Raw genomic sequence first — 57,671 nt, forward strand, 5'->3', positions numbered from 1 at the left:
GTCTCGATGAGACGCGAGAAGGCATCGGCCGGCCACGCGCTGGCGAACTGCTGGGTCGAGGCGACGTGGCCGAGGAAGTTGATATTGGTCTCGTCCGCGATCCACGGCAGAATTCCCGACACGATGTAGTCCGAGCTCTGCGGGAGCACCGAGTCGAACAGCTCGGGAACGGGAACCCCGATCATCACGAGCGTGAACGGTGAGCCGGCGCCGCCGATCGCGGTGTCCTGCGACGCGCCCCGGGTCGCGCCCGCCCCGATGTGCCGGATCTCGATCGCGATGAAGGGCACGTCGCTGCCGGCCCCGGCCCGCGACAGCAGGGCGGTCACGAACGCCTGGTCGATGTCGGTCAGCTGCATTCCGCGATCCCACGCGGGACCGGCTTGGTCCCGGTCGTCGTGGATGGAGTCGATCTCGGTCGTCGACATGTCCCCGATCAGGTCGAGGAAGGCGGGTGCCGCCCGGCGCATCGGGGCCAGCAGACGCTCGCCGTCCCGCTCGTCGCCGATGAACGCGAAACGCAGGTGCAGGGCGAAGCGCCCGCGCAGATTCTCGGGCACCTCGTCGATGGGCGGGAAACGCAGCAGAGCGACCGACGACGTGACGGTGTCGGGCAGCGAATGCACCCAGTCGACCCAGGCGCGCAGCGCATCCTCGATGTGCTCCGAGTCGTAGAACAGCCCGCCGCCGTAGACCCGCTTGAGGGGGACCAGCTCGAGGTCCATGTCGACCACGAGGCCGAGGCCGCCCTTGCCTCCGCGAAGTGCCCAGAAGAGATCGGGATGCTCCGTCGCCGAGGCGCGGACGAGACGGCCGTCGGCGGTCACGACGGTGAAGCCCCGCACCCAGTCGGCGGTGAAGCCGTAGGTCCGAGCGAGGGGTCCGAGACCGCCTCCGAGCGTGTAGCCCACGGCACCGACGTGCGATGAGGAACCGGTGATGGGCGTGAGGCCGTACCGCGAGGCGCGGTCGACGACGGCTCCCCAGCGGGCTCCCGCGCCGATCGTCGCCATCCGCAGTTCGGGATCGACGCTCACTCCGCCCATCCGGCGGGTGGAGATGAGCACGCCCTCGGTGATGGGGGCGAATGCACCGTGCCCGGTGGCCTGCACGAAGACGGGGAGACGGTGACGAGCCGCGAAGGCGACGGCCGCGATGATGTCGTCCGCGCCCCGCGCGCCGACGACGACGTCGGGGTCGTGCACGATGGCGGTGTTGAAGCAGCGCGCCTCATGAGCGAGTCCGGCGTCACCGCGGGCATACACGACGCCCGAGACGCCGGCGCGCAGCTCAGCGAGCTCGTCCATTGTGACGGGCTTGCCCATAGGCAGACAATAACGTGTCAGTCCCGTTCCCTTGTACCCCGCAGCCTGGGTGTCGTCCGGCAAACAGTGGACGATCGGGGTACGTCGGGGATGCGCGACACAGTGTGCGCCGCCCGGGAGGATGGGGAGGGACCCAGCGGGTCCGCCCTAGGCTCGGCGCATGACGAGCGAGCCCCGCGCCAACGATCTCCTCGACATCGGACCCGCCGCCGTCGACCTGGTGAGGCGCTGGCTGGCGTCGCACGACGGCGCTGCGGCCGACCCGGCCGGCGAGCGACTCGCGGCGCTCCTGCGCGATCCGGCTGGCCCGGCCTTCGCGCTCGGCTTCGTCGACGGGGTCGTCCGACCTGACGACGTCGGGGTCGCGGGGCGCAATCTCAGCGCGCTCGCACGAAGCGTCCCGAGCTTCCTGCCCTGGCACCTCCGGGCCGCGGTCCGTCTCGGGGGAGCGCTCGCCCCTGCAGCGCCGTGGATCGTCGTTCCCGTCGCTCGGCGCGCACTCCGTTCCATGGTCGGGCATCTCGTGATCGACGCGAGCGGCGACCGGCTCGGGTCCCGCATCGCCGCGCTGCGCGCCGGCGGTGCCCGGCTGAACCTGAACCTGCTCGGCGAGGCGGTTCTCGGAGACGGGGAGGCTCAGCGGCGACTCGACGGCACCCGACGCCTGCTCGAACGGGACGATGTCGACTACGTGTCGATCAAGGTGTCCTCCGTCGCCGCCGGCCTCTCGATGTGGGCTTTCGACGCCGAGGTCGAGCGCGTCGTCGCGACGCTGCTTCCGCTCTACCGTCTCGCAGCCGCCTCGCCGGAGCCGAAGTTCATCAACCTCGACATGGAGGAGTACCGGGACCTCGACCTGACCCTCGCGGTCTTCATGCGAGTCCTCGATCAGCCCGAACTCGCCGGCCTCGAAGCCGGAGTCGTCCTGCAGGCCTACCTTCCGGATGCCCTTCCCGCCATGAAGCGCCTTCAGGACTGGGCCGCGTCCCGGGTCGCCGCCGGGGGAGCGAGTGTGAAGGTCCGCGTCGTCAAGGGCGCCAACCTCGCGATGGAGCATGTCGATGCGACGCTGCACGACTGGCCCCTGGCGACCTGGTCGAGCAAGCTCGAGACCGACGCCGCCTATCTGCGTCTGCTCGACTGGGCACTGACCCCCGAGCGCACGCGCTCGGTCCGCATCGGGGTGGCGGGGCACAACCTGTTCGACATCGCGTGGACCTGGCTGCTCGCCCAGCGCCGCGGTGTCACGGACCGGATCGACTTCGAGATGCTGCTCGGGATGGCCGCGGGTGGCACCGGCGCCGTCGCCCGCGATGTCGGCGGCGTCATCCTCTACACACCGGTCGTCGACCCGGCGGAGTTCGATGTCGCGATCGCCTACCTGGTGCGCCGCCTCGAGGAGAACGCCAGCGAGGCGAACTTCATGTCGGCCGTCTTCGAGCTCGGCAGCTCGCCGACGGCGTTCGAGCGGGAGCGCGGTCGATTCCTGGAATCGCTGGCGGCCGTCGGCGACAAGGTTCCCGAGACGAATCGGGTGCAGGACCGGAGATCCGAGAAGCCGCGCGCCATCCACGGGGCCGAGTACGCGGGCGCCCCCGACACCGACCCGTCGCTCGCGGCGAATCGGGCCTGGGCGGCACGGCTCCTGCGCGGTGCGCCGGACACTTCGCTCGGCGACGCCGTGCTGGCCGCCTCGCGGATCGACGACACCGGCATCCTCGACCGGGTGCTCGACACCGTCGGCAGGTCGGCGGTCGGCTGGGCCGAGCAGGGCGGAGAGGAACGCGCGCGAGTGCTCGAGCGGGCGGCCGCGGCGCTCGCCGCCCTCCGCGCCGATCTGCTCGAGATCGCGGCGGCCGAGACCGGGAAGACCCTCGCGGAGGGCGACCCCGAGGTCAGCGAGGCGATCGACTTCGCCCGGTACTACGCCACCCTCGCCCGCGGACTCGACGAGATTCCCGGGGTGACGCACACCAGCGCCCGGGTCACCGTCGTCGCCCCGCCCTGGAACTTCCCGATCTCGATCGCGGCGGGATCGGTGCTCGCCGCTCTCGCATCGGGCAGCGGCGTCGTCTTCACCCCCGCCCCCCAGGCCCGTCGCACCGGCGCGGTCCTCGCCGAGGCTCTCTGGCAGGCGGGGATCCCGCGCGAGCTGCTCGCGTTCGTCGACATCGACGAGGACGGGCTCGGACGAACCCTCATCTCGCACCCGCTGGTCGACCGCGTCCTCCTGACCGGATCGTGGGACACCGCCGCCCTGTTCCGCTCCTGGCGCCACGACCTCCCCCTGCTCGCGGAGACGAGCGGCAAGAACGCGATCATCGTGACCCCCAGCGCCGACCTCGATCTCGCCGTCGCCGACGTGGTCCGGTCCGCGTTCGGCCACGCGGGACAGAAGTGCTCGGCCGCGAGTCTCGTCATCCTCGTCGGGTCCGTCGGGCGCTCGAAGCGCTTCCTCGACCAGCTCGTCGATGCGACGGCCTCGCTGCGCGTCGGGTCGGCCCTCGACCCGCACACGACCATGGGCCCGCTCATCGAACCGGCCTCCGGCAAACTGCTGTCCGCACTGACGGAACTCGAGGCGGGCCAGCACTGGCTCGTCGAACCGCGCCGGCTCGACGCGGAGGGCCGTCTCTGGACGCCGGGAGTGCGCGACCGCGTCGCCGAGGGATCGGAGTTCCACCTCACCGAGTACTTCGGTCCGGTGCTGGGGATCATGCGGGCGCCCAGTCTCGAACGCGCGATCGAACTCCAGAACGCGGTCCCGTACGGGCTGACCGCCGGACTCCACTCGCTCGATCCGCTCGAGATCGCCGACTGGCTCGAAACGGTCGAGGCGGGCAACCTCTACGTGAACCGGGGTATCACGGGGGCGATCGTCCGTCGCCACCCGTTCGGCGGATGGAAGCGCTCGAACGTCGGCGGCGGCGCGAAGGCGGGCGGACCGAACGCTCTCCTCGATCTCGTCGATTGGCATCCCCTCCCTCTCCCACCGGGCAGGAGCATCGCGCTCGACGGCGTCGGCTCCGACGTCGCCCGGGTCATCGAGGCGGCGACCGCGGATCTCCCCTACGAGGGCTTCGAACTCGTGCGGCAGGGGGCTCGCAGCGATGAGGCGGCCTGGCGGGCCGAATACGGCGTCACCCGAGACGTGTCCGCACTCGGTGTCGAGCGCAACGTGTTCCGCTACCGCCCCGCCGCGGTGCTGCTGCGCCTGACCGAGAGCGGAAGCGTGTCCGAGCTCGTCCGTGTCCTGGTCGCGGGTGTCCGTGCGGGCGCCGACATCACGCTCTCGCTCGCCCGGCCGCTGTCACCCGGGCTCGCGGGCCTGCTCGAACTGAGGGGTGTGCGTACGCGCGTCGAGGGTGACGAGAGGTTCCTCGAGCGGGCTCGGGCACGCGAGCTCGCGGGCGGGCGCGTGCGTCTCGTCGGCGACGGGGGCGACGCCGCCGCGCTCGCCGCGGCCACGGGAGGGGATCCCGACGTCACCGTCTTCGCGGGCGAGGTCACTGTGGCCGGCCGGCTCGAGCTGCGGCCCTTCCTCCTCGAACAGGCGGTCTCGATCACTGCCCACCGGTTCGGGACGCCGTCGGCTCTGGCGGCCGAGGTCCTCTGAGCCCATTCAGTCCATGCTGCGATGGACGAGGCGAGAGAGAACGATCGCGCTGCGGGTGTGGTCGACGTTCGGCGCGACCCTGACGCGTTCGAGCGCCATCTCGAGGCTGGGGATGTCCCGGCTCCGCATGCGCACGATCGCATCGGCGCTGCCGGTGACCGTTCCCGCGTCGATGACCTCGGGGACGGCTGAGAGGATGCGCTTCAGCTCGGCGGGAGCGACGGTGCCCCGGCAGAAGAGCTCCACGTAGGCCTCCGTGCTCTTGCCTTCGATCTCGGGGTCCACCTGAATGGTGAAGGCGCGGATCACGCCGGTCGCCACCAGACGGTCGACCCGGCGTTTGACCGCGGAAGCCGACAGGCCTACCACGGCCCCGATATCGCCGTAGCCCGAACGGGCGTTGAGTCGGAGGAGATCCAGGATGCGGTGATCGATGCTGTCCACCCCGAGAGTCTACGGCGGAATCTTGCGCTGAAGCCAGCAATACGCACGATCACAGCGCCGCAGGGGGTAACGACGCGCCGAAGTTTCGTGACAATGGCTGTTGACGAAATAGAGGAGAGCTCCGCATGACCATCACCGACACCGCCGCGGCCCCGCGGACGGAGGCCCGTGTGGCCCATCACCGTACCTACCTCATGTGCAGGCCCGACCACTTCACGGTCAGCTACCGGATCAACCCCTGGATGCACCCGGACACTCCCACCGACACCGCGCTCGCGCTCCGCCAGTGGGACGAGCTCTACCGGGTCTTCGTGGGTCTCGGTCACGACGTCGAGCTCATCGAGCAGGATGCAGAGCTTCCCGACATGGTCTACGCGGCGAACGGCGGCTTCACCCTCGACGGGATCGCCTACTCCGCCCGCTTCGCGCACGCGGAACGCGCCGCGGAGGGTCCTCTCTACGCCGCCTGGTTCGGTGCGCACGGATTCTCGGTCGCCGACGCCGCTCAGATCAACGAGGGCGAAGGCGACTTCCTGCTCGCGGGCGACGTCATCCTCGCCGGATCGGGATTCCGCAGCACCGTCGACAGTCAGGACGAGCTCGCCGCCGTCACGGGCCGGGAGGTCATCGGGCTCACACTCGTCGACCCCCGCTTCTACCACCTCGACACCGCCCTCGTAGTGCTCGACCCCCTTCCCGAAGAGGGCTCGGCCCCGACCATCGCCTACCTGCCCGCCGCCTTCGATGAGGCCAGCAGGGCCGTGCTCGAGCAGCGGTTCCCCGATGCGATCCTCGTCTCCGATGATGACGCGGTCTGGCTCGGCCTCAACGCGATCAGCGACGGCCTGAACGTGGTCATCGCCGCACGTGCCACCGGTTTCGAGGCGCAGCTGCGCGAGCGCGGGTACAACCCGATCGGCGTCGATCTGTCCGAACTGCTCCGCGGCGGAGGGGGAGTCAAGTGCTGCACACTCGAACTGCGCCGCTGAGCACCGAGAAGGGCTCAGGCCCCCTCGCCCACAACTACTCGCCGCTGCCGGTCACGATCGCCAGCGGGGAGGGCGCGTGGCTGACCGACGTCGACGGGCACCGCTACCTCGACTTCCTCGCCGCGTACTCCGCGGTCAACTTCGGGCACGGTCACCCGGGACTGATCTCCGTCGCGCGGGACCAGCTCGACACTCTCACGCTCACCAGTCGCGCCTTCGACAACGATCGGCTGCGCCCATTCGCCGCCGCTCTCACCCGCCTGGCGGGCAAGGACATGATGCTTCCGATGAACACGGGCGCCGAAGCGGTCGAATCGGGCATCAAGGTCGCGCGCGCATGGGGATACCGGGTCAAGGGCGTGCCGGCGGACCAGGCGACGATCATCGTCGCCGCCGGCAACTTCCACGGCCGCACGACCACCATCGTCGGCTTCAGCGACGACCCCGAGGCGCGAGACGACTTCGGGCCGTTCGCTCCCGGATTCCGCACCGTTCCGTACGGCGATGCCGAGGCGCTCGCCGCAGCCATCGATGAGACGACGGTGGCCGTGCTGATCGAGCCCATCCAGGGCGAGGCCGGTGTCATCGTTCCCCCCGAGGGGTATCTGCGAGCGGTGCGCACTGTCTGCACCGACGCGAACGTGCTCTTCATCGCCGACGAGATCCAGTCGGGTCTCGGGCGCACCGGCGAGACATTCGCCTGCGACCTCTTCGGCGTCGTGCCGGACCTGTACCTGCTCGGCAAGGCCCTCGGGGGCGGCATCGTCCCGGTGTCCGCGGTGGTCGGCTCGAGCGACGTGCTCGGCGTCCTGCAGCCCGGCCAGCACGGATCGACCTTCGGCGGCAACCCGCTCGCCGCCGCGGTGGGCACCGCCGTCGTCGAGCTGCTCGAGACCGGCGAATACCAGGCGAGAGCCCGCGAGCTGGGATCCGTGCTGCAGGAACGCCTGCAGGCCCTCGTGGGTCACGGACTCACCGCGGTCCGCGGGGCGGGCCTCTGGGCCGGGGCCGACGTCGATCCGGCGCTCGGCAGCGGCCGTGACATCGCCCTCGCGATGCTCGACGAGGGGATCCTGGTCAAGGACACCCACGGTCAGACTCTGCGCTTCGCGCCGCCGCTGGTCATCGAGCTCGCCGACCTCGAGTGGGCCCTCGACCGCCTCGAGGCGGTCCTCGAGCGCGCCCGCGGCTGACCTGTCGAGGTGCCGGGCCCTAAATGGGGTTCGGCACCTCGAAGTGCATCTGCACCGTGTCCTGACTGGAACGCACGGCGACCCGGTCGAAGACCATGCGCATCGTGGCGACGTAGGGCGCGAGCTGGTTGCGCGAGGGGCGGGTGCCTCGGGTGAACGTGCCGACGAGGTCGACATGCGTCTCACCGTCCTGCGCCGTCACCGTGAGTACGACGTCGACGCCCGGCCAGGACTCCGCGAGACGCTCGAGCACCGCCCGCAGAGCCGCACGCTGTGCGGGCTGCCAGGCATCCGATTCGCGGTCGGGGTCCGAGAGATCGACGCCGAGCTCCTCGAGCCAGGATCGGTCGGTCTCGTCGACGAGGGTGGATCGCAGTGAGCTCGCCAGCATGCGTGCGTGGTCGCTCTCGTGGCTCGTGAGCCGGCCGGTCGAGACCACGCTCGACAGCAGAGGGAGGATCTCGCGGCTGAGCAGCGCCAGGCGGTCGGCCTCGATCTCCGCGGTCAGCGTCGCCGACTGCGTTCCGACGCTCGCGGCCGAGCGGGCGGTCTCCCGCCAGGCGGTCAGGTCACCGACGAGCGAACGGGAGAAAGCGGCCGCCGCGATCCCCCCGCCGAGCACCGGGGCGGTGATGACGATCGAGAACACGAGGGGTGGGACGTCGGTCACGAGGCTGTGCATGTGCACGAGCGGAACCCCGGCGACCACGAAGGCCATGACGACGGCGGCGACCACGAGTTCGCGGGCCGGACGGTAGCAGCCGAGAGGGAACATGAGGATCGCGACCACGAGCGCTCCCCAATCGTTCAGCACATGGGTGTCCGCGCCGAGCTTCGAGACGGCCTCCAGCCAGACGGCGAGGGCGAGGAGCGCGAGGAACGCGATCGCGCTGCCGCGCCGGAACGGGGCCCGGAACGGGCTGGCGGAGACGACGAGGACCGTCAGCGCGGCGGCGAGACTGGCGAGCGAGCCGATGACGGCCCACGGTCGGGTGATCTCGGGGACTGACATCGCGGTGAAGGTCGTCGCGATGACAACGGCGATCGCCGTGGCGAGGAACACGGTGAAGCGCGCAGTGATGCCTCCCAGCGGGTCGAGGGTCTGCGGGGTGTCGGCTGCACTCATCGGTTCTGTCCGACCGGGTCGTCGAGCTGGCGGATGGGCACGGTGAGAAGGACTGACGTTCCGCTTCCAGGGGTGCTCCAGATCGTGGAGCGCCCGCCGATGGCTTCGAGGCGCGCCTGCACCGACGCTCGCAGGCCCAGTCGAGCCGGGTCCAGCGAAGCCAGGTCGAACCCGACGCCGTCGTCGTTGACCATCACCGAGATCTCCTCCGCGCTGCTCATGAGGACGACCTCGACGTTCTTCGCCCGCGCGTGGCGGTCGACGTTGTCCAGACACTGGTCGAGTGCGCGGATCAGCTCACGCGCGTCTTCGTCGCGGAGCAGGTCCAGCGCCGCGCCGTCGCCGACGATGCTGACCTCGACGTCGGCCAGCCGTTCTGGATCGATCAGCTGCGCGAGCCGGTCGTCGATCGGCGTCTCGAGCTCATTGCCCAGCCAGTCGCCCGAGGTGAGCAGCGCGATGGTGTCGGCCAGACGGGCGATGGTCCGCGCGTTGAGCGTGCCGGGTTCCGTCGTGGCGAGCGTCGTGAGGTCGCCGAGGACCGTGTCGTGCAGGACCGCGGTGGACTGAAGTGCGATGCGCCGCCGCGCACTGGTCTCGGCTTGCGACGCATCCGCCCGTTCGAACGCCGCGGCCGCCCGGCGCCCGCTCTTCCGAGCCGATTCGAGGGCGGTGAGGACGAGGAACAGGATGGCCCAGATGATGAGCGACGGCAGGTCGACGGCCCACTGCCCGCCGGTGATGAAGGCGGCGAGACCGAAGATCGTCTGCGCGAGCAGGATCGCGACCGTGCAGGCGAGAGCGGCATGACCCGAGCGCCAGACGAGGGTGCCGAAAGTCACCGTCGCGACAGTGATCGTCGAGAAGAAGTAGGTGTCGGTCGAGATCGGCCCCGGGGCGACCACCGCGATCTGCCAGGTGGTGAGAGCGATCCCTGCTGCGCCGACGATGACGGCGCTCAGCACGACTCCGGCGCCGTAGGCCCAGCGCAGCATGCTGCCCGCGGCGGCGACGAGAGCGAACCCGGCCACCACCCACAGCGTGACGCTCCACTCGCCGGTCGCACTCGCGATCATGGCCGCACTCGTGGCACCGGCGACGAGGAGGATCATCGCGAACCAGTAGGACCCGGCGGCGATGCCTCTATTGGTCGTCGTCGCCGCCCTGGTGTTCGGCAGCATCATGGTCACGTGAGCAGGTTATGGCGCGCGAAGACCGGACGCCCCTCGGCTCGCGGAACGCGTCGACGCGCGCGGCTCCCCGTCGATGCTCAGGAAGAGCGGGGGTCGCGACGAGGAACGACGGCGAGTCGCCGGCGATGATTCTCCGCGGGCGCGTGAGTACGCCGCCAAGCGGGACTCGGGTGACCTTCGACGTTCGGCCCGAACGCCCCGCCACGAGGAGTGGATCGGGTGGCACGGCGGGCCCGATCGGTGCACCGAAAGCGCAGATGCCGGAAACAATGCCGCAATACGCCCCTGGGTAGGCTCTGGATATGGGAGACCTGTTCGACGACTACTCACGGCGCGCGGCGCCGCCGAAGTACGAGCCGAAACGGCCCCCGTGGGATGAGATGTTCTCCACCGCGGGCGCTCAGGTCAGCACGAGCGACACCCGGGAGTCCTACCGCGAGATCTATTCGGCCCTGTCGAAGATGACCCAGGAGGAACTCCGCGGCCGCACCGACGCCCTCGCGTCGAGCTACCTCGCCCAGGGCGTCACCTTCGACTTCGCGGGCGAGGAGCGGCCCTTCCCGCTCGACGCCGTTCCGCGCGTCATCGATCAGGGGGAGTGGACCCGCGTCGAGGCGGGCATCAAGCAGCGGGTCCGCGCGCTCGAGGCGTTCCTCGCCGACGTCTACGGGCCGCAGCTCGCGGTCCTCGACGGAGTGATCCCCGCGTCGCTCATCAGCTCCTCCTCCAACTACCACCGCGAGGCGGCCGGGGTCGTTCCGCCCAACGGCGTCCGCATCCAGGTGTCGGGCATCGACCTGATCCGGGACGAGGCCGGCGAGTGGCGGGTCCTCGAGGACAACGTGCGCGTGCCGAGCGGTGTCAGCTACGTCATCTCGAACCGACGGGTTATGGCGCAGACCCTGCCCGAGCTCTTCGTATCGATGCGGGTCAGGCCCGTGGGCGACTACCCCAACAAGCTCCTCCAGGCGCTGCGGGCGAGCGCACCCGCGGGGGTCGACGACCCGACCGTCGTCGTCCTCACACCCGGTGTCTACAACTCTGCCTACTTCGAGCACACCCTGCTCGCGCGACTCATGGGCGTCGAGCTGGTCGAGGGCCGCGACCTCTACTGCTCCGGCGGTCGGGTCTGGATGCGCACGACTGCCGGCCCGACCCGAGTGGATGTCATCTACCGCCGCGTAGACGACGAGTTCCTCGACCCGCTGCAGTTCCGTGCCGACTCGATGCTCGGTTCACCCGGGCTGATGCTCGCCGCCCGCCTCGGTCACGTCACCATCGCCAACGCGGTGGGCAACGGGGTCGCCGACGACAAGCTCATCTACACCTACCTGCCCGACCTCATCGACTACTACCTGGGCGAGAAGGCGATCCTCCCCAATGTCGACACCTGGCGTCTCGAGGACCCGGGTGCACTGGAGGAGGTACTCGACCGGCTCGACGAGCTCGTGGTCAAGCCCGTCGACAGCTCCGGCGGCAAGGGACTCGTGGTGGGTCCTGCCGCTTCGAAGCTGGAGCTCGACGAGCTGAGGGTGCGCCTGCAGGCCGATCCGCGCGGCTGGATCGCCCAGCCCGTCGTGCAGCTGTCGACCATCCCGACACTCGTCGAGGACGGCATGCGTCCGCGTCACGCCGACCTGCGCCCGTTCGCCGTCAACGACGGTCGGGATGTCTGGGTGCTGCCCGGCGGTCTCACCCGGGTGGCGCTCCCCGAAGGCCAGCTGGTGGTCAACTCGAGTCAGGGCGGCGGCAGCAAGGACACCTGGGTGGTCGGCCACGAGCCGCTCTACGCCGGCGGTGCGCGCAGTGTGCAGAACCTGGTCGCGGGTCAGGCGACGGTGACGCAGTCGATCCCGATCATCCGCGAGCACGCCCCCGACCACAGCCCGCTCGACCGCCCGCGGGACCACGGCGAACAGCAGCAGCAACAACAGCAGTCCGCCAGATCCCACCCCACCCCGGGCGTTCCGGGCGAACGCGCACTGGGCCCAACCGCGCACGCTTGCGCGGGGGGAATCGGCCGGCCCCGCACGCCGGAACGGACTCGCGCAGCAGCCCCCGAGCCCACCATCGACGACGCGCAGGAGCCCGCATGCTGAGCCGCATCGCCGAGAGCCTCTTCTGGATCGGCCGTTACATCGAGCGCAGTGACGGCACCGCCCGAATCCTCGACGTGCACCTCCAGCTCCTGCTCGAGGACCCATGGATCGAGGAGGACCTCGCCTGCCGCTCGCTCCTGTCGGTGATGGGCAGTTCGGTTCCCGAGGACAAGACGCTGACCCGGCAGGACGTGCTCGCGATCCTCGCCGTCGACCGCACGCACCCCGCGTCGATCGCCTACTCGCTCGGTGCCGCTCGCGAGAACGCCCGCCGTGCCCGCGAGATCGTGTCCACCGAGCTCTGGGAGTGCCTCAACACGACCCGCGCCCGCATGCCGCGCCGGGTATCGAGCGAGAAGGTGCACGAGTTCTTCGGCTGGATCCGAGAACGCGCGGCGCTCGCCGTCGGCATCATCGAGTCGGCGACGAGCCGCGACGAGACGTGGCAGTTCTTCACCCTCGGCCGCAGCATCGAACGCGCCGACATGACGGCCCGGCTGCTCGCCACCCGGTCTTTGACCGAGGCGAGCGGTCCGAGCTGGACGACCATCCTCCGCTCCTGCGGCGCGTACGAGGCGTACCTGCGCACCTACCGCGGTGTCCCGTCGGCCCGCAACGCGGCGGAGTTCCTGCTGCTCGACCGTCTCTTCCCGCGATCCGTGATGTTCTCGGTGATGCGAGCTGAGGAGTGCCTCCGCGAGCTCGAACCCCGCAGCGAACGCGTCGGCGTCTCCGATCAGGCGCAGCGCCTGCTGGGGCGGATCCGCAGCCAGCTCGAGTACCGGCCGATCGCCGAGATCCTCGAGGACCTCCCCGGCCAGATGGACGCCGTGCAGACGAGCACCTCCTCGGCCTCCGAGGCGATCCGGCAGCGGTACTTCCCGACACAGGCGGATCCGATCTGGATGGGAGAGAGCCAGTGAAGCGGCTGCGCATCCGGCACAAGACCGGGTTCCGTTACGAGGGGGAGGTCACCGCCTCCTACAACGAGGCGCGCATGCTGCCGGCCAGCTCGGAGGGCCAGTTCGTCCTGCACTCGCACCTCGACATCAGCCCTCTGTCCTCTCAGCACGGGTACGTCGACTACTGGGGGACCCGGGTCTCCTCGTTCGAGATCCTCACGCCGCACCGCGAGCTCGCGCTCACCGCCACCAGCCTCGTCGAGGTGCGGGATCGCGAACATGCCGGAAGTGGAATCAGTTGGGACGACCTCCCCGCCTCCGCGGGCTCGCAGGTGCAGTACGTGGAGCAGATCCGCCAGACCCGACTGACCGAGACCGACGATGAGATCGCCGAACTCGCCCGTCGCATCGCGGCTGACGCGGCCGACCCGTGCAGCGCGGCCGAGGCCATCTGTCGTGCGGTCGGCGAGTCGATGGAGTACATGCAGGGCGTCACCGGAGTCCACTCGACGGCAAAGGATGCCTGGGCCGAGCGGAAGGGCGTCTGCCAGGACATCACCCATGTCGCGCTCGGCGCACTCCGGTCGATCGGGATCCCCGCGCGCTACGTGTCCGGATACCTGCACCCGAAGCCCGACGCGGCTGTCGGCGAGACGGTCGCGGGCGAGTCGCACGCGTGGGTCGAATGGTTCTGCGGTGAATGGCACGGTTGGGATCCGACCAACCTGATCCCGATCGGCGACCGCCATGTGCTCGTCGGCCGGGGTCGTGACTACAACGACGTCGCGCCCCTCCGCGGCGTCTACGCCGGGCCGTTCCGCTCCGAGCTGTTCGTGCGCGTCGAGATCACGCGCGAGGCCTGATCCGCGGCGGGCGCGCCCTGCCACTAGCCTGACGGCATGCCGGAGTACACGGACGCCTACGGCGTCGTCATCAGCTACGACGAATGGCTGGTCGATCGCCCCAAAGCGGTGGTCCAGATCGCCCACGGCGTCGGTGAGCACGCGGGCCGCTACCGTCACCTCGCCGAGTCACTCGTCGCCGCCGGCTACTCGGTGGTCGCCGACGACCACCGAGGGCACGGCCGCACCGGTATGCGGCAGCACGGCGGGGACAAGTCGAAACTGGGTCGCCTCGGGCCGGGCGGACTGCGGGCGACGATCGCCGCCGTCAAACAGCTGTCCGAGATCACCCGCGAGAAGAATCCAGGTGTCCCACTCGTCCTCATCGGCCACAGCTGGGGTTCGCTGATGGCCCAGATCCTCGTCAACCGCGAACCGGAACTCTACGACGCCGTCGTCCTGACCGGAACCGCCTACCGCTGGCCGGGCTCGATGAACGGAGGCGACCTCAACAAGCGTCACGCGCACCTCGGCACGACGGGCGCCGAGTGGCTGAGTCGGGACACCGCCATCTCGGAGGCGTTCTACACCGACCCCCTCAACTTCTCGGCCGACATCCTCCGCCTCTTCGGCCTCCCGGATGCGCTCCGCCTGTTCGGTCGCCCGGCCCGAGACCTGCCCCCCGACCTGCCGATCCTCATCCAGGTCGGCAGCGACGATCCGCTCGGCGGCGAGAAGAGCGCCGTCAAGCTCGCGCAGGCCTACATCGAGCGGGGAGGGCTGCGTGACGTCGAGGCGATCGTCTACCCCGAGGCGCGGCACGAGGTCTTCAACGAACTCAACAAGGACGACGTCATCGCCGATCTGATCCGCTGGATCGACGCGCGAGTCGAGACGGCTGCGCCACCGGCGTAGGTTTGAGGCGCCCGCGATCGCGCGGGTTTCCCGCGGCGAAAGGAACCCGATGCACGGCGAGTACAAGGTGCCCGGAGGCAAGCTCGTGGTCGTCGACCTCGATGTCGTCGAGGGTGTCATCACGAACTTCCGGCTGGCGGGAGACTTCTTCCTCGAACCCGACACCGCTCTCGCGGACATCGACGCGGCCGTCAACGGGCTCCCGGTCGATGCCGACGCGCAGCAGATCGCGGCGTCGATCCGGGCGGCCCTGCCGCTGGATGCCGTGCTGCTCGGCTTCTCGCCCGAGGCCGTCGCGACCGCGATCCGACGTTCGATCGGCAATGCCACGACGTGGCGCGACTACGACTGGAAGATCCTGCACCCCGGGCCGCTGAGCCCGCAGATGCATCTCGCCCTCGACCAGGTCCTGACCGAGGAGGTCGGTGCGGGGCGTCGGGGTCCGACGTTGCGCTTCTGGGAGTGGGAGCAGTCCGCGGTCGTGATCGGCAGCTTCCAGTCGCTGCGCAACGAGGTCGATCTCGAGGGCGCGGCGAAGTTCGGTGTCGACGTGGTCCGCCGGATCAGCGGCGGTGGCGCCATGTTCATGGAGGCCGGGTCGGTCGTCACCTATTCGCTCTACGCTCCCGGCGAGCTGGTGCGCGGCATGTCGTTCGCCGAGTCGTACGCCTACCTCGACGAATGGGCGATCGTCGCGCTGCGCTCGCTCGGCATCGACGCGTTCTACCAACCGCTGAACGACATCTCCTCCGCGAAGGGCAAGATCGGCGGGGCCGCCCAGAAGCGTCTCGGCGGGGGAGCCGTGCTCCATCACGTGACGATGAGCTACGACATGGACGGCGACAAGATGGTGCAGGTCCTCCGCATCGGTCGCGAGAAGCTGAGCGACAAGGGGACGACGAGCGCGGCGAAGCGCGTCGATCCGCTGCGCAGTCAGACCGGCCTGCCGCGTGCCGAGATCATCGAGCGGATGGAGGGCACGTTCACCTCCCTCTACGGCGCGACCTCGGGGGACATCACGCCCGCGGAGTTCGCCGCTGCGGAGCAGCTCGTGGCCGAGAAGTTCTCGACCGAGGAGTGGCTCACCCGCGTTCCGTAGCCGGAAGACGCCGAGAGGCCCGGTTCCGCGAGGGAACCGGGCCTCTGCTGTCGGGCCGTCAGGCCGGGCGATGCTCGATCAGACGAGGGCCACGTGCTCGTTGGGCACGCAGTGCGTCATGGTCAGACCGGAGACGTCGCGCGGGCCGTTGCTGCCGAGATTGGCCAGGCGAGCCAGCTCGCTCTCGTTCAGCGTCTGGGTGGCGAGCGGCGCGAGGTGCGCGACATCCGCGACGCCGATGCCCAGCCCTTCACCGACGCGGAGCCCGAGCTCGTCGTCGACCATCAGCAGGTGCCACACCATGCGCTCCTGCACCGCGCGCGCCGCCTGCCCGATCAGTGCGACGAAGTTGCCGACCAGGTCGTCCTTCTCCCACTGCTCCATCAGCTGGTAGCGCTGGCCGGCCTGGGTGTAGTCGTCCGTGCGGGGGAGACGGGCGCGGGTGAGGCGGCCCGTCAGTTCGGGCCCCTGCTCGCTGTGCGCGGGCTTGGCTGCCTCGGCCAGGGCTCCATCGGTGATCGACGGCTCGTAGTTGACGTGCGGGTTGGGTCCGCCGTCGACCGAGTAGGTCATCTGCCCGTCGCGCTGGTTGGTGGCGACCGGCCGCTTGGGCTGGTTCACCGGCACCTGCAGGTAGTTGGGTCCCACCCGGTAGCGCTGGGTGTCGCTGTAGGAGAAGGTGCGACCGACGAGCATCTTGTCGTCCGAGAAGTCGAGACCGTCGACCAGCACACCGGTGCCGAATGCGAGCTGCTCGTTCTCGGCGAAGTGGTTCTGCACGTTTCGGTTGAGCACCATCGTGCCGACCTTCTTCGGCACGAACTCGTTCTCGGGCCACACCTTGGTGTCGTCGAGCGGATCGAAATCGAGCTCGGGGTGGTCGTGATCGTCCATCATCTGCACGTACAGATCCCACTCGGGGTAGTCGCCGGCCTCGATGGAGTCGTGCAGGTCCTTCGATGCGTGTCCGAGGTCCGTGCCCTGGATGACTGCGGCGTCCGCATCGGTGAGACTCGCGACACCGGCCTTGGGGATCCAGTGGTACTTGACGAGCTTCGTCTCGCCCGCGGCATTCACCCACTTGTAGGTGTTGACGCCGAAGCCCTGCTGGCGGCGGTAGTCGGCGGGGATGCCGCGAGGACTGAAGAGGTTGACCAGCATGTGCATCGACTCGGGCGTCTGCGACATGAAGTCGAAGATGCGGGAGGCCTCCTGACGGAAGGTCACCGGGTCGGGTTTGAGCGAGTGGATGACGTCGGGGAACTTGATCGCGTCGCGGATGAAGAACACGGCGAGGTTGTTGCCCACGAGGTCCCAGTTGCCGTCCTCGGTATAGAACTTGACGGCGAAACCGCGGGGGTCGCGTGCGGCCTCGCTGGAGTCGCGGCCGCCGATGACGGTCGAGAAGCGGATCGCGATGTCGGTGCGCTTGCCGGCCTGCTGGAACAGCTTGGCGCGGGTGAACTGGGCGATGGGCTCGTCGCCCCAGGCTCCGGTCGCTTCGAAGTAGCCGAAGGCGACGGCACCGCGCGCGTGAACGACGCGTTCGGGAACGCGCTCGCGGTCGAAGTGCGAGATCTTCTCGAGGAAGTGGTAGTTCTCGAGCGTGGCGGGGCCTCGTGCGCCCACCGTCCTCTGGTTCTGGTTGTCGGAGACGGGATGACCCTGGCGCGTGGTGAGCGTGCTGGGGTCTTGGGCGTTCGTGGCGTCCGTCATGAAGTCGGATCGTCCTTTCCTCGGGAACCGTCGGCGGTTGCTCGACGGGGGTTCAGGGGGTGGCGGCAGCCGATGCCGCGCAGTCGGGGCAGAGGCCCCAGAAGGTGATCTCGGCCTGGTCGATGACGAATCCTCCGGCCGAGGACGGGTGGACGCAGGGGGCTTCGCCGACGACGCAGTCGATGTCCTCGGTGCGACCGCAGGAGCGGCAGACCACGTGATGGTGGTTGTCGCCGACCCGGGCCTCGAAGTGCGCGGGGTGTCCGGCGGGTTGGATGCGTCGGACGAGTTCGGCCTGTTCGAGCGCTGCGAGGCAGTCGTAGACCGCCTGCAGGGAGACGGCGCCGATGCGCGCTGCGACCCGATCCGCGATCTCGGTCGCGGTGAGGTGCTCGCTCGCGATCCGGGCGCTCTCGAGGGTGTCGAGCACTGCGACGCGCGGCGCGGTGGCGCGCAGGTCGGCCTCGCGCAGCCGCGTCGTCGAATCCGCCATCATGTCCTCTACCCAGTCTTGAATGATTCCAAACTAGCGCAGACTCCGGAGGTTCGTTCTCAGGGTCGCCGGTCGCGAGGAGGAATGCGGAAGGGCCCGGCTCCTTGCGGAGGCCGGGCCCTTCGGTGGTGCGGGACGATCTAGACGCTCTGCTTCTCGTTCTCGTCGACGGTCCGGATCGAGCCGGTGCGCTCTGAGAGGACCGGCTCGACGGTCGGGTTGGCGCCGGCGGCGAGCGACTCGTCGAGCACTTCGGCTTCGAACGAGATCTCGCCTTCCGTCTTCTCGATGCGGGTGGCGAGAGGCTTCTCGACCACGAACATCAGCAGCACGGCGGCGACGAGGACGAGCGGCACCATGTAGAGGAAGATCGGGGTCAGCGCGTCGTTGTAGGCGTCGACGACGATCGTCCGGACCGCGTCGGGCAGGGCCGACACGATCGCCGGGGTGAGCGAGTTGTTGCCCGTGCCACCCGTTCCGCCCGCGGGCAGGTTGGAGGCGAGGAGGTCGGTGAGGCGCCCGACGAACAGGCTTCCGACGATTGCGGCCCCGAGCGAGGAGCCGATCTGGCGGAAGAAGTTGTTCGAGCTCGTGGCCGTTCCGACGATCGCGCGAGGGAACGAGTTCTGCACCACGAGGGTGAGGATCTGCATCGACATGCCGAGGCCGAAGCCCATGACGGCGAGGAAGGCGCACATGATCCAGATCGCCGTCTCGGCGGTCAGGGTCGAGAGCAGGAACAGGCCCAGCGCGGTGACGAACATTCCGACGATCGGGATCAGCTTGTAGCGGCCCGTCTTCGAGACGATCTGACCCGAGCCGATCGAGGAGATGAGGAGTGCGCCCATCATCGGGATCATCAGGAGGCCCGCGGAGGTCGCGCCGACTCCGGTGACCATCTGCAGGTAGGTCGGCATGTAGGCGAGGGCGCCGAACATGGCGACACCGGTGATGAGACCGGCGCTGGTGGTCAGGTTGAAGTTGCGGTTCTTGAACAGCTTCAACGGGATGACCGGCTCGACCGCGCGGCTCTCGATGAAGACGAACAGGCCCGCGAACACGACCGTGGCGATGATGAGGCCGATGATGACCGGCGAGTTCCAGTCGTAGGTGTTGCCACCCCAGGTCGTGAAAAGCACGAGGCTGGTTGCAGCCGCGGCGAGGACGATCATTCCCGGGTAGTCGATGCGCGGCTTGGAGTAGGCGCGCTTGGGCAGCTTCAGGAAGAAGAGGGCCGACACGATCGCGAGGATGCCGAGTGGGATGTTCATCCAGAACGCCCAGCGCCATCCGGGGCCGTCGGTGAAAAATCCCCCGAGGAGGGGGCCGGCGACGCTGGAGACGGCGAAGACCGCACCCATGATGCCGGAGTACTTGCCGCGCTGGCGGGCGGGGACGACGTCGGCGATGATCGCGAGGGCGAGGATCATGAGACCCCCGCCGCCGAGGCCCTGTACGGCGCGACCGGCGATGAGGGTCGTCATCGAGTCGGCGAGACCGCCCATGACGCTTCCGACGAGGAAGATCGAGATCGCGATGATGAACAGCCATTTGCGGCCGATCAAGTCTCCGAGCTTGCCGTAGACGGGCATGACGATGGTCGAGGCGAGGATGTAGGCGGTGGTGACCCAGAGCATGTGCTCGACACCGTTGAGCTGGCCGACGATCGTCGGCAGCGCGGTGCTGAAGATGGTCTGGTCGAGGGATGCGAGCAGCATCGCGACCATGAGGCCGGCGAAGACGAGCAGTACGCTGCGGGTCGAGGGGAGGCCCTCGTCCTGCTGCGGCTTCGCTACTGAGGTGGTCAACTGAGTTTCTCCATTACCGTTCGGAGCGTCGCGATCGCGCGCTCGTAGATCTTCCGGGGGTCGGGGGTGTCGGATGATCCGGCCCCCGATCCTGAATGGTCGTGGCCCGCCCATCTGCGCATGCTGATGCGCACGGTGGAGAGGCAGATGCCGAGGATGAGTCGCGCCTGTTCGAGACGCTCGGCGTCGGTGTCGTCGGCGAATCGCTCGTCGTCTCGCAGCCAGCCGGCGATGATCTCGCTGAGGCGGTCTTCGAGGTCGGCGACGCGGGCCATCTGCCGCGTCATCAGCTGCGGGTGCTTGCGGATGACGGCTCGCGACAGCTCTTTGCGCTGCTTGCCGCCGCTCGCTTCGAAGATCGCGTAGATCAGGTCGAAGACAGCGGCGAGCGGGTCCTCCTGGGTGTCGTGCACCTTGTCGAGTTCGGCGGCGACTGCGCCTTCGTCGATGCCGAGCACGGCGTCTTCCTTGGAGGGGAAGTAGTTGAAGAACGTGCGGTTGGACACGTCGGCTCGAGCGCTGATGGCGTCGATGGTCGTCTCGTCGAGGCCGTTCTCGAGCACGAGCTCGGCGGCCGCGATATGGATGGCCTCAGCGGTTTGAGCGCGCTTGCGCTCGCGCAGACCGAGGCCGCTTGAATCATTCACATCACGCATTCTTGCACTCTCTGCAAAGTTGCGCAAGCGCAGACATGCAGTCGTGCAAGGAGAAACGAGAACGACCCCGCCTCAGTGAGACGGGGTCGTTCGGGAGCTGCGGGGTCAGTTCTTGAAGTCGTCCTTCACGTCTTCGACCGTGCCGCGGGCCTTGCCCTTGACCTGGTCGGCTTTGCCCTCGGCGACCAGCTTGTCGTTGTCGGTCACGTTGCCGACCGCTTCCTTCGCCTTGCCGGCGAGTTCCTCAGCGGCGGCCTTGATCTTGTCGGATGCACTCATCGATCTCTCCTCATGGACGGGGTGGCGGTCGGCCACCGGACGGTCGGGCGGCCTCGGTTCGGTCGCGTACACGAGTAAGACGTGCGCCCGCCGCCGATCGTCACGCCCGTCCAGCCAACACACAGGGACCGGACCGGAACACGGGGCGACCTGGTGTCTCGAAACCGTTCCCGCGCCTCCGTTCCGAACATAGGGTTCCGACACGTGGTTTCGAGAATCACGAACTGCGACGATCCGGTGCGCGGCTATCGACCATTCAGGCAGTGACGAGACGTCTCGTATCACAAGGGTTACGAAACGCTTCGCGCAACGCGAGCGTTTCGTCATGACTTCGAGTCATCTGCCACTCTGCCCTTGCGAGTGGTCACGTGTCACGGCAATGCCTTACAGATCCATCCTCGGAGCGGGGTCATTGCCTGGCTTGAAGATCTCGCTTCGAATTGCACGGGAAGCTGCTGATTGATCAATAGTTTCCGGAACTAGCTTCCGAAAGACCTGCACCTGAGAGGTGTTCGCGTGGAAGGACGATCTCTGGGTCAGTCCCTCAATCACATCGGTAAGAATTTGGATAGCCAGGTTGCCGACGCTGTTCGTGACGCTTACCTCGTCGGGTGCGTCAAACTGCCAATCGGGCATCACGTCAGCGAGTGGATGATCGGTTTCAGCGCCCCGCGGGATAGGGTTCTTTCCCCTCCCTTTCGGCCCAAACAGTACGACGTGTACATGCTCGTTCCCGGGGAAGCAAGCCGTGTTCCAGTTATGCACGGGGAACTGTTGAGGGTGGTTCAGGAGTGCCCGAAACAAGCGGGCGCGCTCGAGGTCCTGGATGGCGCCGTGAGAAAAACTCGGCCATCGCTTGGGAATCCACTTGATTAGCGACGCATTGTCGGAAAAGTTGCGCTGGAAGATCGAACTAAACCGAGCTACAACAGAAGAGAGGTGCGAAAGCGAACTATAGAACGTATCGAAATAGCTCTTAGTTGAGTCGTACAGGTCGTGTTGTTGACCTGTGGTGGGGATCTGCCAACCAAATGACGTCCCAACTGATCGGGTCATCGGGTCCCGCAGTGCATCGAGCTCGTCCCGCCTTCGAAGAAGGCGACGGTATTCCTCGATACCGGCAGTAACAGCCAAACGCTCGAATGCGTTGAGGGTCAGCCCGCTGAAGGCCTCGTCCCAAGCGTCCACCAGCCGTGCATTGGCGTACCTAGTTATAAGAGGTCGCATCTCATGCGTCAATCACCTCACCTCCCGTGATGCTAGAACGTGGCTGCCGGGGTCTCTTAGTCATCGCTGCTACAGATATCTACCGCTAGGCGCGCGCCGGAGACAACATAAGTTCCTTCAGCGCTACTTTGAGACCAGGGAAGTCTTCGACGTTCTCCAGTGGATCAACGGCCAGGTTGAAGTCATCGCGGATCTTGCGCGCGGCCGCCCGCACGCTTTCTTCCTCCAGCGAGGCCGAGGTCAGATGGCGCTCGATCTCGCGCAAGAAGCGTTCGACGACGGCCTTCGAGGCCCGGGTGCGGTGGTCGCGCCGGAACCGTTCTACTAGGCGACGCGTGAGTTGGCGCAGACGCTCCTCGTTTTGATCGCGTAGCGCAAGTGCCTGTCTGTCGGTGATGAGAGCGAACAATGCGGAAAAGTTCGTAAACATCGTAGGCAGGTCTGGTGCTTTACCCTCCGCGGCGATCGCTCCCACAGCCTTCGCGAACTCGATCTTTCCGAAGCTCAGAGGGCGGGTAAGTCCCTCGCTGGCAGTGACCGCCGCTTGTTGAATCTGATCGAACACCCGAGAGCTCTTCTTCGCCACCGGTGACTTCGGTAGGGCCTTGATGAAAGCCTCTGCTTCGTCATCCTTGAGCACCTCGCCCGCGAACCAGGCTAGGGCGTCACGAGCTATGGCCGGTGGGACCAGGTCCTCCGGTTCCTCGACTGCCGAGACTCCCACGTTCACTGCCTCGGGAGCGAGCGACCCGATTTCAATGATGAGCTGAGAGTCGATGATCGGCTTGTCGGAGTACCCCTTCTCCAGACCGTCCCGGGCTCGTACGCCTTCGCCATCGGAATCCAGCAGGACGACTACCGCTGGTCGATCGATGTCGCGCCCCAGCGTGAGGTGGAGCATGTAGCGGTACTGGGTGCCGCCATGGACGGGAACCATCGTGAGGGTATTGAGGTCAATGTTTGCCCCCTTATGGCCGTGCCGTCTCATGGCTGCGCTAACTCCAGAGAACAACACAAGATCGGCGGGCCCCTCAACGAGGAGATTGCATGATCCAATGAACGCCGTGTCGGCGTGGAAGGAGCCGAAAGCTGAGCGGAGAGGTTCGTACTTGTCCACGGCGACTTTCGCAACGACCCGCGTCCCCTCCTCTCCGTAGCCCTTCTCGAGCACCCGAATGCGCTCGGGATGGTTGCGATCGATGAGGAAGGGGCTGTGAGTTACGTAGAGCACCTGCGCCGCTTGAGTGCCGTCTTCGGGAACCGCATAGGCCTTCAGTACGCGTAGTAGGTCTTGCTGCCCTTCCGTGGACAGAAAGGCGTCGGGCTCATCCATCAGCACGATCTCGTCCTGCCCGAGGACAAGGGGCCCGTAGGAGCGATGTTGCACGAAGTAGCTCAGGAAGTATTTCATTCCCCCGCTGCGCTCGTTGAAGGTGTAGCGCTGACCCGTGCGATCTCTCATAGTGAGGACGAGGAAGAAGCCGTCTTTGTGGACTTCGAGGGCGAAGTCACGGTCCTGGGACCACCACTGAGGGAAGTTCAAGGAGTCAGCTATTGCTTGGCTCATGCTTTCTGTGATGGCGGCGCTGTAACCGTCATCGGAGTCGCTAGCGTCAAGCAGTTGCTGGAATGCCTCTGGGTCGACGTCTGCCACGTCTATGAGCAGGTCTCGCATTAGTTTGAGGGAGGCCGCTGCCGCGTCTTCGTCTCTTGGGTCGCGCATCGGTTGCGGCATGAAGTAAGAGGTGACTGGGACCGCGCCTGCCTCGAGCTGCGCTTCATCCCGCTTGAGTGAAGTGTGGATGCCTGACCAGGCTCCTCGGTCCCGCGGGTGAGGAACGGAGAGGTTTTGGACGAGGTCGAAGAGGCTGACGCTCGCCGGCAGTGCCACCTGGGATCGGATGAGTCGCGATTTGGGTAGGCCTAGCTGTCGGATGGTGTCCTCGGAGACATTTTGAGAGACGTAGCCGGCTTCACCCTTGGTCCAAATGGTGTTGATGTTCCCGAGCCGGAACAGCCAGAACGTTGTTACGTTATCTACCCCGAGCAAGGACGCAAACGTGGCTGATTCGTTGCTCCGCAACTCCGAGAACTGGCCGCCGAATTGCGGTAAGGGCATGACTCCCCGCACGCCGAAAAAGGTCGAGTATCGACAGAAATCTTTTGGAGAGATGGGTGCGTCTCCAAGCAGACAACGAATGGCGGTGATGAGCTGACTCTTACCGGACTCGTTGGCGCCCACGATGGTGGTGACCTCGCGTTCGATGTCTACCTCGACGAACGGGTAGTAGGAGTCGGGATCACCGGCGGAGTCCCAGGGACGCGGTTCCGTCTGCTCTTTTTCTAAGCGGAGGTAATCGAAGTTGAACGAGCGAAAGTGCCGGACATAGATCTTCCTTAGCTTCACTGCTTCTCCCTCTGGTTGCCCAGAACCTAGCCGATACATGCGACATACGCGCGGGCTGAGAGCCCTAAGGAGGGGGATAGCGTCGTCGCGCAGGTCTACGGACAGCTCTGTCAGCGGTTCACCCAAGCCGCCGATAGCGACGAGACCTCGCCGAACCGCTCAACGCGGCCGCCCTCCAGCAGGCATCCATGAATTGCTGCCTGAGCGCCGGAGTGTTCAGACGGCTCGTGGCCCCACCAGTGGCCTGCTGTTCCGCAGACCCGCCCACAACCGGCCCAACGACCTGGTTGCCTACACGTGCCGCGGAAGACATCCTCCGCTGGCACCGGTTCCCGCAGCAATCAGTGGCACAGCTGAGAGTAGTCGGAGACTCAGCCGTTGAGGTGAACTGACATAATCCGTGTTATGGGGCGGATCGGTTGGCATTGCCGGCAGGCCAGGTTCGGAATCTGACCCTGCACCGAGATCGCCGCCCGCCTCTCATCCTCATCGGTATGCCCCACGGCGGTGCTCTTGTCTCGCTCCCTACGGAACGGGCTAATAGGCCCTCAGGCGACGGTGGAGCCGCGGACGATCAGCGCTGTCGGCATGATCGTGACCCGCTCGACGGGCTCGCCCGCGAGGAGGCGGACCAGCACCTCGGCCATCTTCTCACCGAGCCCGGTCGAGGGCTGGACGACGGTGGTCAGGGGCGGCTCGCTCGTCTCGCCGAAGTAGTCGCCGTCGAATCCGGCCACCGCGATGGTGCCGGGAACACTGACACCCCGCTCGCGCAGCGCCGAAAGCGCCCCCGCGGCCATCTGATCGTTCGAGGCGAAGACCGCGTCGATCGGTCGCCCCGAATCGAGCAGGCGGCGCATGGCCTCCGCCCCCTGGCGCGGCGAGAAGTCGCCCTGCTCGACGAGGCTCGAATCGAGCCCGGCGTCGGACATCGCCCCGCGCCAACCCGCCAGGCGATCCGCGCCGGCCGGCATGTCCTGGCGACCGGCGATCATCGCGATGTTCTTGCGGCCCAGGTCGATGAGGTGCTGGGTGACCGTGCGCGCCGAGCCGATGTTGTCGACGTCGACGAAGTAGCTGTCGCTCTCGCTCGCGCTCAGCGGTCGCCCGCCGAACACCACGGGCAGGGTGAGACCGAGATGCGCATACGAGTGGTCGCCGGAGTGGTGGGAGACGACGAGTGCGCCGTCGACATTGCCGCCCAGCAGGTACCGCCGCGTCTTCTCGGGGGCCGCCTCCGATGCGATGACCATGTTGAGCGTGTACTCGGTCTCGGCGAGACGCAGCGCGACACCCTGGACGACCGAGGCGAAGAACGGGTCGGCGAAGACCTTCGCCGTCGACTCGGGAACGACGAGCGCGATGACCTGGGTCTTGCGGCTCGCGAGCGATCGAGCAGCACGGTTGGGCACGTATCCGAGCTTGTCGATCGCGACTTGAACCGCAGCGACGGCGTCGGCCTTCACATGCGGCGAGTTGTTCACCACGCGGCTGACCGTCGAACGAGAAACCCCCGCCAGTGCGGCGACTTCCTCGAGCGTCGGTGCACCCTGCATTGGGTCGCTGATCATCGGATCTCCTGTGCTGTCGCTCCGAGATTAGCGGAGCGCAGCAGATGAGCCGATCATCTGCGCATATGCCAACCCACTGTCCTTGACCGTTCGCTCGAGGGTGTCGTAGTCGACGCGCACGATTCCGAACCGCTTGTCGTACCCCCACGCCCACTCGAAGTTGTCGAGGAGAGACCACACGAAGTAGCCGCGCACATCGGCGCCGGCGTCGATGGCGTCTCCAACGGCGGCGATGTGGTCGCGCAGATACGCGATCCGCTCGACGTCGTGAACACCGCCGTCCGGGTCAAGGACATCCTCGTACGCGGCACCGTTCTCGGTGACGTAGAGAGGCGGAAGAGAGGGATACTCGGCCCCCAACCGCACGAGCAATTCGCGAAGGCCGGCCGGGTTCACGTCCCAGCCCATGGCCGTGCGCGGCAGACCCCGCGACGGGAAGCTCAGGTGCTCGCTGCCCACGAACGGCGACGCGTTCGTCTTCTCCGTCGGCGTCAGCCCGGAAGCCGAACCGGCGGGCAGCGGATGTCCGCTGACGAAGTCGTCGTGATAGTGGTTCACACCGAGGAAATCGATCGGCTGGGCGATCGTCTCGAGATCCCCGGGGCGGATGAGCGCCTCGAAGTCGTGACCCCGCACGTCCTCGAGGAAGTCGGCGGGATACCGGCCGAGCAGGAGCGGCTCGAGGAACGCACGGTTCCAGATCGCGTCCAACCGGCGCGCGGCATCGAGGTCGACCGGATCGCTCGGGTCGGCCGGGATCGCGTTGGTGAGGTTCAGCGTGATCCCCAGCTGCTCCGCACCGCGCCCGCGGAGCAGCGCGACCACCTCCCCGTGCGCGAGATGCTGATGATGCAGCGCCGCGAGGGCCGCCCGCGGTTCCCGCCTGCCGGGCGCGTGCTCGCCCGCTGCGTATCCGATGAGGGAGGAGCAGAGCGGCTCGTTGAACGTCGTCCAGTGGGTGACCCGGTCACCGAGCGCCGAGTAGACGGCGTCGGCGTAATCACGGAAGCGGTACGCGGTGTCGCGGTTCGCCCAGCCGCCGGTCTCCTCCACAGCCTGAGGAAGGTCCCAGTGGTAGAGCGTCAGCCACGGGAGGATGCCGGCCTCGAGCAGCTCGTCCACCAGCCGCGAGTAGAAGTCGACCCCCGCCGGGTTCACCGAGCGGTCGCCCGGCTTGACTCGAGCCCAGCTCACGGAGAACCGGTAGGAGGCGAGGCCGAGTCGCTTCATCAGCGCCACGTCCTCGGGCATGCGGTGGTAGTGATCGACCGCGACCTCGGGGGTGTCGCCGTGCGCGGTCGCGCCGGGCTGACGCGCGAAGTGGTCCCAGATGGAATCCTCCTTGCCGTCCTCGTGGGCGGCGCCTTCGATCTGCGCGGCGGCCGTCGCGCTTCCCCAGAGGAAGCCGTCGGGCCACTCGCGCTCCGTGAGCGGCGTCATCCCTTGACCGCCCCGCTCATGATTCCGGCGATGAGCTGGCGCCCCGCGAGGATGAAGAGGATGAGCAGGGGGATGACCGACAGCACGGCACCGGTCAGCACGATCGAGTAGTCGACGTAGTACCCCGACTGCAGCTGGGAGAGAGCGGTCTGCAGCGTGGGATTCGTCGGACTGAGCACGATGACGGGCCACAGGTAGTCGGTCCACGCCATCATGAAGGTGAAGAGTCCGAGGATCGCCATCGCGGGTCGTGCCGCCGGAACGGCGACGGTCAGGAACGTGCGGAACTGGTTGGCGCCGTCGACGCGGGCGGCCTCGATCAGCTCGTCGGGGATGACGTCGACGAGGTACTGGCGCATGAAGAAGACACCGAACGCGGTCACGAGGGTCGGCACGATGACCGCCCCGAGCGTGCCCGTCCAGCCCAGCTGCCGCATGACGATGAAGAGCGGGATTATGCCCAGCTGGGTCGGGATCGCCATGGTCGCGACGACAGCGATCATGAGACCGTCGCGGCCGCGGAAGCGCAGCTTGGCGAATGCGTACCCCGCGAGCGTCGAGAACGTGACGACCGAGACCGTGATGACGCTCGACACGATGACACTGTTGAGGAGCGCCGTCCAGAACGGGATCGCATCGAACACCTTGGCCGCGTTGGCGAGGAAGTTGCCGCCCGGAACGAGCGGCAGCGTCTCGCCGCGGGTCGCGTTGGTCCCGCTGCCGACGACGAACGACCACCACAGCGGGTAGGTCGAGCCGATCAGGAATGCCGAGAGCAACCCGTAGGTGAGGAAGCCGGGACGGTCGAGGCGGCCCGCGCGACGCTTGCGGCGCACGGCGCCCTCCGCGGCGGGGCGGCGCACCGGGAACGCGGCGGTGGGAGCGGGGGCGGTCACTTGTCGCCGCCTTTGTGGCCGAGGCCCGTCGAGTTGAGCAGCAGATCGTCCTTCGCGATCGCGTCAGCACTGCGGTGCCCGCGCCGCCGAGCCCGCCGGTTCGCGACCCGCCCCTCGACGGAGGCGATGCGCCGGGAGATGGCGAAGTTGAGCAGACCGACGATCACGATGAGGAGGAACAGCAGCCAGGCGACCGCGGCGGCCTCGCCGAAGTCCTGGCGGAAGAATGCCATCTCCCAGAGATAGAGGACGGTGGTCTGGAACTGGCGGTCGGAACCGCCGATGCCGCCCGCGTTGGAGACGTCGAAGAGCCGCGGCTCCGCGAAGATCTGCAGACCGCCGATCGTGGCGGTGATGACCACGAAGATGAGGGTCGGGCGGATGCCCGGGATGGTGATCGAGGTGAATCGGCGGAACTTGCCGGCACCGTCGAGGGCGGCGGACTCGTGCAGCTCCCGCGGCACCGCCTGCATGGCGGCGAGGAGGATGAGCGCGTTGTATCCGGTCCAGCGCCAGTTGACCATTGTCGCGATCGCGACGTGGCTGGCGAGCACGTCGTGCTTCCACTCGATCGGGTCGATCCCGACGAGGCCGAGCAGGTTGTTGGCGAGGCCGGCCTGCTCGTTGAAGATGCTCGAGAAGATGAGGGCGACCGCGACGGGGGCGACGACGTAGGGGAGCAGGATGCTCATCCGCCAGAACGTCTTGGCGCGCAGCGCCTGGTCGAGCACACCGGCGAGCAGCAGCGCCACGAGGATCTGCGGGATCGCGGAGAGCAGGAAGATGCTCGCGGTGTTGAAGATCGAGTTCCAGAAGAAGCGGTCCTGGAGGACGGCGGCGAAGTTGCCGAAGCCGACGAAGTCGCCCTGGCCCTGGAGCAGCTGCCAGTCGTACAGCGACACGACGAGCGTGTAGACGAGCGGGAAGGCGCCGATCACCGCGAAGAGGAGGAAGAACGGCGAGATGTAGAAGTACGGCGACGCCTTGAGGTCGAACCTGCTCAGCCGCTGAGCGAAGGTCAGCGGGGGAGCGGCGACCCGACGTGGAGGCCGGGGTGCCGGCGTCTCGGTCGACGGACTGAGGGTGCTCGTCATGATGGAGTCTGCTTTCGAAGGGATCGAGCGGGAGGTCGCCGTGCGCCCGGCCTGGGGGGAGGCCGGGCGCACAGCTCAGGAGAACTGGCCCTCTGGGGTGTTAGTTCTTGACCAGTTCGCCGAGCAGCGAGAGGGCCTCCGCCCACCCGGCGTCGGCGTCGACCTCACCGCGGTCGACCTTCTGCAGCACGGGACCGAACACGTTCTCCTGGATCAGCGAGTCGTCGGGGCCCTTGTACTGAGCGACGACGCCCTCAGCGCGCTTTGCGAGGATCGCACCGACGGGGGCGTCGTTGAAGAAGGCGTTGGGCTCGCCGCTCGAGGCGAGTTCCTCCTCCGCCTTGACCGTGCTCGGGAAAGTGCCCGCTGCCTCGAACTGCTTGACCTGCTGCTCGGGCTCGGTCAGCCACGACGCGAGCGCTGCGGCCTCCTTCGGGTGCTTCGACTGCGTCGGCACGGAGAGGAAGGCGCCACCCCAGTTGGCTGCGCCACCGGGGAAGACATCGGCGAAGTCCCAGCCGCTGTTCGCGACGTCACCGCCACCGGCCTCGACCTGACCCTGGACGACACCGAGCATCCAGCCCGGGCAGACGAAGGTCGCGAAGGTCCCGTCGACGAACGACTTGCCGCCGTTCCAGTCCCACGCGGTCTGGGCTGCGGAGAGGCCCTCGGCTGCGGCGTCGTTGATCCAGCCCCAGCGCTCCTCGAGGTCGGCGTTGCCGTCGACGTTCAGTTCGCCGTCGCTCGTGTAGTAGCCCTCGGGCAGCTGGTTGACCATGGCGTTCCAGACGAATCCGGAGTGGTCGTACCAGGCCTTGCCGGTCGCATCCTTGTACTGCTTGCCGACGGTGAAAAAGTCCTCCCACGTCGAGTCGGCGCCACCGAGGAGCTCGGCGACGGCCTCACGGTCTGCGGGAAGGCCGGCCGCTTCGAAAGCGGTGCGGTTGTAGCAGAGGCCCTCAGGCCCGATGTCGGTGCCGTAGCCGATCACGCGGCCGTCGGGGTCGGTGGCCTGCGCGTACTTCCAGTCGACCCAGTCGCTCTTGCGGTCCTCGATGCCGTACTCGGTGAGGTCGGTGAACTGGTCCGAGACCTCCATGATCGAACCGAGCCAGCCCTCCTCGATGGCGACCACGTCGGACAGACCCGAGCCGGCTGCGAGCTTCGTGAACGCATCGGTACGCGCGTTGCCGCCGGTGTCGATGTTGTTGGCGGTGATCTTGATACCGGGGTTGGCCGCCTCGTACTCCTTGTAGAGGTCGTCGTACCCGAATGTGCCGAACGTGGTGACGGTCAGCTCGATCTGGTCGCCGTCACCGCCTCCGCTGTCGGATGCGCCGGCGCAGCCGGTGGCGATCAGTGCGATCGAGGCGGCTGCGGCAACTGCCGCACCCGTTTTCGTGCGTCGTGAGAACATCACGGTCACTCCTTTGTGTGCGTGGGTGAGGGCACGCCGCGGGACGCTCTCCGGAGGACTCCTCCGCCTGTGAGAGCGCTCTCACGGTGCGATTGCCCGACTATAGGAATGGCATCCTCGCCATGTCAAGACATTTTTGGGAGCGCTCCCACGTTTTCGAAATGCCGCACTGAAGGCTCGCGTTCGGCGAGTGTATCCCCGGGCCTCTCTCACACGAGACCGCGGTAATTACGCAAGAGCTCGGGTGTGGGGGGCCAGGTAGCCGCACATTCCGAGAACGGAATATCCCCCGCGTCACGCCACCTGAGGCGTGCAGCGCGAGCCGACGGGCTGATCGCACCGGAGGCGTCCTAGGCTCGGAGGGTGCGCGCGTTCCGTTCCTCTCGCCGGCGAGCGACGGTGATCGGCCTGGTCGCCCTGTCGTTGACGCTGACATCGTGCGCCATCCCTCGACCCGCGCTGACGACTCCTGCCGCCGAGGTGCCCACCGAGATCCCTGTTCCCGTGCAGACCACGACAGAGCCCCCGCCCCCGCCCGCCTTCGACAAGGCGGCGCGCTCGATCGACGATCCGAACAGCATCTGGGTCGTCGTCGACCGGCTTCGTCCGCTGAACCCGCAGGACTACGTTCCGCCCGATCTCGTCGACGTCCCCGTAGCCCACACGTGGGATCCGATCCTCCGACAGGAGGCGTCCGACGCCATCGTCGCGATGTTCACTGCGGCGCAGACGGAGGCCGGGCTGTACCTCGCATCGAACAGCGCCTACCGCTCCTATTCGACGCAGGTCGACCTGTACTCGCCCGGAGATCCGACGACCGCCCCTCCCGGTACGAGCGAACATCAGACCGGCCTCGCGATGGATATCGGGGCCGAGTCGGGCGCCTGCTCCCTCAACGAATGCTTCGCCGACACGCCCGAAGGCCAGTGGCTGGCGGCCAACGCCTACCGCTTCGGGTTCCTCCTCCGCTTCCCGGCCGATAAGGCGGACGTAACGGGGTATCCGTTCGAGCCGTGGCACTACCGCTACATCGGCGTCGATCTCGCCACCGAGATGCACAACACAGGATCGACGACCCTCGAGGAGTTCTTCGGGCTGCCGCCCGCCCCTGCACCCTGAGCGTCACCGCCCGCACTGGCTGGGGATGCAGTCCGAATCCATAGGCTTGACAGGGGGATGGCAAGGAACGCCGCCTACCGTGGCTGCAGATGTCTTCCTCTCGCTTGTTCCGCCGCTCCGCCCTCCTCTTCGCGCCCGTACTGGTCGCGACACTCGCGCTCACGGCGTGCTCGCCGGAATCCCTGGTCGGTGACGCCTCGAGCACATCACGGGAATCGAAGGCCGACGCGTCGACCGCGGATGCGGAGCTGAGCGACTCCGTCCAGGCGCAGGTCGACTACGTCCTCAGCTACTGGTCCGACTACAACCCCGAGTACGGCACTCTCGGCGACGACGACTGCGTGAACTTCACCAGCCAGAGCCTTCTCGAGCGCGGCTGGGTGCAGGATGACGAATGGTTCTACGGGGGTGAGTCGGTCTGGGACAGTTCGCCGGCTTGGATCAGCTCGACCGCGTTCAACGACTACCTGGCGAGCCGGACCGATCTGGTGACCGCGCTCGACGACAGTCAGCGCGAGCAGGTCGTCGTGGGCGACATCGTCCAGTTCGACTGGGACAACAGCGGCGACCGCGACCACACCGGCGTCGTGACGCGCGTCGAGACCACCGATGAGGGCATAGTCGTCTCCTTCGCCGGTCACACCGAGGACTCCGACTACCGCAGCGTCGACACCGCCATCACGGTCAATCACCCGGGTGCGAGCGTCTACTACTGGCACATCCTCGACGACTGATCTCTAGGAGATCGAGTAGGCATCACTCAGCGGGAGATGCAAGAGTAAGCACGGCGTTATCTCGATGATCTAACTAAATCGTCGAGAGTCGTCGACTTCGACTCCCATCCCTCTGTCCCGAAGGACCCCGCTTGGCAGAGCACTCCGCCGCCATCAACGATGACGTGCCGGCCCCTCAGAGCGGTTCCGTCGACGGGCGATATCTCGTTGGACCGGTCATCGGTCACGGCGGGCTTGCGACCGTCTACCGGGCGCGCGACACACTGCTCAACCGAGACGTCGCGATCAAGATCTTCCGCGCACGCGCCGACAACCGCGACAAGCTGCGGCTTCAGGAGGCCGAGGCGCGACTCGTCGCAAGCCTCAACCACTACGCGCTCACCACGCTCTTCGACGCCGGGGTGGACATGTCCGACCCGCAGGCGCCGCAGATCTACCTGATCATGGAGAACATCCCCGGCGCCGACCTGCAGCGGTGGCTGGAGGACGGCCCCCTGAGCCCGCTACAGGTCGGCTATCTCGGTCTCGACCTCAGCGAGGGGCTCCAATACGTGCATGAGCACGGCTTCCTCCACCGCGACCTCAAGCCGGCGAACATCCTGCTCGCCAAGCGGGGTGCCGAGACGCGCATCCGCGGCAAGCTCACCGACTTCGGCATCGCGAGCGCCATCGGCACGGGTGACCGTGGCGAGGTGACCATCGGGACGGCGGCCTATCTCGCACCCGAGCAGGTGCTCGGCGAGGTCCCCACGCCCGAGACGGACATCTATTCGCTCGGCCTCGTGCTGATGGAAGCCGTGACCGCCCGACTTGAGTACCCGGGATCGGTGAGCGAGTCGGCGATCGCCCGCCTCGACCGCGATCCCACCGTCCCCGACACGGTCCCCGCTGCCCTCGCGGCGATCCTCACGGGGATGACACGGCGCGAGCCGACCGACCGGATCAGCCTCGCCGAGGCCACCGCCGCCTTCCAGGAGTTCTGCCTCGCCCAGGTCGCGCAGCACCGCAACCAGAGCGTCGCGTTCGCGTCGGGCGATGTCGCGGAGCGCGACGCGGCCGTGCGGCGATACAACGTGCTGGACACCCCTCCCGACGAAGCGTTCGACCGCCTCGCCCACCTCGCGACGCGTCTCGTCGGGGCACCGATCGCGTTCGTCTCGGTGATCGACTCCGAGCGGGTGTTCGTGAAGGCCGGTGCCGGCCTCGACCTGCGCGGCAACGTGCCGCTCGACCAGTCGCTGTGCACGCTCACGGTCCGGGGCGGGGAGCCCTGGTATGTGTCCGACATCGCCACCGATTGGCGCACACGAGACCTCGACCTGCCGCTCGACGCGAGCGTGGCCCGTTCCTACGCGGCGGCTCCGCTGGTCACCATCGACGGCTACAGCATCGGTTCGCTCTGCGTCTACGACACCGAACCCCGCGACTACACCCCCGACGAGCTCGCAGACCTGGCCGAGCTCGCCGCGATAGCAGTGCGCGAACTCGAGCTGCGGCTTGCGACCCGACGGGCCCTGCTCGGCCTCGGCTGAGTCTGGGCCCCCGGAATGCGGGGCTCTATTCGGGCGTCTCGGGCGTCTCGGCGAACTCGGTGCTCCCGAGCGGGCGGAACACCGTGATCGGCATGTTGTCCGGCGCGATCAGTCGCACGCTCAGGGTGTCGGACGTGGTCAGCCTCGGCCCTTCCACCCGGCTCGCGCCCTGACCCTCGAGTCGCTTCACGACGGACTGGGCCCGTGACGTGCGGAAGGCGAGGCGTGTCTTGGGCACCGGCGGCGCGGTGAGATCGGTGGGGGAGGACGTGCTCGGCAGCTCGGGGTGGACGAGCTCGATGGTCGCCCGTCCGACGTCGAGGATCATCTGCGCATCGGTGTCGCCCTGGTACCCCTGGATCTGACGCAGCCCGAGCGCGTCGCGGTAGAAGGCGAGCGCCGAGTCCCAGTCCTCGCACTCGATGACGAGGCGCAGCTCGGAGATGAGCGTCTGCTCCTCCTCCAGCGACTCGGTGTTCACGGACTCGCTTCGGGCGAGGTCGGTCTCCGTAGCGTCGGAATCGGAAGGGGGCTGAGTGTCGGTCATATGGAACGGTATCCAGGATCCGGGCACGGATAACGCCCGATCAGCCCATAGCGCCTGGGACGTTACCGGGTATCCGCTGGGTGCCCGTGGGGCGATCGCCGGAGGACCGCCGACACGGAATCAGCCGAGAGCGGCGTCGACGATCTTCTTCGCCTCGCGCTGGACCTCGCGGAGGTGCTCCTCGCCCTTGAACGATTCGGCGTAGATCTTGTACACGTCTTCCGTCCCGCTCGGGCGAGCGGCGAACCAGGCGTCCTCGGTCACGACCTTCACTCCGCCGATAGCCGCGCCATTGCCGGGAGCGTGGCTCAGCTTGGCGGTGATCGGCTCGCCGGCCAGTTCGTCCGCGGCGATAGCGTCGCCGTCGAGCTTGCCCAGTGCCGCCTTCTGCGCCTTGGTCGCACCGGCGTCGACGCGCTCGTAGGCGGGAGCGCCGAAGCGCTCGGTGAGCTCCACGTAGAGCTGGCTGGGGGTCTTGCCCGTCTTGGCGAGGATCTCGCTCGCGAGCAGCGCGAGGATGATGCCGTCCTTGTCCGTCGTCCAGACGGTGCCGTCGAATCGGAGGAAGCTTGCGCCGGCGGACTCCTCGCCGCCGAATGCGACGGACCCGTCGACCAGTCCGGGGACGAACCACTTGAACCCGACGGGAACCTCGAGGAGCTCCCGCCCGAGGGACTCGGCGACCCGGTCGATCATGCTCGACGAGACGAGCGTCTTGCCGATGGCGGCGTCGTCGCGCCATCCCGGACGGTTGGCGTACAGGTACTGGATCGCGACCGCGAGGTAGTGGTTCGGGTTCATCAGGCCGCCATCGGGGGTGACGATCCCGTGACGGTCGGCGTCGGCGTCGTTGCCGGTGAGGATGTCGAAGTCATGGCGGCGGGCGACGACCGAGGCCATCGCGGACGGGGAGGACGGGTCCATCCGGATCTTGCCGTCCCAGTCCAGCGTCATGAAGCGCCAGGTGGGGTCGATGACCGGGTTCACGATCTCGAGGTTCAGCCCGTACCGGTCGCGGATCGCCTCCCAGTAGCTGAGGCTCGCGCCGCCGAGCGGGTCGGCGCCGATGTGCAGCCCCGACTTCTTGATCGCCTCGAGGTCGATGATGTTCTTGAGGTCGTCGACGTAGTTGCCGAGGAAGTCGTAGGTCTCGACGGCGGTCGGCTCGGCCCGCTTCACGTCGCGCAGGCCGCCCTCGATGATCTCGTTGGCGCGCTTCGCGATCCACGAGGTCGCATCGGTGTCGGCCGGTCCGCCGTGGGGCGGGTTGTACTTGAAGCCGCCATCGCGGGGCGGGTTGTGACTGGGGGTCACGACGATGCCGTCGGCCTGATCGTCGTGGCCCGCGCGGTTGTAGGTGATGATCGCGTGCGACACCGCCGGAGTCGGCGTGTAGCCGTCGAACTCGTCGGACAGGGCGCGGACGCCGTTGGCGACGAGCACTTCGAGTGCGGTCGTCTCGGCCGGGCGGCTCAGCGCGTGCGTGTCACGGCCGATGAAGAGGGGGCCGGTGATGCCCTCTTTGGTCCGGTATTCGACGATCGCCTGCGTGGTCGCGGCGATGTGGTCCTCGTTGAACGCGGTGTCGAAAGCGCTTCCGCGGTGGCCGGATGTGCCGAAGACGACCTTCTGCTCGGGGATGGAAACGTCGGGGTGCAGCGTGAAGTAGGCGTGCACCAGGGCCTTGACGTCGATGAGGTCGGACTCCTGGGCAACAGTCCCTGCGCGATCGGTCATGCCCCCATCCTGGCCCGCGCGGAACGCTATCCTCTACTCCATGCCTCAGCCCGCAGACGTTTCCGAGCCGGGCTACAGCTATCTGGGACCCGCCGGTACGTTCACTGAGACCGCGTTGAAGCAGGTCGAAGAGGCTCAGGGCAAGCCGTGGAGGGCCGTCAACAACGTCGGCGAGGCGTTCGACGACGTGGTCTCGGGGCGCAGTGTCGCGGCGATGATCGCGATCGAGAACTCGGTCGAGGGCGGGGTCACCGCCACGCAGGACGCCCTCACCACGATTCCGCACCTCCGGATCGCGGGCGAGTACCTCGTCCCGGTGCAGTTCGTGCTCGTCGCCCGCCCGGGCATCACCCTCGCGGATGTGCGGACAATCGGCGCCCACCCGGTCGCCTACGCGCAGTGCCGCGAGTGGATCGAACGGAACCTGCCGACGCACGCGCACATCCCCGCGACCTCGAATGTCCAGGCCGCGGCCGATCTGCTGGGTGCCGACGGGGCGATCATCGATGCTGCGATCGCGCCTCCCGGCATCGTCGATCACTACCCGCTCGAGATCCTCGGCGAGGACATCGGCGACAACCCCAATGCGGTGACCCGCTTCGTGCTCGTGAGTACGACCACGGCACTGCCTGAGCGCACCGGCGCCGACAAGACGAGCATCGTCGCCGACCTCCCCGAGGACAAGGCGGGTGCGCTGCTCGAGCTGCTCGAGCAGTTCTCGACCCGCGGGATCAACATGAGCCTGCTGCAGTCCCGCCCCATCGGCGATGCCCTCGGCCGCTACCGGTTCGTCATCGACCTCGACGGGCACGTGCACGACGAGCGCGTGGCCGACGCGCTGCTGGGCCTTCGCCGCTTCAGTCCCCGTGTCGTCTTCCTCGGGTCCTACCCTCGCGCCGACGGGCGTCGCGCCGACGAGGTCGCCCAGTACTCCGACGAGAACTTCACCGACGCCCGTGACTGGCTGCGCGGCATCCTCTCGGGCGAACGCGTCGACCCGTAGGCCGCCCCGAGCCGGCACCGCCCGCTGAGCTTGTCGAAGCGAACGCACGCGTTTCGACGAGCTCAACGAGCGGGGGTAGCCGCCCGCTGAGCGCAGCGAAGCGAAGGTGTGCGTCTCGACGGAGGGCTACCGCCCGCTGAGCTTGTCGAAGCGAAGGGGCGTCCTGCGTTTCGCTGCGCTCAACGGGCGCGAAGGTGTGTCCTGCGTTTCGCTGTGCTCAACGGGCGCGAAGGGGCGTCCTGCGTTTCGCTGCGCTCAACGGGCGCGAAGGTGCGCGTTTCGACGAGCTCAACGAGCAGGTGCCTCTACGACGCGGGGAGGCGGTCTTTCTGGTCGCTCGGGATCTTCACCTCGAGCGCGAGGTGGTCGACCCACGCCTTGACCGCGACGGCCTGACCGAAGGTGTCGCCGTCGAGCTGGAACTCCTGCGGGTACTCGGGTCGGACGACGATCTCCTTGCCCTTCATGTACCGCAAGGTGCGCACCTCTTTGGTCTTGCCCATGAGCTTGCGGCCGACGTTGGTGCGGCGCAGCACGCCGTTCTCCCACACGATCTTCACCCAGATCTGCACCCAGCCGACGAACCCGTCGGGGCGGAGGGCGACGATGTCGAACACCCCGTCGTCGACCGCGGCTTCGGGCAGCAGGAGGATGTTGGCGGGCAGCGAACCGCAGTTGCCGATGAGGATCGTGTTAATGCGGAGCGATCGCGGCTGGGCGCCGTCGAGGCGGAACCGAACGCGCAGCTTGTTGTTGCCGCGCAGCGACCGGGCGATCGCGTCGACGTAGGCGAGCCAGCCCACCTTCTTCTTGAGCGTCGGATTGGTGTTGGCGATCATCTTCGCGTCGAGCCCGAGGCCCGCCATGACGAGGAATACGTGCCGGTCGCGCGTGCCGTCGGTGCGCTCGATCTCGACGACTCCGAGGTCGATCTTGCGGTCGGCGCCGGTGAAGGCGGTGTCGACCGAGCCGGGCAGGTTGTCGAGGGTGAGGTCGAGGTTGCGGGCCAGCAGGTTGCCGGTTCCCGAGGGCAGAAGTGCGATCGGGATGCCGGAGTCGCGCAGTCCTTCGGCCACCGCGCGCACTGTTCCGTCGCCGCCTGCCGCGAGCACGACGTCGGCGCCGTCGTCGATCGCCTGGCGGGTGATGTCGGTGCCGGGGTCCTCTTCGCTGGTCTCGTACCAACGCGATTCCGCCCAGCCGGCGGCTGCGGCGGAGGCGTCGACCGCAGCGCGGAGCGCCTCGAGATCGACCTTGATCGGGTTGTAGACGACCGCTGCGAACCGAGGTGCTTCCTCCGAGGCCATGCGCACACGCTAGCCCAGGTCACACAGCGAATCCGGGGACGGCGGCACGCGGGTAGGGTGGTTTCGTGATCGACCCCGCATTGCTCCGAGACTCGCCCGAGCTCGTGAAGCGGTCGCAGACGTCACGCGGTGCCTCCGTCGACCTCGTCGACGCCGCCCGCGATGCCGATGCCGAGCGCCGCGAAGCACTCACCAGCTTCGAGAGCCTCCGGGCCGAGCAGAACGCGTACGGCAAGCGGGTCGCCGCCGCTCCCAAGGAGGAGAAGGCGGCTCTCGTCGCGCAGGTGCAGCAGCTCGCCGCCGACGTCAAGGCGGCCGGCGCACGTGCGAACGCCGCCGAGGAGGCGTTCACCTCGATCGCCCGCGGCATCCCGAACATCGTGCTCGACGGGGTTCCGGCAGGCGGCGAGGACGACTACGTCGTTCTCCGCGAGGTGGGCGAACGTCCGGTCTTCGACTTCGCCGCTCGCGATCACCTCGAGATCGCCGAGGGGCTCGACGCCATCGACATGGCACGCGGTGCCAAGGTGTCCGGGGCGCGCTTCTACTTCCTCAAGGGCATCGGTGCCCGCCTCGAACTGGCGATCATGAGCCTCGGCCTCGATCACGCGCTGAAGGCGGGCTTCACCCCCGTCATCCCGCCGACGCTGGTTCGCCCCGAGATCATGGAGGGCACCGGCTTCCTCGGCGAGCACGCCGACGAGGTCTACTACCTCCCCGCCGACGAGCTGTACCTGACGGGCACGAGCGAGGTGGCGCTCGCCGGGCTGCACTCCGACGAGATCGTCGATCTCTCGAAGGGTCCGCTGCGCTACGCCGGCTGGTCGACCTGCTACCGCCGCGAAGCCGGCTCGTACGGCCGGGATACTCGCGGGATCATCCGCGTCCACCAGTTCAACAAGCTCGAGATGTTCGTCTACACGACGCCCGACCAGGCCGAGGCCGAGCACGAGCGTCTGCTCGGCTGGCAGGAGTCGATGCTCCAGTCGCTGGGGCTCAGCTACCGCGTGATCGACACGGCTGCGGGCGATCTGGGCACGAGCGCCGCCCGCAAGTTCGACGTCGAGGCATGGGTTCCCACCCAGGACGCGTACCGCGAGCTCACGTCGACCTCGAACTGCACGACTTACCAGGGTCGTCGCCTCGGCATCCGCGCCCGTGGCGAGTCGGGTCGCACCGAGCCCGTCGCGACGCTCAACGGAACCCTTGCAACGACGCGGTGGATCGTCGCGCTTCTCGAGACCCGTCAGCGGGAGGACGGCTCGGTCGTGGTCCCGGAGGCGCTGCGACCGTACCTCGGCGGCCTCGAGGTGCTCGAGCCGGTGACCGCGCAGTGACCGACGCTGCATCCTCCTGGCCTGCTGACCGTTACCTCGTCGCCCTCGACATCGACGGCACGATCCTGCATGAGAACGGGCAGCTCTCCGACGCCGTCGTGAACGAGGTGCGCCGGCTGAGCCGCGAGGGCAACGAAGTCATGCTCGCGACCGGTCGCTCGGTGGCGACCGCACTCCCCGTGCTCGACCAGCTCGGCATCGCCCCCGAGTACGTCGTCTGCTCCAACGGCGCGATCACGGTCCGCCGCGACCCGGCAGCGCCTCTCGGCTACCGCCGCGAATACGTCGAGACCTTCGATCCGACCTCGGTTCTGACCACGATCCGTTCGCACCTGGGCGGCGCACGCTACGCCGTCGAGGATGAGACGGGCTTCTACCGTCACACCGATGAGTTCCCCGAGACCGTACTGGGCCTCGCGAGCGAGACCGTCGACTTCGATGGCCTGCTCGGTACCCGCGCCACTCGCGTCGTCGTGATCTCGCCGGACCACGGTCTCGAGGATTTCCTCGGCGTCGTCGAGCGGATGGGTCTGCACCGGGTCAGCTATGCGGTCGGCTGGACCGCGTGGCTCGACATCGCTCCCGACGGGGTCAACAAGGCGACGGCCCTCGAACGCGTTCGGGAGATCCTCGGTGCTCCCGCGACGAACGTCGTGGCCGTCGGCGATGGTCGGAACGACATCGAGATGCTCGAGTGGGCGGGTCGATCCGGGCGCGGTGTCGCGATGGGGCAGGCGCCTCAGGACGTGCTCGACGTGGCCTCCGAGATCACTGCGCCGGTGAGTGAGGACGGCCTCGCGCTCCTGCTCCGCTCGATCGGCTCTCAGGGCCGCTGACCTCTCCCGCCTCGTGCGCTGCGCGGGCGGTCGGTTAGACTCGTGGCCGCTTCGCGTGCGAAGCGAGGAGGGCTGTCCGAGCGGCCGATGGAGCCAGTCTTGAAAACTGGTGGGCAGAAATGTCTCTAGGGTTCGAATCCCTAGCCCTCCGCATCGGGGGGATGCTGTGCGCTGCCGTGTCGGCGGACATCGCGGCATCGCAGGTCGAGTCGTCGTTCCGATCCCCGGTCTTTTCGCGGCAGGCGGACGTACCATCGGAGGCCCACGCGGCCTGAGGTCGCGATCCGACACGGCGACCGGAAGTCGAATCCATGAGCGATATCACCGTTGAGAACATCCGCGACTGGCAAGACCATGACGTGGTCGATACGGGCGGCGACAAGATCGGCTCCCTGGAGTCGGTCTACTTCGACACCGCTACCGACGCCCCGACATTCGCCGCTGTGCAGATCGGTATTCCGGGAAGACGGCGGCTCGTCTTCGCGCCGCTGATCGGGGCAGTCGTCGCGCCGAAGTACATCAAGCTGCAGGCGGACAAGAAGACCATCAAGAACGCGCCGTCGATCGAGACGGACGGAGAGCTCACCACCGAGATCGAAGCGGCCGTCTTCGAGCACTACGGACTGCCGTACTCCCTCGGCGCAGAAGGCGAGCGGCGGCTCGGCCGCCGCTGATCTTCCCGGACCCGGCCTGCTCCGCCGGGTTCACATCCACGAGGCATCGCCAACGCGCACCCCGAGGTTAGGTGCTGATCCGCGTCGACGTCTCGTCGCCGTGACTGCGGCAGGCTGGCCCCGCTGCCGTCGTCGCAGCCGTCAGTCAGGGGCAGAATGGCGCGCCCGGAAATCGAGTGACGCTCGGGTGGCTTGCGATTAGCCGCCGAACCTGCGTAAAATCTCGCCGATCGGTAAAACGATATACTTCCAACGGCGGGATGTGACGAATGGCCAGTGTCGGCTTCATAGGTCTGGGTGTCATGGGCATGCCCATGGCAGCGAACATCGTGCGGGCCGGTCATTCCGTGTCGGCATACGTTCGTCGGCCGGAACGCGCCGAGATCGCTCGCCGGCACGGCATCGCCGTCTCCGACTCGATCGAAGGCGCCGTCTCCGAGGCCGAAATCGTCATCTCCATGCTCCCCGACGGGCCCGCGGTGATCCGGGTTGCACTCGGCGAGGACGGGATCCTGGCCTCGATCGCTTCGTCGGCTGTCTACGTGGACATGAGCACGATCGCCCCGTCCGAATGGGCCGAAGTGGCGAGCGCCTTCGATGAGAAGAGCATCGCCGTGATCGACGCTCCGGTCAGCGGTGGCGAGGCTGCGGCGGTCGAAGGCGTCCTCTCGATCATGGCCGGTGGTGACGAGGCCGACATCGCCCGCGTCTCCCCGGTGCTCGGAACGATGGGAACCGTCACCGTAGTCGGGCCGCGCGGGGCGGGGCAGGTCACCAAGGCGGCCAACCAGCTCGTGGTCGCGGGCAACATCCAATTGGTGGCGGAGGCCCTGGTCTTCCTCGAACGCCATGGGGTCGAGACCGAGACCGCCCTGGGCGTGCTCGGTCGCGGGCTCGCCGGGAGCACGGTCATCGATCGCAAGGGCGCGGCCATGCTCGCGGCACGCTACGAACCCGGCTTCCGGCTGTCGCTCCACGCCAAGGACCTCGGCATCGTCGCCGACGCCGCTCGGCTCGAGCGCCTCTCCCTCCCGCTCGCGGCCGCGGTCACCCAGCTCGTCAACTCGGCAGTCGCCCGAGGCGACGGCGACCTCGACCACAGCGCCCTCTACCGGCGCTCCCGCGAGGCGAACGGACTCGAGCGATGACCCTCGTCAGCGGCGAGACCATCCGGGATGGGCAGGGCGACGCGCACCGTCCGTGGTGGCGGGAGCCGTTCCGCGTCTTCCAGACCAACCTCCGCGAGACCGACACGGTGCTCGACGTCGAGAAGACTCTCGACGCGATCGAGGAGCACGGTTCGAACGCCTGGTTGATCAACGCCGGCGGGATCCTCTCGTTCTACCCGACGCGGCTCGGACACCAGACCCGGAACCCCCATCTGGCGGAGCGACCGTCGGGCGACCTGCTCGGTGACGCCGTGGAAGCCGCACACGCCCGGGGTATCCGCGTCATCGCACGCATGGACTTCTCGAAGGTCGGCCGCCGCGTCGCCGAGGAGCACCCCGACTGGCTGTACGTCGGCCCCGACGGCGAGTACCAGGAGTACCAGGGGCTCTTCAGCACCTGCCCCAGTGCGGGCTATTACCAGACGGCCGCATTCGAAGCTCTGACCGAGGTCGCGGAGCGGTACGGGGTCGACGGCTTCTTCTTCAACTGGTTCGGCTTCAACGAGATCGACTACTCCGGCCGGTACCGCGGCGTCTCGCAGAACGAGTCCTCCCGCCGCGGTTTCGCCGAGTTCTCCGGGGGCCAGGAGCTCCCCGTCGGCCCGGAGTCCGAGAACTACCTCACCTGGCGCGCCTACGCGGGCCGCACGATCGGCGATCTCACCCGGCGATTCCGCGAGCACATCTCGGCTCTCCTGCCGGATGCCTGCTTCATCCGAGGCCCCGGTGCGGACATCATCTTCCACGAGGCCAACAACGAGCTCGGCCGTCTCCTCTGGCCCTCCGCGACGTCCGAGGCGGTGAGCGTCGCGAAATCGGCCGACCCCGAACGTCCGGTGTTCGTCAACTCGGTCGCCTTCGTCGACATGCCCTACCGCCTGGCCGCAGAGGATTCCGCGCACTACGAGCAGTACATCGCGCAGACGCTGGCCCGGGGCGGTGCGCCCTCGGTCTACATCATGGGAGAGCCCGGCGCGATCGACTACCCGAACGTCGCCGCGGTCTCGCCGCTGTTCCGGTTCCACCGCGACCACCACCGCGACTACGCGGATCTGCGCCCTGCGGCCCAGGTGGCGATCGTCAGGCCCGACAGCGTCGTGCTCGACCCGATCGCCTTCGGGACCGCGCTCGCGGAGTTCCGCGGGATCTATCGCGCCCTCCAGCAGGCGCATGTGCCGTTCGACGTCGTGGCATCCGCCGACCTCGCAGCAGCCCTGAGCGGGCCCGGCCTCGCCGAGCACCGGGTGCTGGTGCTCCCTGATGTCGGCCCGGTCGACCCGGCCGTCGCCGCGGAGCTCGATCGCCGGGTCGCCGACGGTCTGACGGTCGTCCTCACCGGCGCGAGCGCGACGGGACGGGACGGCGGAGCGCAGCTGACCCACTCGCCGGTCGAGGCTCTCGGGAAGCCGCTCATCGGACAGGACGCCTACGCGCTCTATGCGGTGGAGCCTGCCGAGCCCGGCAGTCACCCGCGCCACCCCGTCGTCCCGATCATCGGCAGCAGCTACCCGATGACCGTCCGCTCCAGCGCCGCGACCGAATTCGCCCTCGTTCCTCCCGCCCCGTTCGGACCTCCGGAGAAGGCGTACGGCAACACGGTGAGCGCGGCGCCCGCGATCGTCACTGCCGCGGCCGGCGACGGATCCGTCATTGTCATCCCCTGGTCGATCGGCCGGAGCTTCTACGAGGTCGGGCTCTCCGTCATCGGCGACCTGATCGCGCGAGTCGTCGACGGCGCGCGACGCGGACACCGCCTCCGTTTCGACCTCCCGCCGCATATCGAGGTCACGGAGCAGAGAAGCGAGGCCGGGACGGTGCTGCACCTGGTCAACCTCAGCGGCGTCCAGGGCAACACCTTCGTTCCGCCCGTGACCGCCCACGGGGGAGGCGTGATCAGCGATCGCCCGATCCGTGCGACCGATCTGCGCAGCGACTCGGCGCTCACCGTCACCGCTGTCCACGGCGGCTGGCGGGTCGACCTGCCGCCGATCGGCGCGCTCGCCGTGATCAGAATCGAATACGAAGCCCCTCTCACGGCCGACGAACCGGCCGCTCGCCCCCGCACTCCCGAAACGACGAGGAACGATGACTGACAACCGGACCATCTCGACAGTGCTCGCCACCGTCCCGTTCACCGAGGACGAACTGGAGCAGCTGAGGACCGCGTTCGCCCCCGCCGAGTTCGTCTGGGCGGCGTCGGACGACAGCGAGCTGATCGCCGCGACGCTCGAACGGGCTGATGTGGCCGTGCTCGAGGGCGACCTCGACGACCGGCACATCGCCGCACCGCACCTGCAGTGGATCCACTGCGACCACTCCGGGCTGAACAAGTCGGCCCGGCCCGAGGTGTTCGAGAAGGGCCTCATCGTCAGCGGGTCGGCCGGCCGATCCGCGCCCGCTCTCGCGCAGCACGGCTTCTACTTCGCGCTGTCCCTCACCTACAAGGCACGGGAACTGCTCCGCGACCAGGCCGCCCGCACCTGGCGCGGCATCCCCGACTACTTCTACCGCCCGGCGCTCTGGGGCCAGACCCTCGGCGTCGTCGGCTTCGGCGCCACCGGACAGGAGATGGCCAAGCTCGGCTGCGCCTTCGGCATGCGGGTCGTCGTCCTGCGCCGGAAAGGCGGCGACGCCCCCGACTACGTCGACGAGATGCTCGCGACATCCGAGGGCGACAGCGTCGAAGACCTCATCGATCGCGCCGATGTGATCATGCTCGCCACCCAGCTGACCGACGAGACGCATCACCTCTTCGGGGCGGCGCAGTTCGACCGGATGAAGCAGTCGGCGATCCTCATCAACATCTCCCGCGGACCCGTCGTCGACGAGGCGGCCCTCGTCGAAGCGCTCGAGCAGGGCAAGATCGCCGGCGCGGCGTCGGACGTCTTCTCTGCCGAGCCGCTGCCCTCCGATTCGGCTCTGTGGGACGCGCCGAACTTCTATCTGACCCCGCACATGACCCCGCGGATGCCCGACAAGACCCAGCGCTCGATCGACATCATCGTCGAGAACGCCCGCCGGTACCGTGCCGGCGAACCCCTCCTCAACCAGCTCAGCGAAGCCGACGCCTACCGCGCCGGCCGAGCGAGCTGACCTACCCCGCCCTGCACCACCTCAGCCATGCCCACCTTCCAACGCAGTAAGAATGGAGCACCGCCCATGAATGACCGGATACGACGGTTCGCGCTCGCCGCGCTCGCCGTCACCAGCGCGACCGCCCTCCTCGCGGGATGCGCCGGGGGAGACGCCTCGGGTTCGGAGGCGCAGGATCGCAGCCTGCGCATCGTGCTCGCGACGGAACCCGTCTCGCTCGACCCCTGCGACACCCAGGACGCCGCGAACGCTCAGATCCTGCGGGCCAACGTCCTCGAATCGCTGACCCGCATCGATGCGCAGACGGGCGAGGTGGTCCCGCTCCTCGCCGAGGAGTGGGAGGCGTCGGACGACAACAAGACCTGGACCTTCACGCTCAAGGAGGGCGTGACCTTCCACGACGGTGCTGTCTTCGACGCTGAAGCCGCCGCCACCGCCGTGAACCGGGTCCTCAACACCGACATCGGCTGCGGTAACGGGACCACCGACCAGTTCCCCTACCCGGTGACGACGACGGTCATCGACGAGAACACCCTGCAGCTCACCTCGGAGCAGCCCGACGGGATCTTCCCGCTGCGCATGACCTACATCGACCTCGCATCGCCGAACACCCCCACCGACGCCAAGACCGACGACCCGATCGGGACCGGGCCGTTCGAGCTCGGCGAAGTCGTCTCCGGCGAGTCGATCACCCTCACCCCGTTCGCCGACTACTGGGGCGAAGCGCCCGAGGCGACGGAGGTCACCTACCTGTACCGCACCGAGCCGACCGTGCGGGCGAGCATGATCACGACGGGGGAGGCCGACCTCGCCGTCCCGATCTCCGCCGCGGACGCCACCGACGACGGCCTCACGAAGGAGTACTCGGACAACCGCGTCTTCTTCCTGCGGACCCAGACCAACAAGCCGCCCTTCAACGACCCGCGTGTGCGCGAAGCCGTGCACTACGCGATCGACCGCGAGACCATCGTCGGTGCGCTGATGGAGCGATCCGGTCTGCCCTACGACCAGCTGGTCGCGCCGACCGTGAACGCCTACCTCGAGGGCTACGAGGGCCCGGGATTCGACCCCGACAAGGCGACCGAGCTGCTCGACGAGGCGGCCGCCGACGGCGTCGCCGTCGACACCACGATCGAGCTCGTCACCCGCCCCGACCTGTTCCCCGGATCGGACGAGGTCATGCAGTCCATCGCGCAGAACCTCACCGACGTCGGGTTCTCGGTCCAGCTGAGGAGCCTCGACACGGACGCCTGGCTGCAGCTGCTCCGCAAGCCGTTCCCGCCCGAGCAGGTGCCGAACATCATCGCCATCTCGCACGACAACATCTCCGGTGACGCGAGCTTCACGTTCCCGAAGTACGTGGCGTCGACGGGCACCAACTCGACGCTCGAGAACTCCGAGATCGACGCCCTGATCGCCGAGGCCGAGACCAAGTCGGGGGATGAGCGGGCCGAGCTGTACCAGGAGGCATCGAAGCTCCTCTACGACGAGGAGTTCACTCTGGTCCCGATCGCCCTGCAGACGAAGCTGCTGAGGCTCGCCCCCGGCATCGATTACGAGCCCAACGGGCTCACCGGCGTCGAGCTGCGGATCAGCGACATCACGTTCACCGGCTGACACGCTCTTCGTGTCGATGGGCGGGCCGCAATGACGCGGCCCGCCCATGATGGAAAGGAATCGGTTCGATGTGGATCTTCCTGCGTCGACGACTGCTCACCAGCGCCATCAGTCTGGTCGGCGTCATCATCGTCGTGTTCTTCCTCGCGCGGCTCACGGGAAGTCCCGCGAACCTCTACCTGCCCGAGAGCGCGACGCAGGAGCAGATCGATGAGTTCAACCGGCTGAACGGACTCGATCAGCCGCTCCTCGTGCAGTTCTGGAACTTCCTCGTCGGCGCGGTGCGGCTCGACTTCGGCGACTCCATCTGGCAGAGGCGGCCAGCACTCGACGTGGCGCTGGCAGCCATGCCGCCCACACTGACCCTCGCCGGTATCGCCCTCGGCCTCTCCCTCGTCATCGCGATCATCGCCGGCTCCATCGCCGCCGTCTACCGCTTCCGGTTCCCGGACCGCGCGATCTCGGTCACCACACTGACGATCTCGAGCATCCCGGACTTCTGGTTCGCGCTCGTCGGCATCCTCGTCTTCGCCGTCCAGCTGCGACTCCTGCCGACCTCGGGCTACAGCACGGCATCCGCCTGGATCCTGCCGACCGCGACCGTCATGCTGGCTCCGATCGGCGTCCTCACCCAGGTCGTGCGTGGAGCGATGATCGACGCGCTCGGGGCGGGGTACGTGCAGAACGCCCGAGCCCGCGGATTCGGCACCGCACGGCTCGTCGCCCGGCACGCGCTCCGCAACGCCTCGCTTCCGATCGTGTCGGTCGCCGGCGACCGCGCGGCGGGCATGGTGAACGGCTCCATCATCGTCGGAAGCGTCTTCGCCTTCCCCGGCATCGGAACCGTGATCCTGGGCGCGGTCCTCAACCGCGACTTCGCCGTCATCCAGGCCAGCGTGTTCGTGGTCGGCGTCGGTGTGATCCTGGTCAACATCGCCGTCGATGCGATCTACGCGCTGATAGACCCACGCGTGCGCGTCGGCGCCGGAAAGGGCAAGTGACATGGCCATCGATTCGAAAGGGGCCCGCGCGGTCCTGCTCCCCGATGCGACCGTCAGCCGCACCGGTGCGCGACTGACCCTCCATCGACTCCTCCACTCGCCGTCGGCACTGATCTCCTCGGGCTGGCTGACTCTGCTCGTCCTCGTCGCCGTGATACTGCCGCCGCTCGTCGAGACGGCGGCCAACCGGCAGGATCTCTCGCTGCGGCTCCTCCCGCCGTTCTCCCTCGACAACGGTCCGATGTTCATCCTCGGCGCCGACGGTCTGGGACGCCCCGAGCTGCTCCAGCTCATCGTGGGAACCAGGACCTCGCTCCTGGTGGCGGCGTCCGCGGTCGCGATCGCCGCGGTGATCGGCTTCGCGATCGGGCTCATCAGCGGTTACTTCGGCGGATGGGTCGACGAGGTGCTCATGCGCATCGCCGACATCATGCACACCATCCCGTCGCTGCTGCTCGCGCTCGCGGTGCTCTACGTGCTGCAGCCGTCGATCGCGAACCTCATCATCGTCCTCGCCATCACGCGCATCCCCGTCTATCTGCGAGTCGCGCGAGCGCAGGCCCTCGAGCTGCGCGAGCGGGTGTTCGTCGAGTCGTCCCGGGCCGTCGGAGCCGGGGACTGGCGGATCCTCCGGACCGACCTCGCCCCGATGGTTCTTCCGACCATCCGGACCGTCGCCATGCTCGAGGTCGCAAGCGTCCTGCTGGCCGCGGCGGGACTCAGCTTCCTCGGGATCGGCCTGCAGAGGCCGGACGTCGACTGGGGCATGATGGTCGCCGACGGGCGACCTTACCTCGCCACCGCCTGGTGGGTCACGGTGTTCCCAGGCCTCGTGATCGTGCTCACGGCGCTCGCCGCGAACCTCCTCTCGAACTGGCTGCGCGCCGCGGAGGACCCCTCCCAGGCGGCACGATTCATCAGACGCCCACGAATGCGGAAGGCGGCACGATGACTGCGCTGCTGAAGGTCGACGACCTGCGGGTCGAGTTCCTCACCGATACCGGTTCACCCGCCCGCGCGGTGCGCGGAGTCGACTTCGAGGTCGGCGAGGGCCGTACCCTCGCCATCCTCGGCGAGAGCGGATCGGGCAAGTCCGTCACGAGCAAGGCCATCCTCGGCCTCGTCGACTTCCCGGGGATCGTCTCGGGGAGCATCCGGTTCGAGGGTCGCGAGCTGGTCGGGGCCCGGGAGTCCGAGCTCCGCGGTGTCAGGGGGACGGGCATCGGGATGGTCTTCCAGGACTCCCTCGACAGCCTCAATCCCGTCTACACCGTGGGCGCTCAGCTCATCGAGGCGCTGCGGGTGCGGATGGGGCTCGGCCATTCGGCGGCACGTGCGCGCGCCCTCGAACTGATGGCCGAGGTCGGCATCGTCGACCCGGAGCGCCGGATCGACAACTACCCGCACCAGTTCTCCGGCGGCATGCGCCAGCGCATCTGCATCGCACTCGCCGTCGCGCTCAAGCCCCGCCTCCTGATCGCCGACGAGCCCACCACCGCACTCGATGTGACCGTGCAGGCCGGAATCCTGCGGCTTCTCCGCCGGCTGCAGGACGAGACGGGGATGGCGATGATCTTCGTCACGCACGACCTCGCCGTCGCGGGGCAGATCGCGAGCGACGTGATCGTGATGTACGAGGGGGAGGTGGTCGAACGCGGCGTCATCGAGGAGGTCTTCGAGCGCCCGTCCCACGCGTACACCCGAGGCCTGCTGGCCGCGCATCCCGGCGCCGTCACCGACTGGCGCGACCTCAGACCCGTCGCGGGAGACCCCATGCTCAGCAGAGAGGAGGCGATCGCGGATGGCTTCTGAGACGCACGATCGACCGGACACGACGGAAGGCCCGGTCCTCGAGGTGACCGGGCTCCGCAAGGTCTTCGAGGGCAGGCACGGGGCGCAGACCGTCGCCGTCGCGGGCGCCGACTTCACCCTCTCGGCGGGCGAGTGCCTCGCCGTCGTCGGCGAGTCGGGCTCGGGCAAGTCGACCCTGGCGCGCTCCGTGCTCCGGCTCATCGAACCGACCGCGGGGAGCGTCGTCTACCGGGGCACCGACCTCGTCGGCCTGGACAAGCGGGCCCTGCGGCGAACGCGACGGCACCTTCAGATGATCTTCCAGGACCCGTACGCGTCTCTGCACCCCCGGCAGACGGTCTACCGGCTCATCTCGGAGCCGTGGCGCGTGCACCGCGACCTCATGCCCGACCGGCCACGCGACCGGGTCGCCGAGCTGCTCGACCAGGTGGGGATGCCCGCGTCGGCCATCGACGCGCATCCGGCCCAGCTCTCCGGCGGTCAGCGCCAGAGGGTCTCGATCGCGCGGGCCCTCGGCCTCAAGCCCGACGTGCTCGTGCTCGACGAGCCGGTGTCGGCTCTCGACGTCTCGATCCAGGCGCAGGTCATCACCCTGCTGATGGAGCTGCAGCAGGAACTGGGGCTCTCCTACCTCTTCATCTCCCACGATCTGGCGCTCGTGCGGCTCGTCGCGACCCGGGTCGCGGTCATGTACCGCGGCGAGTTCGTCGAGTTCGGTCCGACCTCCGAGATCTTCGAGCGCCCCCAGGCCGAGTACACGCGGGCTCTCCTCTCCGCCTCCCCAGCGCTCGCCGAGTTCGGAAGCGGCGCATGAGCGCCCTCGAGGTCGTGGTGTGGGGTGAGAACCGCCACGAGCAGATCGACCAGTACGTGCGCGACATCTACCCGGAGGGGATGCACGAGGCGATCGCCGGCGGCGTGCGACATCATCTCGGAGCCGGCGCCAACGTCACCACCGCGACTCTCGAGCAGCCCGAGCACGGGCTCACCGAGGAACGGCTGGCGGCCACGGACGTGCTGACCTGGTGGGGGCACAAGGCGCACGGCGAGGTCTCGGACGAGGTCGTGGACCGCGTGCAGCGGCATGTGCTCGACGGCATGGGATTGCTGGTGCTGCACTCCGGTCACTTCTCGAAGATCTTCAAACGCCTGATGGGCACCTCGTGCACGCTGAACTGGCGGGCGACCGGCGACGAGGAACTGGTCTGGACGGTCGAGTCGAGCCATCCGATCGCCGAGGGGATCCCGCACCCGCTGCGGATCCCCGCGCAGGAGATGTACGGCGAGCGGTTCGACATCCCCGCCCCCGACGAGCTCGTGTTCATCAGCAGCTTCTCGGGCGGGGAGGTGTTCCGGAGCGGTTGCACCTTCCGCCGTGGACGGGGGAAGATCTTCTACTTCAGCCCCGGAGACCAGCATTTCCCGGTCTACCGGAACGACGACGTGCTGAAGGTCATCGCCAACGGAGTGCGGTGGGCGGCAGGCGAGCGAACGGGTGTCGCGCCCGTCAACACGCGGATCGACAGTCGGGGGGATTGGGGACTATGACCCGATTCGTCGTGGTGGGTGCCGGCAACATGGGCACCAAATGGCTTCGCACCGTCCGCGACTCGGAGGGAGCGGAACCGGTCGCTCTCGTCGACGTCGATGTCGACCGCGCCGTCGGCACCGCCGCGGCCGAGAGCCTCGGCGGCATCGTGGTCGCCGGGAGTCTCGACGAGGCCCTCGACCAGATCGAGGCGGACGCGATCGTGGATGCCACCATCCCGGCCGCCCACCGCGGCGTCGCGACGGCGGCGATGCGAGCGGGGCTCGACGTGCTGAGCGAGAAACCGGCCGCCGCCTCGCTCGCGGAGGCTCTCGCTCTGGCCGCGCTCGCCGAGCTGCACGGGTCGCTGCTGATGGTCAGCCAGTCGAGGCGGTTCAACCCGCAGCTCTACGCGGTTCGCGCCGCCCTCCCACGCCTCGGCAGCATCGGGCACATCTCGGCGCGCTTCTTCCGTGGCCCGCACTTCGGCGGCTTCCGCGAGCAGATGGCGTCACCGCTGACCGTCGACATGGCGATCCACCTCTTCGACACGGCGCGGTGGATCGCCGACTCCGACCCCGTTGCGGTGACCGCGGTCGAGAGCAACCCCGGCTGGAGCTGGTTCGACGGCGCGGCATCGGCCGCCGCGGTCTTCGAATTCTCGAACGGCGTCACCTTCTCCTTCGACGGGTCGTGGGTGAACCGCGGCTTCGACACCTCGTGGAACGGCGACTGGCGCGTGGGCGGAGATGCCGGTTCGCTGCTCTGGTCGGGCGACGACCCCGCCGTCATCCAAGTGGCCGACGGGAATGAGGGCTACATCACCGAGACGCTCGAACCTGATCCCGACGCACTCGAGAGCCTCGACGGCTCGCTCGCCGCGTTCCTCGCAGCGCGCCAGTCGACCGTGGTGCCCGAGAACGAGATCCACGACAACATCCGGAGTCTCGTGATGGTCGAGGGCGTACTGCTCGCGGCTTCCGAGGGGCGCAGGGTCGACGTGGACGATCTCTTCAGCGACGCCCGGCGACAGGCGATCGACCACGCGGACGACTGGGGCGTGCCCGAGGTGGTCGACGTGCTGCGGTCCTGGGCCGCCGTCGACGACGCCCTGCGCCGCCACGCACCCGGGTCGACTCGCATCGTCTGAGCGGATTCAGCTCGGCGCCGGGCCCGTCGACCGGCCCTCGACGAGGTGGGGGTGAGCGAGGTCGAAGCTGCCCTCGACGGTCTCCCCGAGCTGGCGGAGCAGGATCGCGGCGGCGACCCGGCCGCGCTGCACCACGTTGCGCTGAACGGTGGCCAACTGGGGCTGGGTCCAGCGGGCGATGGACGAGCCGTCGTAGCCGACGATCGAGATGTCCTCGGGCACCCGCAGCCCGGCCTCGCGGGCGATCGTCATGCCCGCGATGGCCATGATGTCGTTGCCGTAGACGATCGCGGTCGGGCGCGGAGTCGCATCGAGGACCGTGCGGGTGAGCTCGGCGCTCTCATCGGCCGAGTAGCTGCGGGTCGCCACCACCGGATGCGCCGTGATGCCGGCCGCGCCGAGAGCTCCCTGGAAGGCTTGACGCCGGATACCCGCCTGCACCCGATCCTCGGGACCGCCGATGTAGGCGATCCGCCGATGGCCGAGTCCGAGGAGGTGCTCCGCAACGGCGCCGAGACCACCGTCGCCCTCCGTGGGCAGGTGGGGGATGGGATCGTCGCCCCACGGTGTGCCGACCAGCACCGCGGGCATGCCTAGGTCGCGCATCAGCCCGTAGCGCTGATCGCCGATGGTGCTGTCGGTGAGCACCACGCCGTCCACGCGGCGCGAGTCGGCCAGTCGCCGGTACAGCGCAGCCTCCTCACCTTGATCGCGGGTGAAGAGGTGCAGCAGCAGGCTGTACTCGTGCTCGGCGAACACGGACTCGAGTCCGGTGATCAGGTCGGCCGTTGTCGTGGACAGTGACGACGACTGAGACTGCCGGTTGAGCACGAGACCCACGGTCTGCGACCGAGCGCGGCGCAGTGCGACCGCGGATGCGCTCGGGGTCCAGTTGAGCTTGCGGGCCGCCTCCCGGATCCGTTCACCGGTCGCCGGCGAGATCGATCCCGTGCCGTTGAAGGTCTTCGAGACGGCGCCCGGCGAGACACCGGCGAGGGCCGCCACGTCGGTGATGGTCGGTCGGCCGGAAGGAGAGGAGCGACGAGGGGTCATTCGTGAGCCTTTCGCGCTGCGCGGTCCGTCCGAGTGCTCGCGGATCCCCGTGGTGCCATCGTCACACCTCGGGGGTGCGCTCGGCCAGCCGTGCGGCGCACTCGACGAGCCATCGAGCGGGATCGCTGCGGGCCTCGGCGCCCGAGCTCGCCGTGTCGGTGAGCGACTCGTGATCGACGAATCCGCGGGGCTCATCGGCGACGAGCCCCGCGATGAGCAGGGCGGGGCGTCCCGCGGCCTGCGCACGATCTCGGACGACGCTCACCACCTTGCCGTGCTCGGACGACGCGTCGTACCGGCCTTCGCCCGTGATGACGATGTCGGCCGACCCGATCGCGTCGGAGAGATGCGCCATGTCGGCGATGGTCTCGGCTCCGGAAACGGCTTCCGCGCCCCAGGCCAGGAGCGCGAACCCCGTCCCTCCCGCCGCACCGGCACCCGGGGTGTCGGCATCGGTTCCGGTCGTCGCAGCGAGCAGATCGGCGAAGCGGGTCATGCGCGCCTCGGCGGCGGGGATCTCGTTGGAGGTGATCCCCTTCTGCGGGCCGAACACGTTGACGGCGCCGCGCGGGCCGAGCAGCGGACTCCGCACATCGCTGAGTATCGTCGCTCCTCCTGCGGGCATCGCCCGGAGGTCGGAGAGGTCGATCCGCGCCAGATCCGCCAGACCGCGGTTGCCCGAGGGGATGTCGTCCCCGTCGCCATCGAGGAGGCGAGCGCCGAGTGCCCGGAGCATGCCGGCGCCGCCATCCGATGAGGCACTGCTGCCCAGGGCGAGCAGCAGTCGGTCGACCCCCGCATCGAGTGCGGCCGCGATGGCCTGACCGAACCCCGTCGACTGGGCGTCGAGCCCGTCGAGCTCCCTGAGCATCGTGATCCCGCTGGTGCTCGCGACCTCGACGAGTCCGGTGCGGATGTCGCGGTCGTCGAGCTCGAGCCAGGAGGCTTCGACCGTTCGGCCGTCGGGCCCGTTCACCTCGAGCGCGTGGCGGATGCTGCGATCCGCGCTCGCGGCCATGGCGTCGAGTGTGCCCTCGCCCCCGTCGGCCATGGGGCGGATGACGACTCGATCCGACGGCCGGGTCCGCGTCCAGCCGGACGCGATCGCCCGCGCCGCGTCGGCGGCGTCGATCGTGCCCTTGAACGAGTCGGGCGCGATCACGACCGTGAGAGCGGACTGCGTCATCGGGACCTCCGGTAAAACGATATACGCATCCGTCCCGACCCCGCATCCCGCGTCGGGAGATCCCCGCAGGCGCGGGAGACCCTAGTTGGGCTCGACGTCGCCGGCGCTCTCCTCGAGACTCGCGGGCGCGGGCTCGTCGACCTTCACCTTGGCCGTCCTCGGAGTCAGTCCCGCGCTCGCGCTGGCGGGCACGGGGAGGCGCACGATGAGGGCGCCGACGTCCACCCCGAACCGCCCCGTCGTGGTCTCGCCCACCGGATCGCCGTCGAGCTCTGCGAGCACGGGCTTGTCGAGCTCGAACGAGAACTCGGCCCCCGCCCACTGCTTCAGCGAGGCGAGTCCGTTGCGGTTGCGCGAGGCGACGTCGATGGCGACTCCGACCCAGCCCGCGACGACATTGGGCTGGAGCACGACGAGGTCGAGCTGCCCGTCGTCGAGGACGGCTCCGGTCGCGATCTCGATGCCCGCCATCACCGAACTGCAGTTGCAGGCCAGGACCATGATGCTGTTCGTCTGCGGCTGCTCCTCGCCGTCGACGGCGATGGTGACGCCGAACGGGCGCTTCAGCAGATTGGGTCCGGCTGCCGCGATGTAGGCGCCCCAGCCGACCTTCTTCTTCAGGTTGTCGTCGGTCCCCGCCATGATCTGCGCGTCGAGGCCGACGCCTCCCATCACGACGAAGGGGCGTTCCTCGCCGTCGTCGAAGGTCGCGACTCCGACGTCGATGGCCCGGTTCTGGCCTCGGAAGGCGATCTCCAGGGCGTCCTCGAGGGAATCGACCGGAATGGCGAGGTTGCGGGCGAGCAGGTTGCCGGTGCCGCTCGGCAGCAGACCGTACGGGATGCCGGTGCCGCGCAGCACGCCGGCGACGACCCGGACGGTGCCGTCTCCTCCCATGACGCAGACGAGATCGGGCTCGCTGGCGACGGCCTGCTCGGCAGCGGCGAGGCCCGAGTCGTCGGCGGCGGTCCCGAACCATTCCGGCTCGGCCCAGCCCGAGTGGAGGGAGAACCCGGCGATGGTGTCCTTCATCGCGTCGAGGTCGTCGAACTTGCTCGGATTGATGACGATCGCGACCCGGCGGCGATCCGCTGCTGACTGCTCCATGCGCTCACTGTAGGGAGCATCGCCCGTGAACACGGTCAGAAGATGCCGCCGGACGCGCGGGGTGGATCGACGCCCGGTTCGATCACCGTCCGAAGAAGTCGTCCAGCCCCGGGATCTGGAAATCGGAGCCGAGGCCGCCGAGCTGATCTCCGAAGCCCGAGACCTGGTCGCCCAGTCCGGAGACGGCCTCGCCGGCACCATCGGCAACCCCGTCGAGGCCGCCGGTGAGCCCCTCGATGTCGAGGTTCCCGGCCAGGGCGTCGAAGTCGACCCCGAAGTTCGCCGCGTCCGCGAGCAGCGGGCCGGCGATGGAGCTGAGGATCGCGCCTCCCGCGACCGCGCCCAGCACACCGCCCGCCGCGAGACCGGCACCGGCCGCAGCGCCGCCCACCATCGCGGTTCGACCGATGCCGCCGCCCGACCGGCTCCCGCCCGCGCGGGCGAGCAGCCCGCGGAGCATGCCCGGCCTGCCCATCTCGGTCCGTGTGGCCGCGCGTGCGAGGTCGTCGGTCCCCGCGGAACGGGGACGCTCGTGGGCGGGCAGCTCCTCGTTCATCCGCGCTTGGATCTGCTCACGCTGCGCGGGGGTCAGACGTGCGAACGCCTCACGGTGGACCGTCTCGAGCTGGTGGGGATCCGCGGTCTGCAGCAGATAGTCGTATCGGGCGATAGCCGCCCGGTCCGCCGGATCTACCGGCGCCGCGGCCCCGGTACGGGCGGGGACCGCGGGAGCGCGATACGCCGTGTCGGCCGCGGGGCGGGTCGACCGGGTCGGGCGACCGTCGCCCGTCAGAGCGTCGGCGGCGCTGCGCACCATCGAGCGCCAATCGCCGGAACCCGAGCCCTGCTGAGATGAGCCGCTCTTGTCGAGCGCCTTCTGGGCCATGCCGGTCAGCTTCGAGAACATGCTCATTCGGATTCGTCCTTCCGGGTGGTGGGGGTCGTTTCATGCGAGTCGTCGACGGAGTGACCGCCGCTCGCGACCGCGACCGGCTCGCCGTGCAGTTCGCTGCGGTCGCCTTTCGCGCCGTCGCCGCGGGTCTTCAGCAGGCTGGCCACGGTGGCGACCGCCACGGTGAGTCCGATGAAGAGGAGCGAGAACCAGATGGGGATCTCGGGGACCCATTCGATGTGCTCGCCGCCGTTGATGAACGGCAGCTCGTTGACGTGGAGGGCGTGGAAGACGAGCTTCACCCCGATGAAAGCGAGGATGACCGCCAGTCCCTGCGCGAGGTAGACGAGGCGCTCGAGCAGGCCGCCGATGAGGAAGAACAGCTGTCGGAGACCCATCAGCGCGAACGCGTTCGCGGTGAAGACGATGTACGCCTCGTTGGTGAGCCCGTAGATCGCGGGAATCGAGTCGACGGCGAAGATCAGGTCGA

49 protein-coding genes and 1 tRNA gene (2 of these 50 running past the window's edge) are annotated in these 57,671 nt (G+C 68.2%); 26 read left to right on the forward strand and 24 right to left on the reverse strand.

Annotation, left to right across the window (positions count from 1 at the left end; translation table 11 throughout):
* A protein-coding gene (locus tag DDQ50_RS03230; protein WP_116755263.1) for an FAD-binding oxidoreductase crosses the window boundary here: on the reverse strand, positions 1 to 1,325 show its 5' portion. It extends 70 nt beyond the left edge of the window; the window shows 1,325 of its 1,395 coding nt (coding positions 1-1,325); it begins with the start codon at positions 1,323 to 1,325; its stop codon lies beyond the left edge, outside the window.
* 160 nt (positions 1,326 to 1,485) lie between these two features.
* Here DDQ50_RS03230 and DDQ50_RS03235 point away from each other — a divergent pair, with 160 nt between their 5' ends.
* Entirely contained in the window at positions 1,486 to 4,941 is a 3,456-nt protein-coding gene (locus DDQ50_RS03235) for a proline dehydrogenase family protein (protein WP_116755264.1), read from the forward strand.
* Positions 4,942 to 4,947: 6 nt separating this feature from the next.
* Here the strand turns inward: DDQ50_RS03235 and DDQ50_RS03240 are convergent, their stop codons facing one another.
* A complete protein-coding gene (locus DDQ50_RS03240; protein WP_116755265.1) occupies positions 4,948 to 5,385 on the reverse strand; it encodes an Lrp/AsnC family transcriptional regulator in 438 nt (145 codons plus the stop codon).
* Positions 5,386 to 5,510: 125 nt separating this feature from the next.
* On the opposite strand from DDQ50_RS03240, the gene ddaH reads away from it, so the two are divergent.
* A complete protein-coding gene (gene ddaH / locus DDQ50_RS03245; protein WP_116755266.1) occupies positions 5,511 to 6,374 on the forward strand; it encodes a dimethylargininase in 864 nt (287 codons plus the stop codon).
* Positions 6,347 to 7,567: an ornithine--oxo-acid transaminase gene (gene rocD, locus DDQ50_RS03250; protein ID WP_116755267.1), complete on the forward strand. Its 1,221-nt coding sequence runs from the start codon at positions 6,347 to 6,349 to the stop codon at positions 7,565 to 7,567. The genes ddaH and rocD overlap by 28 nt, the downstream gene beginning before the upstream one ends.
* 19 nt (positions 7,568 to 7,586) lie before the next feature.
* Here the strand turns inward: rocD and DDQ50_RS03255 are convergent, their stop codons facing one another.
* Both DDQ50_RS03255 and DDQ50_RS03260 read right to left on the reverse strand, forming a co-directional pair.
* Positions 7,587 to 8,693: a hypothetical protein gene (locus DDQ50_RS03255; RefSeq protein ID WP_116755268.1), complete on the reverse strand. Its 1,107-nt coding sequence runs from the start codon at positions 8,691 to 8,693 to the stop codon at positions 7,587 to 7,589.
* The gene (locus DDQ50_RS03260; RefSeq protein WP_116755269.1) at positions 8,690 to 9,877 is read right to left on the reverse strand and encodes a sensor histidine kinase; all 1,188 of its coding nucleotides are present in this window, start codon (positions 9,875 to 9,877) and stop codon (positions 8,690 to 8,692) included. The genes DDQ50_RS03255 and DDQ50_RS03260 overlap by 4 nt, the downstream gene beginning before the upstream one ends.
* 311 nt (positions 9,878 to 10,188) lie before the next feature.
* Here DDQ50_RS03260 and DDQ50_RS03265 point away from each other — a divergent pair, with 311 nt between their 5' ends.
* From DDQ50_RS03265 to DDQ50_RS03285, 5 genes are read left to right on the forward strand one after another with little or no spacing between them, the layout of a single operon-like run.
* Positions 10,189 to 11,985, forward strand: a complete 1,797-nt coding sequence (locus DDQ50_RS03265; RefSeq protein ID WP_116755270.1) for a circularly permuted type 2 ATP-grasp protein — start codon at positions 10,189 to 10,191, stop codon at positions 11,983 to 11,985.
* A complete protein-coding gene (locus DDQ50_RS03270; protein ID WP_116755271.1) occupies positions 11,979 to 12,908 on the forward strand; it encodes an alpha-E domain-containing protein in 930 nt (309 codons plus the stop codon). The genes DDQ50_RS03265 and DDQ50_RS03270 overlap by 7 nt, the downstream gene beginning before the upstream one ends.
* Complete coding sequence (locus DDQ50_RS03275; protein ID WP_116755272.1) at positions 12,905 to 13,750, forward strand: transglutaminase family protein; 846 nt, start codon at positions 12,905 to 12,907, stop codon at positions 13,748 to 13,750. The genes DDQ50_RS03270 and DDQ50_RS03275 overlap by 4 nt, the downstream gene beginning before the upstream one ends.
* 36 nt (positions 13,751 to 13,786) lie before the next feature.
* Positions 13,787 to 14,644: an alpha/beta hydrolase gene (locus DDQ50_RS03280; protein WP_116755273.1), complete on the forward strand. Its 858-nt coding sequence runs from the start codon at positions 13,787 to 13,789 to the stop codon at positions 14,642 to 14,644.
* Between the two features lie 49 nt (positions 14,645 to 14,693).
* Entirely contained in the window at positions 14,694 to 15,743 is a 1,050-nt protein-coding gene (locus DDQ50_RS03285; protein ID WP_116755274.1) for a lipoate-protein ligase LplAB, read from the forward strand.
* Positions 15,744 to 15,821: 78 nt separating this feature from the next.
* Here the strand turns inward: DDQ50_RS03285 and DDQ50_RS03290 are convergent, their stop codons facing one another.
* The 12 genes from DDQ50_RS03290 to DDQ50_RS03340 form a co-directional block, all read right to left on the reverse strand.
* Positions 15,822 to 17,459 (reverse strand): catalase, encoded by a 1,638-nt coding sequence (locus DDQ50_RS03290; RefSeq protein ID WP_116755275.1) that lies wholly within the window; start codon positions 17,457 to 17,459, stop codon positions 15,822 to 15,824.
* A 52-nt stretch (positions 17,460 to 17,511) separates the two neighbouring features.
* Positions 17,512 to 17,955, reverse strand: coding sequence for a Fur family transcriptional regulator (locus DDQ50_RS03295; protein ID WP_465252662.1), 444 nt, complete (start codon positions 17,953 to 17,955; stop codon positions 17,512 to 17,514).
* Positions 17,956 to 18,092: 137 nt separating this feature from the next.
* Positions 18,093 to 19,760: an MDR family MFS transporter gene (locus tag DDQ50_RS03300; protein WP_240614217.1), complete on the reverse strand. Its 1,668-nt coding sequence runs from the start codon at positions 19,758 to 19,760 to the stop codon at positions 18,093 to 18,095.
* The gene (locus tag DDQ50_RS03305; RefSeq protein WP_165829672.1) at positions 19,757 to 20,407 is read right to left on the reverse strand and encodes a TetR/AcrR family transcriptional regulator; all 651 of its coding nucleotides are present in this window, start codon (positions 20,405 to 20,407) and stop codon (positions 19,757 to 19,759) included. The genes DDQ50_RS03300 and DDQ50_RS03305 overlap by 4 nt, the downstream gene beginning before the upstream one ends.
* 114 nt (positions 20,408 to 20,521) lie before the next feature.
* Positions 20,522 to 20,695 (reverse strand): CsbD family protein, encoded by a 174-nt coding sequence (locus DDQ50_RS03310; RefSeq protein WP_116756065.1) that lies wholly within the window; start codon positions 20,693 to 20,695, stop codon positions 20,522 to 20,524.
* A 384-nt stretch (positions 20,696 to 21,079) separates the two neighbouring features.
* A complete protein-coding gene (locus tag DDQ50_RS16990; RefSeq protein WP_133245893.1) occupies positions 21,080 to 21,883 on the reverse strand; it encodes a hypothetical protein in 804 nt (267 codons plus the stop codon).
* A gap of 124 nt (positions 21,884 to 22,007) precedes the next feature.
* Complete coding sequence (locus tag DDQ50_RS03315) at positions 22,008 to 24,329, reverse strand: ATP-dependent nuclease (protein WP_116755279.1); 2,322 nt, start codon at positions 24,327 to 24,329, stop codon at positions 22,008 to 22,010.
* Positions 24,330 to 24,877: 548 nt separating this feature from the next.
* Complete coding sequence (locus DDQ50_RS03320; RefSeq protein ID WP_116755280.1) at positions 24,878 to 25,900, reverse strand: LacI family DNA-binding transcriptional regulator; 1,023 nt, start codon at positions 25,898 to 25,900, stop codon at positions 24,878 to 24,880.
* Between the two features lie 27 nt (positions 25,901 to 25,927).
* Entirely contained in the window at positions 25,928 to 27,340 is a 1,413-nt protein-coding gene (locus DDQ50_RS03325; RefSeq protein ID WP_116755281.1) for a GH1 family beta-glucosidase, read from the reverse strand.
* Complete coding sequence (locus tag DDQ50_RS03330) at positions 27,337 to 28,203, reverse strand: carbohydrate ABC transporter permease (RefSeq protein ID WP_116756066.1); 867 nt, start codon at positions 28,201 to 28,203, stop codon at positions 27,337 to 27,339. The genes DDQ50_RS03325 and DDQ50_RS03330 overlap by 4 nt, the downstream gene beginning before the upstream one ends.
* 29 nt (positions 28,204 to 28,232) lie before the next feature.
* Positions 28,233 to 29,330 (reverse strand): carbohydrate ABC transporter permease, encoded by a 1,098-nt coding sequence (locus DDQ50_RS03335; RefSeq protein ID WP_116755282.1) that lies wholly within the window; start codon positions 29,328 to 29,330, stop codon positions 28,233 to 28,235.
* Positions 29,331 to 29,430: 100 nt separating this feature from the next.
* Complete coding sequence (locus DDQ50_RS03340; RefSeq protein ID WP_116755283.1) at positions 29,431 to 30,747, reverse strand: ABC transporter substrate-binding protein; 1,317 nt, start codon at positions 30,745 to 30,747, stop codon at positions 29,431 to 29,433.
* 363 nt (positions 30,748 to 31,110) lie between these two features.
* On the opposite strand from DDQ50_RS03340, the gene DDQ50_RS03345 reads away from it, so the two are divergent.
* From DDQ50_RS03345 to DDQ50_RS03355, 3 genes are all read left to right on the forward strand, one after another.
* On the forward strand, positions 31,111 to 31,866 hold the full coding sequence (locus tag DDQ50_RS03345; RefSeq protein ID WP_116755284.1) for a M15 family metallopeptidase: 756 nt from the start codon (positions 31,111 to 31,113) through the stop codon (positions 31,864 to 31,866).
* Between the two features lie 89 nt (positions 31,867 to 31,955).
* Complete coding sequence (locus tag DDQ50_RS03350) at positions 31,956 to 32,600, forward strand: amidase domain-containing protein (protein WP_116755285.1); 645 nt, start codon at positions 31,956 to 31,958, stop codon at positions 32,598 to 32,600.
* A gap of 131 nt (positions 32,601 to 32,731) precedes the next feature.
* Positions 32,732 to 34,132, forward strand: a complete 1,401-nt coding sequence (locus DDQ50_RS03355; RefSeq protein WP_116755286.1) for a GAF domain-containing serine/threonine-protein kinase — start codon at positions 32,732 to 32,734, stop codon at positions 34,130 to 34,132.
* Between the two features lie 25 nt (positions 34,133 to 34,157).
* Here DDQ50_RS03355 and DDQ50_RS03360 read toward each other — a convergent pair whose 3' ends face one another.
* Together DDQ50_RS03360 and pgm are read right to left on the reverse strand one after the other, a co-directional pair.
* Positions 34,158 to 34,679, reverse strand: coding sequence for a VOC family protein (locus DDQ50_RS03360; protein WP_116755287.1), 522 nt, complete (start codon positions 34,677 to 34,679; stop codon positions 34,158 to 34,160).
* 120 nt (positions 34,680 to 34,799) lie between these two features.
* Positions 34,800 to 36,416: a phosphoglucomutase (alpha-D-glucose-1,6-bisphosphate-dependent) gene (gene pgm / locus DDQ50_RS03365; protein WP_116755288.1), complete on the reverse strand. Its 1,617-nt coding sequence runs from the start codon at positions 36,414 to 36,416 to the stop codon at positions 34,800 to 34,802.
* A 40-nt stretch (positions 36,417 to 36,456) separates the two neighbouring features.
* Here pgm and pheA point away from each other — a divergent pair, with 40 nt between their 5' ends.
* Positions 36,457 to 37,419 carry a prephenate dehydratase gene (gene pheA, locus DDQ50_RS03370; RefSeq protein WP_116755289.1) on the forward strand — a complete coding sequence of 321 codons (963 nt, stop codon included), beginning with the start codon at positions 36,457 to 36,459 and terminating at the stop codon, positions 37,417 to 37,419.
* Positions 37,420 to 37,724: 305 nt separating this feature from the next.
* Here pheA and DDQ50_RS03375 read toward each other — a convergent pair whose 3' ends face one another.
* Positions 37,725 to 38,726, reverse strand: a complete 1,002-nt coding sequence (locus tag DDQ50_RS03375; protein WP_116755290.1) for a diacylglycerol/lipid kinase family protein — start codon at positions 38,724 to 38,726, stop codon at positions 37,725 to 37,727.
* 65 nt (positions 38,727 to 38,791) lie between these two features.
* On the opposite strand from DDQ50_RS03375, the gene serS reads away from it, so the two are divergent.
* From serS to DDQ50_RS03440, 14 genes are all read left to right on the forward strand, one after another.
* The gene (gene serS / locus DDQ50_RS03380) at positions 38,792 to 40,063 is read left to right on the forward strand and encodes a serine--tRNA ligase (RefSeq protein WP_116755291.1); all 1,272 of its coding nucleotides are present in this window, start codon (positions 38,792 to 38,794) and stop codon (positions 40,061 to 40,063) included.
* The gene (locus DDQ50_RS03385; RefSeq protein ID WP_205663559.1) at positions 40,060 to 40,899 is read left to right on the forward strand and encodes an HAD family hydrolase; all 840 of its coding nucleotides are present in this window, start codon (positions 40,060 to 40,062) and stop codon (positions 40,897 to 40,899) included. Before serS ends, DDQ50_RS03385 begins: the two co-directional genes overlap by 4 nt.
* A gap of 66 nt (positions 40,900 to 40,965) precedes the next feature.
* Positions 40,966 to 41,050: transfer RNA gene (locus tag DDQ50_RS17175), tRNA-Ser, on the forward strand.
* Positions 41,051 to 41,210: 160 nt separating this feature from the next.
* Entirely contained in the window at positions 41,211 to 41,573 is a 363-nt protein-coding gene (locus tag DDQ50_RS03390; RefSeq protein WP_116755292.1) for a PRC-barrel domain-containing protein, read from the forward strand.
* Between the two features lie 269 nt (positions 41,574 to 41,842).
* Positions 41,843 to 42,721 carry an NAD(P)-dependent oxidoreductase gene (locus DDQ50_RS03395; protein ID WP_116755293.1) on the forward strand — a complete coding sequence of 293 codons (879 nt, stop codon included), beginning with the start codon at positions 41,843 to 41,845 and terminating at the stop codon, positions 42,719 to 42,721.
* Positions 42,718 to 44,835, forward strand: a complete 2,118-nt coding sequence (locus DDQ50_RS03400) for an alpha-amylase family protein (protein WP_116755294.1) — start codon at positions 42,718 to 42,720, stop codon at positions 44,833 to 44,835. Before DDQ50_RS03395 ends, DDQ50_RS03400 begins: the two co-directional genes overlap by 4 nt.
* On the forward strand, positions 44,828 to 45,835 hold the full coding sequence (locus DDQ50_RS03405; protein ID WP_116755295.1) for a D-2-hydroxyacid dehydrogenase: 1,008 nt from the start codon (positions 44,828 to 44,830) through the stop codon (positions 45,833 to 45,835). Before DDQ50_RS03400 ends, DDQ50_RS03405 begins: the two co-directional genes overlap by 8 nt.
* A gap of 66 nt (positions 45,836 to 45,901) precedes the next feature.
* Entirely contained in the window at positions 45,902 to 47,452 is a 1,551-nt protein-coding gene (locus tag DDQ50_RS03410; RefSeq protein ID WP_165829673.1) for an ABC transporter substrate-binding protein, read from the forward strand.
* A 68-nt stretch (positions 47,453 to 47,520) separates the two neighbouring features.
* A complete protein-coding gene (locus DDQ50_RS03415) occupies positions 47,521 to 48,453 on the forward strand; it encodes an ABC transporter permease (protein WP_116755297.1) in 933 nt (310 codons plus the stop codon).
* Position 48,454: 1 nt separating this feature from the next.
* Entirely contained in the window at positions 48,455 to 49,405 is a 951-nt protein-coding gene (locus DDQ50_RS03420) for an ABC transporter permease (protein WP_116755298.1), read from the forward strand.
* The gene (locus tag DDQ50_RS03425; protein WP_116755299.1) at positions 49,402 to 50,265 is read left to right on the forward strand and encodes an ABC transporter ATP-binding protein; all 864 of its coding nucleotides are present in this window, start codon (positions 49,402 to 49,404) and stop codon (positions 50,263 to 50,265) included. The genes DDQ50_RS03420 and DDQ50_RS03425 overlap by 4 nt, the downstream gene beginning before the upstream one ends.
* A complete protein-coding gene (locus DDQ50_RS03430; protein WP_116755300.1) occupies positions 50,255 to 51,079 on the forward strand; it encodes an ATP-binding cassette domain-containing protein in 825 nt (274 codons plus the stop codon). The genes DDQ50_RS03425 and DDQ50_RS03430 overlap by 11 nt, the downstream gene beginning before the upstream one ends.
* A complete protein-coding gene (locus tag DDQ50_RS03435) occupies positions 51,076 to 51,813 on the forward strand; it encodes a ThuA domain-containing protein (RefSeq protein WP_116755301.1) in 738 nt (245 codons plus the stop codon). Before DDQ50_RS03430 ends, DDQ50_RS03435 begins: the two co-directional genes overlap by 4 nt.
* Positions 51,810 to 52,943, forward strand: coding sequence for a Gfo/Idh/MocA family protein (locus tag DDQ50_RS03440; RefSeq protein WP_116755302.1), 1,134 nt, complete (start codon positions 51,810 to 51,812; stop codon positions 52,941 to 52,943). Before DDQ50_RS03435 ends, DDQ50_RS03440 begins: the two co-directional genes overlap by 4 nt.
* 6 nt (positions 52,944 to 52,949) lie before the next feature.
* On the opposite strand, the gene DDQ50_RS03445 is transcribed toward DDQ50_RS03440, so the two are convergent.
* From DDQ50_RS03445 to DDQ50_RS03465, 5 genes are all read right to left on the reverse strand, one after another.
* Complete coding sequence (locus tag DDQ50_RS03445; RefSeq protein WP_165829674.1) at positions 52,950 to 53,996, reverse strand: LacI family DNA-binding transcriptional regulator; 1,047 nt, start codon at positions 53,994 to 53,996, stop codon at positions 52,950 to 52,952.
* 61 nt (positions 53,997 to 54,057) lie between these two features.
* Positions 54,058 to 55,182: a glycerate kinase gene (locus tag DDQ50_RS03450; protein ID WP_116755304.1), complete on the reverse strand. Its 1,125-nt coding sequence runs from the start codon at positions 55,180 to 55,182 to the stop codon at positions 54,058 to 54,060.
* 81 nt (positions 55,183 to 55,263) lie between these two features.
* Entirely contained in the window at positions 55,264 to 56,289 is a 1,026-nt protein-coding gene (locus DDQ50_RS03455) for a diacylglycerol/lipid kinase family protein (protein WP_165829675.1), read from the reverse strand.
* 82 nt (positions 56,290 to 56,371) lie between these two features.
* The gene (locus tag DDQ50_RS03460) at positions 56,372 to 57,202 is read right to left on the reverse strand and encodes a hypothetical protein (RefSeq protein WP_116755306.1); all 831 of its coding nucleotides are present in this window, start codon (positions 57,200 to 57,202) and stop codon (positions 56,372 to 56,374) included.
* Positions 57,199 to 57,671, reverse strand: partial view of a TerC family protein gene (locus DDQ50_RS03465; protein WP_116755307.1) — the final stretch only. The gene runs 607 nt beyond the window's last position; the window shows 473 of its 1,080 coding nt (coding positions 608-1,080); the start codon falls outside the window, past its right edge — the gene reads right to left on this strand; it ends in the stop codon at positions 57,199 to 57,201. The genes DDQ50_RS03460 and DDQ50_RS03465 overlap by 4 nt, the downstream gene beginning before the upstream one ends.

The organism is Amnibacterium flavum (genome assembly GCF_003097495.1).
In the GTDB taxonomy this organism is placed as follows: domain Bacteria; phylum Actinomycetota; class Actinomycetes; order Actinomycetales; family Microbacteriaceae; genus Naasia; species Naasia flava.

What these genes read in the sequence shown, in the direction of transcription:
- DDQ50_RS03440 (WP_116755302.1), top strand. Translation starts at nt 51,810, where the DNA reads ATGACCCGATTCGTCGTGGTGGGTGCCGGCAACATGGGCACCAAATGG.
- DDQ50_RS03285 (WP_116755274.1), top strand. Translation starts at nt 14,694, where the DNA reads ATGCACGGCGAGTACAAGGTGCCCGGAGGCAAGCTCGTGGTCGTCGAC.
- DDQ50_RS03325 (WP_116755281.1), bottom strand. Translation starts at nt 27,340, where the DNA reads ATGACGCCGCTCACGGAGCGCGAGTGGCCCGACGGCTTCCTCTGGGGA.
- DDQ50_RS03455 (WP_165829675.1), bottom strand. Translation starts at nt 56,289, where the DNA reads ATGGAGCAGTCAGCAGCGGATCGCCGCCGGGTCGCGATCGTCATCAAT.
- DDQ50_RS03410 (WP_165829673.1), top strand. Translation starts at nt 45,902, where the DNA reads ATGAATGACCGGATACGACGGTTCGCGCTCGCCGCGCTCGCCGTCACC.
- DDQ50_RS03445 (WP_165829674.1), bottom strand. Translation starts at nt 53,996, where the DNA reads ATGACCCCTCGTCGCTCCTCTCCTTCCGGCCGACCGACCATCACCGAC.
- DDQ50_RS03360 (WP_116755287.1), bottom strand. Translation starts at nt 34,679, where the DNA reads ATGACCGACACTCAGCCCCCTTCCGATTCCGACGCTACGGAGACCGAC.
- ddaH (WP_116755266.1), top strand. Translation starts at nt 5,511, where the DNA reads ATGACCATCACCGACACCGCCGCGGCCCCGCGGACGGAGGCCCGTGTG.
- pgm (WP_116755288.1), bottom strand. Translation starts at nt 36,416, where the DNA reads ATGACCGATCGCGCAGGGACTGTTGCCCAGGAGTCCGACCTCATCGAC.
- DDQ50_RS03395 (WP_116755293.1), top strand. Translation starts at nt 41,843, where the DNA reads ATGGCCAGTGTCGGCTTCATAGGTCTGGGTGTCATGGGCATGCCCATG.
- DDQ50_RS03280 (WP_116755273.1), top strand. Translation starts at nt 13,787, where the DNA reads ATGCCGGAGTACACGGACGCCTACGGCGTCGTCATCAGCTACGACGAA.
- DDQ50_RS03400 (WP_116755294.1), top strand. Translation starts at nt 42,718, where the DNA reads ATGACCCTCGTCAGCGGCGAGACCATCCGGGATGGGCAGGGCGACGCG.
- DDQ50_RS03350 (WP_116755285.1), top strand. Translation starts at nt 31,956, where the DNA reads ATGTCTTCCTCTCGCTTGTTCCGCCGCTCCGCCCTCCTCTTCGCGCCC.
- DDQ50_RS03415 (WP_116755297.1), top strand. Translation starts at nt 47,521, where the DNA reads ATGTGGATCTTCCTGCGTCGACGACTGCTCACCAGCGCCATCAGTCTG.
- DDQ50_RS03375 (WP_116755290.1), bottom strand. Translation starts at nt 38,726, where the DNA reads ATGGCCTCGGAGGAAGCACCTCGGTTCGCAGCGGTCGTCTACAACCCG.
- DDQ50_RS03425 (WP_116755299.1), top strand. Translation starts at nt 49,402, where the DNA reads ATGACTGCGCTGCTGAAGGTCGACGACCTGCGGGTCGAGTTCCTCACC.
- DDQ50_RS03320 (WP_116755280.1), bottom strand. Translation starts at nt 25,900, where the DNA reads ATGATCAGCGACCCAATGCAGGGTGCACCGACGCTCGAGGAAGTCGCC.
- DDQ50_RS03295 (WP_465252662.1), bottom strand. Translation starts at nt 17,955, where the DNA reads ATGATGGCGGATTCGACGACGCGGCTGCGCGAGGCCGACCTGCGCGCC.
- DDQ50_RS03340 (WP_116755283.1), bottom strand. Translation starts at nt 30,747, where the DNA reads ATGTTCTCACGACGCACGAAAACGGGTGCGGCAGTTGCCGCAGCCGCC.
- DDQ50_RS03390 (WP_116755292.1), top strand. Translation starts at nt 41,211, where the DNA reads ATGAGCGATATCACCGTTGAGAACATCCGCGACTGGCAAGACCATGAC.
- DDQ50_RS03270 (WP_116755271.1), top strand. Translation starts at nt 11,979, where the DNA reads ATGCTGAGCCGCATCGCCGAGAGCCTCTTCTGGATCGGCCGTTACATC.
- pheA (WP_116755289.1), top strand. Translation starts at nt 36,457, where the DNA reads ATGCCTCAGCCCGCAGACGTTTCCGAGCCGGGCTACAGCTATCTGGGA.
- DDQ50_RS03235 (WP_116755264.1), top strand. Translation starts at nt 1,486, where the DNA reads ATGACGAGCGAGCCCCGCGCCAACGATCTCCTCGACATCGGACCCGCC.
- DDQ50_RS03290 (WP_116755275.1), bottom strand. Translation starts at nt 17,459, where the DNA reads ATGACGGACGCCACGAACGCCCAAGACCCCAGCACGCTCACCACGCGC.
- DDQ50_RS03430 (WP_116755300.1), top strand. Translation starts at nt 50,255, where the DNA reads ATGGCTTCTGAGACGCACGATCGACCGGACACGACGGAAGGCCCGGTC.
- DDQ50_RS03265 (WP_116755270.1), top strand. Translation starts at nt 10,189, where the DNA reads ATGGGAGACCTGTTCGACGACTACTCACGGCGCGCGGCGCCGCCGAAG.
- DDQ50_RS03460 (WP_116755306.1), bottom strand. Translation starts at nt 57,202, where the DNA reads ATGAGCATGTTCTCGAAGCTGACCGGCATGGCCCAGAAGGCGCTCGAC.
- DDQ50_RS03335 (WP_116755282.1), bottom strand. Translation starts at nt 29,330, where the DNA reads ATGACGAGCACCCTCAGTCCGTCGACCGAGACGCCGGCACCCCGGCCT.
- DDQ50_RS03260 (WP_116755269.1), bottom strand. Translation starts at nt 9,877, where the DNA reads ATGATGCTGCCGAACACCAGGGCGGCGACGACGACCAATAGAGGCATC.
- DDQ50_RS03420 (WP_116755298.1), top strand. Translation starts at nt 48,455, where the DNA reads ATGGCCATCGATTCGAAAGGGGCCCGCGCGGTCCTGCTCCCCGATGCG.
- DDQ50_RS03255 (WP_116755268.1), bottom strand. Translation starts at nt 8,693, where the DNA reads ATGAGTGCAGCCGACACCCCGCAGACCCTCGACCCGCTGGGAGGCATC.
- DDQ50_RS03310 (WP_116756065.1), bottom strand. Translation starts at nt 20,695, where the DNA reads ATGAGTGCATCCGACAAGATCAAGGCCGCCGCTGAGGAACTCGCCGGC.
- DDQ50_RS03405 (WP_116755295.1), top strand. Translation starts at nt 44,828, where the DNA reads ATGACTGACAACCGGACCATCTCGACAGTGCTCGCCACCGTCCCGTTC.
- DDQ50_RS03450 (WP_116755304.1), bottom strand. Translation starts at nt 55,182, where the DNA reads ATGACGCAGTCCGCTCTCACGGTCGTGATCGCGCCCGACTCGTTCAAG.
- DDQ50_RS03435 (WP_116755301.1), top strand. Translation starts at nt 51,076, where the DNA reads ATGAGCGCCCTCGAGGTCGTGGTGTGGGGTGAGAACCGCCACGAGCAG.